Source organism: Ferrimonas pelagia (assembly GCF_039543565.1).
Classification (GTDB): Bacteria; Pseudomonadota; Gammaproteobacteria; order Enterobacterales; family Shewanellaceae; genus Ferrimonas; species Ferrimonas pelagia.
In genome coordinates this window covers 1-57,178 of the sequence record NZ_BAABJZ010000024.1, presented here as the reverse complement: position 1 = coordinate 57,178, position 57,178 = coordinate 1, and the positions used below count along the sequence as shown (strand labels likewise).

Genomic DNA, 57,178 nt, shown 5'->3' with positions numbered 1-57,178 from the left:
TCTTGATCGGCGGCACATTGCCGGCAAAGCCGACCCGATTCGCTTCCAGCCAGCGCAGGTTATCGCAGCTTTGCTGGCAGAAACGGCGCAAGGTCTCATCGCTGACCGCGTCGCCGGTCTCCTGTTTGAGGTAGGCAAACATGTTGTCTGCGCTGTCCTCAAAGCCCGCGTCCTGCTGGTATTGGGTGCCGCCACCGGCGTACACCACGCCGCCACTGGCCGCCGTTGCACCGCCGCCTTGGAAGCGATCCAGCGCCAGCACCGACGCCCCGGCGTCGACCGCCTCGATGGCGGCGCAGATCCCCGCGCCCCCATAGCCCACCACCACCACATCGTACTCCCCCTGCCAATCCACGGCCTCCGGCACAATTTGTTGTGGCGGCTGGGTGTCGGTCAACTCCAGTGGCTGCTCGTAACTCATCAGTGTCTTCCTTGCGAGGTTATTTGGGATTGGGGCATCGGTTTGGCGATCAGGCGGTCGCGGCTTCCGCCGAGGTGGTGTAGACACCGTCGACGTAGATCAATGGGCTGACCAACTCACTGTTTTGGATCGACTGGATCCGGCCGATATAGATGGTGTGGGTGCCGTACTCAAACTTGCCATCCTGCTGGCAGATCACCGCCGACTGCGCGTCCTCAAGATAAGGCAGGCCGCCTTCGCTGGTGGCCCAGTTGCCGGTTTCGAAACGGGCTTCGCCGCGGGCTTTGCCGCCACACATCACCGACACCTCCTGCTGCTCATGGCTGAGGATATTGATGCAAAAATCCGTGCCCTCTTCCAACAAGCCGTGCATGGCGGTGTTCTTATTGACGCACACCAGCAAGGAGGGCGGATCCATCGACAGGGAGGTGACCGAAGTGGCCGCCATGGCGTGGCGCTGTTCGCCATTACTGGCGGAAACAATGCTGACCGAGCTGGCCAGGCGGCGCATCGCCTGCAACATTGAGTCCTTCAACGGATGGGGCTGGGGGGCGGCCTGCTCGGCTGCGTTCGAGGCGTGTGACATGGTAGGGCTCCTAAACAGTCGACGTGAGCAGTGCCGGACCGGCATCACTCCTATGCTCTGCATTCTCGGATCCCCCCCTTAAACCGGCATCGTCTAAGGGGACTAACCCCGGCCGCAGCCGCGGCCCCCATTGCTCTCCTGACGGCGTTGTCTGCGCGACGGTTCGAGCCCGCAGCGGCGCGCTGCCGACCCCTCCACCCTATATGCCAGCGCCCCCCGGCGGAGTTGATCCACATCAATTTAGCCAAATTTAACCCCGAGCCGACGACAGAAAGGCGTGGCCCTAATCCATTTGCATGATGCTGCCAAGCGGGGGCACTGATTCAATCGTGGGCATGGTGCGGCAAGGCCGCCGAACCCGATGCACAACGCAGATCTCAGGAGAGCTACGCATGAACGCCACGATTGAAGACAAAGACGCCATCCGCCAACGCCTCAACCAGCGTGCGGCCGAATTGGTGCCAGTACTGCGGGCTCGTGCCGCTGAGACCGCGGAGATCGGTCGCCTTCCCGAAGCCACCATCGCCGACTTCCAGGAAGCGGGCTTCTTCCGCATTCTGCAGCCGGCCAAATGGGGCGGCTATGAGCTCAAACCACACGATTTTTTCGATATTCAGATCAAACTGGCCGAAGGCTGCATGTCTTCCGCCTGGGTGTTGGGCGTGGTGGCGATCCACAATTGGCAGTTGGGCCTATATGACGACCGCGCCGCACAGGATGTCTGGGGCGAAGACACCAGCGTGTTGATCTCCTCCTCCTATATGCCGGTGGGCAAAGTGGAGCGGGTTGAAGGCGGCCTCAAGCTGTCCGGTCGCTGGGGCTTCTCCTCCGGCTCCAAGCACTGCGATTGGGTCTTCCTCGGCGCCATGGTGCCGCCACTGGAAGCGGGCGGCCCACCGGACTACCGCACCTTCTTGGTGCCGCGCAGCGACTACGACATTGTCGACAATTGGGCGGTGACCGGCCTACAAGGCACCGGCTCGCACGACATCGTGGTCAAGGACGCCTTTGTGCCCGAATACCGCACCCACAAGTCCATCGACGGCTTTAATCAACAAAGCCCTGGCAATGAAGTGAATACCCATCCGGTGTTTAAACTGCCCTTTGGCCAGATCTTCGTTCGCGCCGTATCCAGCTCCGCCATCGGCGCACTGCAAGGCGCCATCAACGACTTTATCGAGCTGGCCGGCACCCGGGTCGGCGTCAACGACGGCCGTAAGTCGATTGAAGATCCCGGCACCCTCAAAACCCTGGCGGATGCCATCGCCACTGTCGACGAATGCAAGGCGGTGCTCTACAAAAACTTCGACATCATGTACGAGCGCGCCGTCGCCGGTGAGCCGCTGACCATCGAAGAGCGGGTTAAGTGGCGCTACGACTCCGCCCGTGTCGCCGGGCGCTGTAACGAAGCCGCCAACAAGATGTTCATGTACTGCGGCTCCCGTGCCATCTTCGCCAACTATCCGCTCAACCGAGTTCAGGCGGACATTCAGGCCGGGCTGACCCACGTCGCCAACGTGGCGGACAAGTACGCCTACAACCTGTCCGGCGTGCTGCTGGGCAAAGACAGCACGGACTTTTTCCTGTAACCAAACCCAGTCAAGAGCGCAGATCCCCCTCTGCGCTTTTTTTGCCCTTTTTATTGAACAGCAAATCAATATAAGCCTGCAGCGGCGTCAAACGGTGCCGGCTGTCGCAGGCCATCACAAGGAAGAGATGATGAACCCTATGCACCGACATGAATTTCGCCCCAGCCCGGTTTGGGCGGCGTTACTGCCCATTCTTTTCGCCCCCCAACTGCTGGCCCAAGAGGAGACGCAGGCGCCAGCAGCAACCGGTGGGATCGAAACCATCGAGGTCACGGCCCGGCGCAACGTCGAAAGCCTGCAGGCCACGCCGCTGTCCATCACCGCGCTGGACACCGCCGCCATCGAGCAAAAAGGCATACGCACCAGCGTCGATCTGACCGGCTTCGTGCCCACCCTGCAAATTCAGGCCAATGCCCAGGCCTCCAACGACATCACCTTGTCGATGCGCGGTTTGCGGGTGTCCGACTCGGTGGCCACCGCCGACTCGCCCATCGGCGTGTATCTCGATGGCGTGATCCAGCCGCGGATCTCCGGTGCCTTGATGGACATGCTGGAGCTGGAGCGGGTCGAAGTGCTGCGCGGCCCGCAAGGCTCGCTGTATGGCCGTAACAGCACCGGCGGTGCCATCAACTTCATCAGCAAGAAGCCCTACTACGACTTTGGCTTCACCCAGGACTTCACCGTCGGCTCGGATGCCCTCTTTACCACCCAAACCCGCATCGACTCAGGCGTGCTGGGCGAGACCGGGCTGTCGGCGGCCTTGACCTATCGCAACAGCTCACGGGATGGTGTGCTCGACAACGTCAATGCACCGGATCACCGCGACGGCGGCGCCTTTGACGATGAGGCCTACCGCATCGCCCTCAACTGGGAAGTCAGCGACACCCTGATCCTCGATTACAGCTTTAACCACGTCGAGTCCGAAGGCACCAAGACTCACTCACACACCGTGGCAGTCAGCCCCAGCTATCTGGCTGGCGAAGTCACCCAGATCGACGGCAGCCCCATCCTAGTGTCCGACGGCCGGGCCGACACCATCGCGCTCAACAACAACGGCTATGGCACCTCAGAGACGGATCTGCACACACTCAGTATCGAGTGGCAGTTCAGCGATCGCTTCAGCCTGCGCAGCATCACCGGCCTGCGCGATTGGAGCGGGCTGGAGATCGGCAACGATCTCGACGGCAACGACGCGCTGCAAGCGCTGACGCTGGACCCCATCACCGGCATCGTCGACGTGCGGCCCATCGCTGGCCTGTTCTACTCGCCGCTCAATGAGCGTGAGCAGGAGCACCTGTCACAGGAGCTGCAACTGCTGGGTCAGCTCAGCCAAAACGTCGATTTTGTCTTTGGCCTGTTCTACTTCGATGAAGAGTACAGCGAGTACAACCCCACCAGCTTCTACCTGTCGCAGGCGCTGATGGGCGCGCCCTTTGGCATGGAAGCGACCAATGTGCTGGATTACAACGGCACCTCCAAGTCCAAGGCGGCGTTTACCCAGTTCAACTGGCGCGCCAGCGACAAGCTGCGCCTGACCGCCGGCATTCGCTATACCGAGGATGAGAAATACTTGGAGCAGCGTGTGGCTAGCTTCTTGCCGCCGTTCCTGCCGCTGTCGGCCAACGACACCAAGCAATACGACAACATCAACTGGAACGTCAGCGCCGATTACAAGTTCAGCGACACCACGTTTGGCTACGCCCGCATCGCCACCGGCTACAAGGCCGGCGGCCTGACCGCGCGCAGCGCCAGTACCGACAATCCCTTCCTTGATGATTTCGATGAGGAGACCCTGATCGGCTACGAGCTGGGACTGAAGAACGATCTGTTTGATCGCCGCCTGCGCCTCAACACCAACCTGTTCTACACCCAGTACGATGACTTTCAGATCGACTCCTACCTCGCTGGCACGGGTGGCGCCACCTCGGTGATCGAAAACGCCGGTGAGGCGGATCAATGGGGGGTTGAGCTGGAGTATGTGATCGCCCCGACCGATCGGCTGCGGATCGACGGTAACGTCGCCTGGCTCGACATGGACTTCCAGAAATACGAGCTGCTCAACCGCGTCTCCGGTGAACTGGTGGATGTGGCGGATCAGGCCGAGTTTCCCTACGTCTCCGAGGTGACCGCCGCACTGGGCATTCAGTATGAGCTGGCCGAGCTGTGGGGCGGCCAACTCTCGCTGCGCGCCGATGTGCGCTACATCGGCGAGCGGGCCTTTACCCAGGTCAACGAGATCCCCGGGCCGACGCCGGAGCTGAACGATTACCACAGCCCGTTTAAGGAGGCGATCACCGCCGACGCCTACACCCTCACCGACGTTCGTGCCAGCCTGGATGGCGTGCAGACCGGGCTCGGTGAGCTAAGAGTCAGCGCCTGGCTACGCAACGCCTTCGACGAGGAGTACGTCACCCAAGGGATCGACTCCGGCGCCTTGGGCTTTGGCAGCGTGATCTACGGCGATCCCCGCACCTTTGGCCTGGATCTGCGGCTGCAGTTCTAATACCGCGCTCGAAAAACCACAAGGCGCCCGAGGGCGCCTTGTGGTCTTCAGCGGTAAATGCAGAGGCGGGGCTACAACGGCAGCTGCAGCAGCTCGATATCCTGGCCGAAGCGCTGCAATCCCCGCAGCAGGGTACTGTATTCATCCAGACCCACCACCAACACCACCCGTCGGCCCGGCGCTGACTTGATCAGCTGCAGGCTGTTCACCAGGATATGTCGATCCCTGCGGTGCTGGTGGGTGGCCAGATATTCGAAGCGGGAGTGGCGCCGTAGGCTGTCCAAGCGGAAACGCTCGGCCAACTGCAGGATCTGAAACTCCGCCCCCATCAGCACCTCCGGCGGCTGCGTTAAACGCATCTGCAATAACTCCTGCTGCAGCGCCATCAGCTCCGGCGAGTCGTACTCCTCCTCCATCAACAGCCAATACGCCTGCCGCCGCTCGTGGTAATCGTCCGGGATCAACACCCCTTCCAACACAGGATCAAGCCAATCCAACCCCACCGCTCGCGGGGCATATTGCAGCGCCAGCTTAACCATCGCCTCGGAGTAATGTTGCTGCAGATAGCTCAGCGGCTGACCCAAGTCTTCCGGCCGGATCCCAAGCCCGATCACGTCCGGTCGAAAGCTGGCGATCAGCTGAAACAGTTGATGATAGCGGTATTGTGGATTGAAGTTGTGCAGCTCCTCGATGGTGCCCAGCACCAGCACCTCCGTGGAGGGCTTAGGGACGCTGGCGTTCGCCTTAGCCCAACCGACACACAGTGCCGTGAGCAGACAAAGTGCCCCTAATATTCCGCGCCGTGCCGTCCTTAGCATGCCCCACCTCATTCAACTCTAACTGTGATCCCGATCCTCAGGCGCCTGCGCTCGCTGATCGATGCTGTAATCGCGACCGATCTCGCCGACGCGGATCCGATAATGGGAAAACAGCGACGCTCGGCCCCGCTGCTGCGCCTGTCGGTGCATCAGCTCATTGCGCCAGTTAGCCACGGCCGCCTCATCGCGCCAGAACGACAAACTCAACAGCTTGCCTTGCTCTGATAAGCTTTCGAACCGTTCGGCTGAGATCAAGCCATCGGCCTGCAGCAGCAGCGCGCGCAGCTCGGCAGCCACGGCGAGATAATCCGCTTTGCCATGTGCGTGGGGATAAACTTCAAAGATAACGACGATCATCATTTGCTCCACATTGTACTGTAATTACGTACAGTGTCGCATATAACGCAGCAAAAGCGAGGCGCCAGCCCCGACGTTGCCAAACCGATCCAGCCCAGCACACAAATGACAAAAAACTGACAGCGCCATAATGTTGGCATAAGCGTGATAAATCAAGAAGAAAGCAGACGCTCAGCCGTGTTCAATCCGCTGATAAAGGGCGACGCCATCGGCGCCAATGCGGCGCACCAGCTTGCCGCGATGACACAGGTAATTCAGATGGGCCAAGCACTCCCCCGCGGCCATCACCAACTCCGTGCCCTGCAAGGCGCGCTTAAACAGCACCGGCAGCAGTTGCACGGCGGTTTGCGCGCGGCCACAGGCCTGCAGTAGCAACTCCAGTTGCTGCCGATGATGCGCGATCACCTGATCACAGCGCGCCGGCAAACCGGTAAAGGGCAGTTCATGACTGGGCAACACCAAGGTCTGTTGCGGCAATGCCGCCAAACGCACCTGCGTCTCAAACCAATGGTTCAAGGGATCGCCCTGCGGCGTCAAACTGGACAGCGCCACATTGGGAGTAATGCCGGGCAGGGCCTGATCGCCGCCGAGCAACATCCCCAACTCATCGCAATGCAGGCAGGCATGCGCGACGCTGTGACCGGCGCCGATCATCACCCGCCACGAGCGGCCGCCGATCTCAATGTCGGCGCCGTCCTCCAGCACTCGATAGGAGAACGGCAGCGGCGTGATCATCCGGCCAAAACCGGCGGCACTCTCCTGCATCTGCACCAGCACCGCCTCACAAAAACCGGCTTGCTGATAGAAGTTCAGTACCGGCTCGGAGCGGGCCATATCCGCCACATGCTGATACAGGTGCGCCGACAGAAACTCCGCCTGGCTCATCCACAGCTCGGCCCCGGTCTGCTGGCACAACCAGCCCGCTAAACCGATATGATCTGGATGCAGATGGGTGACGATCAACGCCTTGAGCGGTGCTCCTTGCAGCTCCTCAGACAGCACACGCAGCCAGTGCTGGCGGGTACTCTTGGTTGCCAGGCCGGTGTCCACTGCGACAAAGCCATCGCCATGCCGCAACAGATACAGGTTGATGTGATCCAGCTTCATCGGCATCGGCATACGCAGCCAACGCACATCCGGGTGGATCGCCTTTAACTGTCCGCCCGCCGGGGCCTCGAAGGGAAAATGCAGATCAGCCACGGCCACTCCTTAACAACGCTTGCAACAAACAACAACGCCGCCATGATGGCGGCGTTGACATGGATTAGCCCGGTTTACGTGCTCAGATACTGCGCCCGCACCAAGTGCTTCTGGATCTTATGCACCGCGTTGCGAGGCAACGGCTGCTCGGCAAAGAACACCCGGGAGGGCACCTTGAAATGCGCCAAGTGGGCCGCGACGTGCGCCTGAATACTGCCTTGATCCGGCTGCGCCCCCGGTGCCAATTCGATCGCCACCGACAGCTCCTCACCGAGGCGATCATGCGGCAGACCAAACACCGCACAGTGTGCCACGGCGGGGTGATCCAGCACCACATTCTCCACCTCACCACAGTAGATGTTCTCGCCGCCACGGATCACCATGTCCTTCTTGCGATCGCTGATGTAGAGCAAGCCTTGTGCGTCGAAGTAACCCACATCGCCACTGTGGATCCAGCCGCCCTTCATCGCTTCGGCGGTGGCCTCCTCCCGGCCCCAATAGTGGCTGATCAAGGTGCTGCCGCGCATGTAGATCTCACCCACCTCGCCCTGTGGCATCTCATTGCCCTGCTCATCGCAGATCTTCACCTCCACCGCGGGCAACGGCAGGCCCACGCTGGTGAGGTGATCATGATAAGCCTCACCAGAGATCAGCGTGGCAAACGCGTTGGTCTCGGTCATGCCGTAGCCGGTGCCAAAGAAGTTACCGGGGAATCTGGCCTTGATGTCATCCACCAGCGCCGTGGGTTGCGCCGTGCCGGCACTGGCCAGGTTGATGATGCTGCTGGTATTAAACTCAGCAAACTGCGGGTGCTCGAGCAGATCCCAGATCTGCTTCGCCGCCGCGGTGATGGAGGCGACCTTCTCCTGATGGATGGTTTGCAGGGCCAGCAAGGGATCCCATTTATAGAGGATCACCACCTTAGTCCCGGTCAGGAAACTGGTCAGGATCCCCGCATGCAGCCCACTGACATGGAACAGCGGCAGGCACAACAGGGTCGCCGGTTGCAACCCTCGCTCGGCCGCCGCGGCCATGGTGTGTGGATGCATCGCCGCCATCAGGCCGCTGGCCGACAGGCCATTCATGATCCCCTGACAGATGGCGTCATGGGTCGAAGCGGCGCCCTTGGGCCGCCCGGTAGTGCCGGAGGTGTACATGATCATCGCCAGATCACTCGGGGCGATCTGCACCTGAGGCGGCGTATCGTCCCCCTCGCCGGCCAGGAAGCTGGTCCAACTCAAGCCCAGCTCGCCCCAGTCCCCGTCCTCTTCCACCACGATGGCACGGGCATTCAGGTAGGGCAGCTTGGGCGCGAGCAAACCGAAACGACGCGGATCGGCAAACACCAGATGGGCACCGGAATCTTTCACACCATACTCGAGCTCTTCGGCACTGCCCCAGCTGTTCAGTGGCACCGCGACGGCCCCCAACAAGGTGGTGGCCATAAACGCCAGCGCCCACTCCGGGCTGTTACGCATGGCAATGGCAACCCGATCGCCCTGCTCCACCCCAAGCTGTGAGTGCATCCGTGCCGCCAGCTTCGACGCCGTGGCCAGCGCCTCGACAAAGCTATAGCGGCCGCTATTCCCCACCAGGAAGGATGCATCGCCATGCTTCAAGCCGGCCTGATAGAGCAGTGGCAAGGTGGGAATGGCTTGTTTAAAGCGCGGCCCGGACTCGGTTTGTACGGTCTCAAACGGGGCGCCTGGCTGGGTAAGCTGTTGCAGCACGCCTTTCAGCTTGGTGACAGATCCTGACATGATGACTTCCTTGATATCGCTGGGGGGGGGCGAGTACCACGACTCAGTCGGAATGACGAGGTTCGCTGGCTCTCAACCGGACTCGGGGCCAGAAGTTGGCTTGTCGGCATAATGAGATCTACGCCGATCGCCGCCCAAGCGCCGCTAATACCCGTCCGGAGGAAGCGTATGAGCACATCGGGAACGGCGTTGCGGTAACTCGAACCAGGAGCCCAGCCCCATGGTTACCGAACCTTGCCTCCAATGCCCTCACAGGCTCTGAGTCCGTCATTCTCCCTGTGCCGTGGACTGTTGCCCATGGCCCTTCAAGAGCTGGGCGCTGCCCGACTGTGCTCTCCTGACAGTCACTCTCGAAGGTGAATTTACACTCAAGTGTCGAACAGCCCTCAGCTGGGTTCAATGGCAAAACTGGCCAGCCAGATGTAACACATTTTTAAGCAGAACGAGCTCGACTCGTGAAGTGTGTCACACAAAAGGGGCAAATATATAGCGACGAAAGTCGATCAAATAAAGGCGGCAATGACATTGAAATATAAGCAATCAAATGAAAGCAAACAGGCCTGCTACCACCACCCTAACGAACCTCGCTCGCCACTAGCGCTAACCACAAAGATAGGGAGAAATACCCTCGGAGGTGACTGGACCAACTGTGTGAAATTTTCGCTCGATCCGTAGCTCGGTTCAGAGCGCCTTAGCCACCGGCGATCCCGCAGCGCTCTGCACCAGGCGAACGGCCTCGCATTGGTTTCGCTTGCGCATTCATGTGTGGAAAAATAAACCGTTTTGCTGAAAAATGGCGAAACGTGTCGACGCACTTAACCAGAAGAAGGCAAGGATGACGGAGTATCTTGTCCCAGCCCGCTATGCGCGCTTATTACTCAAGGTAGCCATCGAGCAAGGCTACGATATCAATGAGCTGCTGGCATTGGCGGAGTTACCATTCAATCCGCTCGAGCTGGACGATGATGAGGAGTTGGAGATCAGTGCGCTGACCTTCAGCAAGCTGTACCGGCGGATCTCCATGATGCTGCAGGACGAAGCCTTTGGTCTGGGCACCCGCTACCGATTTCCCCCAGGCACCTTTCGGATGATGTGTTATTGCATTATCCATGCGCCCAATCTGCAGATCGCCCTCGAACGCACCACCGAGTTTTATGCCCTGTGCCATGAACTCAAAGGCAACCCACGAGAGTTAAGCAAGCCCTACCGGCTCAGCGGCGATGGCAAGGACGTGACCCTGTTCTACTCCTCATACGCTGCCGACAACGGCGCCAGTTGCCACCCCTCACGCCAGCTCACCCTGCTCAACAGCCTGTCGCTGTGGCATCGCTTCTGCAGTTGGCTGATCGGCACCAATATTGCCGTGCACCAGGTCGGCATTCCGGGCCCGCAAGTGCTCAGCCGCCCGGGCTACCGCTACTATTTCGACTGCCCCATCGAATTCACCCAGCCCCAGTCGACCATGATCTTCAGCGCCCATTATCTCAAAGCGCCGCTGGTGCATAACGAAGAATCCCTGGAGCAATTTCTCGAAACCGCACCGTTTCAGCTGTTCACCCTCAGCAGCGAAGCAGCCTCGGACAGCATCATCCCGCGGATCCGCGCCCTGATCGGCTACAACTTCACCAAGAAGATCCCCAGTTTTGATGAGATGGCCAGCCTGCTCAATACCTCCAGCCGCACCCTGAGGCGCCGGCTCGAATCGGAGGGCACCAGCTATCAGCAGATCAAGGACGATTGCCGCCGGGACGCCGCCATCGAATACCTGAGCCGCTCTGAGCTCTCCATCAATGCGGTGGCCGCGTTGATGGGATTCGACGAGCCCAGCGCGTTTCACCGCAGCTTCAAGAAATGGACCCACATCACCCCAGGGGAGTTTCGCCGCAGGGGGTTGCCCGAAAAGGACGGCAAGGACGCAGAGGCCGCCGTGACGCAATAGAGCGGCGTCTACGGCGCGACGCCGACTCACCCCAAGGGCTTGCAACAGCAAGCCTTACGCTGAGCCGACGCTTGCCTCTGCCAAGAGGCATTTCTTATCCGCGGACCACGTTCTACCATGTCGAACACAGCAAAAGTGCGCACAGGAGTGTCCCGTTTGTCTGCTCACCACCCGCTACAAACCGTCTATCAGGCGCAGCGTGAACATCAGGCGGGTCGTGTCGACGCCGCCCTCAGCCTGATCGGCACCTTGATCGCCGACAGTGACCAAGCGACGGCGCGCTGCCTACTGGATCGACACCACCCCTGGGGGGAAGCCGGGCTGCCCGAGCTGATGAGCCAGGCCATCTTTTGGCTGCGCTTGGCGGCCTGCTTTGATGATTGCTGGGCCCAATACCAGCTCAGCAGCGAAGTCGAGCCCATGCCGGGCCCGCAATCCAATCGTGCATACCTGCAATGGCGATCCGATCCCGTGGACTCCAGTCCGCTCGATTGGCAAGAAGCCGTCTATTGGCTGCGCCAAAGCGCACTGGCAGGCTACGATCAGGCCATCAATGACATGATCGCGCTCTTCGAGGAGGCCGAGCCCGATCCGTGGGGCGATCACAACGACAAGCCAACGCCGGTCGAGCTGGAGCCGCCGGCCTGCCCACAGCAAACACTGTACTGGCTTGAGCGGTATTCCTGGGGCTATGCTCCCGAGCCGCACAATGGGATCGGACGCCACCGGGCCCGCGCTTACCTGCAGGAGCCGCACGGGCAGGCGCAACAGCTGGGCCTCGCCTGGTATCAACAGGCGATCGCCGATCAAGATGGCCTGGCCTGTTTGGACATGGCGCTCTGGTGCCGTCACGGCTTATATGACGCCGATCGGTCCCCCCTGATCCCGCGCGATCCGGCCCGGGCGCAGGCTTTGTTAACCCTTGCGGCAGCGCAGGGGGTGTATCAAGCCCGCGCCATGGAGCAGACGGAGGCGGCGCAGGCAAAGGCGCTCAAACGGAAGTTTGGCGGCCCGGCCAAAGAAAAGCAGATCAGCTCACAGCGGATCTCACTGTGGCGCTAGGCTCGGCAGCCGCATTAAGGGAGCGGTAAAACCACACAGCGGGCCGCAGCCCGCTGCCATTGCGTTCATGCCGTTACGGCTTGATCGCCACGATCAAGTTACGGTTGATGGACTGATCGACCCGGTGCAGATAGCCGGTGTAGGGCGCCTCATCCAGCACCGTCAGGCCGTTGGCCTGCAGCACCTTGGCCACGTCACGCCACTTCATGGTGAACTCGTTAAAGGAGATCACCATGGCGCCTTTCGGCTTTAAGCCATGACGCCAGGCCGGTACCGCCTCTTCCAGCAGCGTCAGCGCGCTGCGATCCAGCTTCTCGTCCTTGGCGTTCTTGTTGCCATGCTGCACACCATAGGGCAGATCCGACACCAAAATGTCGCAGCTGTTTTTCTTCAGCAGCAGGTTGGCCTGACGCGTATCCCCAGGATACAGCTTGAAGTTTTGCAGCTTGCCGGCGGCGAAATCCGCCTTGTCCGCCGCCGTGTCGACCGAAAAGCAGTCCGCCACTTTTTTGCCATCCGGGCCGTTGCGCTTGGACTTGGTCACCTTATGCTTGTACTTGCCGGTCTTGAGGTACTTCACCATGTAGGCCTGGATCTCCTGAGTCCACTTAGTGTTGATCTCAATGCCTTCCACGTTGAAGCCGCGCACCATGCCTTCGTACAAGGTGGTGCCCTTGCCGCACATGGGATCCACCAGGCGGATCTGCTCGCTCTGGGTTTTGCAGGCACTGAGCGCCAGATTGATCATCAGCCGGGTAAACTGCTCATTGGTCTTGCCGACGTACTTGAGGATCTGACTCATGCCGTTGGGGAAGGTGTAGATCTGCGGTGCCTTGATCGGGCGCAGCAGGCCGTCTGCCTGCACCTCAAACAGGGCGTAATAGATGGAGGAGGCCACGATCGCCTTGAGTGCAGCGTCATCCATCGGCTGGGAGGTGGTGAAACTGACGCTGGCCGGCAGGCCCAGATCGTCCTCGCCAAACGCTTCGATGGTGATCCCCTGGGCCTGGGTGATCGCCTCCAACTCCAACCGGGCAATTTTCAGCGCGGTATCGAAGTAGATCCGGTTGTGGCCCGGGTTAGCAAGAATGGCGTACTGGTGCATGGCGGCGACCTTAAATCAGCGGGAAACAGGGTAAATTTGGCCGCAGAAACTAGCAGTTTCCAGCTTTTTTGGCAATTTCGGTGACACAGCGCCTCATACGATCACGCTGCCACCATCCACCCGGATCACCTGACCGGAGATCCAGCTTCCGTCTGCGCCCACCAAAGCGGCGATGGCATCCGCCACCTCCCCAGGCTGGCCACAGCGGCCCATCGCCGCCTGCTTGGCCCCCAATTGACGCAAGTAGTCGGCGTTGCCCTGCGCCAACAGCGGCGTATCCGTCATCCCCGGCGAGACGACATTGACCGCGATCTGCTGCGGCCCCAACTCCCTGGCCAACACTTTGCTAAAGCCCTCCAGTGCCGCCTTGCTGGCGACATACAGGCTCTGCCCGACGGCGTTAGAGGCGGTCGCGCCGGTGCTGATATTGATGATCCGCCCGCCTGGCTGCAGGCAGCGTGCCGCTGCCCGGCACATCATAAACGTGCCGCGGGTGTTGAGGGCAAAAAGACGATCGAAATCGGCCATCTCGATCTCTTTGAGCTTGCCGTAATGGCCAGCCCCGGCGCAATTCACCAGCACATCCAGCCGACCAAATGTCGTCAGCACCGCATCGAACAGCCGCGCGACGCTCTGCTCGCAGGTGACGTCCAGCGCGAAACACTTCGCATCGCCCCCCGCCGCGACGATGGCCGCCGTCGTCTGCGCCGCTTGCGCCGCCGAGCGACCGTACACCACGGCCAGCCGATAACCCTCCCGCCCCAAACGCAGGGCAGTGGCCTGACCAATGCCACTGCCCGCCCCCGTTACCAACGCCACTTTGGTTGTGGTAGCCATCGTCATTTCACCACTCCTTTTCCCCACCCCGCTGCGCTCGGCTAAAGCCGTTCGCCATCCTTGATCGCCACGATCCCGGCAAACACTCCGACATAGAGGGTGCCGTCCGGCCCGATCGTGATCGGCGCCCAACTGTTATCAAACCGCTCCCCCACCCCAGTGTGGATCTTAAATGCGGTCTCGCCGGTCTCGAAGTCCAGCGCCATTAGATACCAGGCATTCTCGCCATCGGCCTGGGTGTCGAAGGTGTAGAAATAGGCCAGGCCGCTGCCCAGGGAGAGCTTGGGCACCACCGAGGGGGCGCGCTCGGTGGAGTGCCAGATCCGATCACAGCCGCTGCCGTCCGGGCGCACATCGATCCGGCTGATCCCGCCCGTCACCGCCTGCTCCGTCGGCGGTGCCATGGCATACCGGTAGCCGTAGTTGTTCTCGATAATGATGCTGTTGCCGTAGCCGATCATCGAGTTGTCCGTCACCGAATGGCCGGACTCGAACAGGGGGATCCGGCAGATCTCACGCTCGCCCTGCCAATCGCTGGCGCGCTGGTACACCAACAGGTTGATGCGATCATCGGCGTTGTCGGTCACCGTGATGTAGTCCGTCCCGAGCAGGGTCGGGGTGGTGCCACTGCCTTGATTGATGGCGCCCACCTTGTGGCCGCTGCCGCGGTCATAGCGCTCGCGCCAGTCCACCTGTGGCGTGCCGTCCGCCGTTTTATCGAAGCGATACAGGGCGTGATCCGAGACAATGAACACGCCATCCTCGGCCACCGCAAAGCTGTTTTGGATCTCCTCGCCGGCCAGATGGATCACGCGGATCGCGCCGGTTTCAGGATCCAAGGTACCGATCCTACCGTACCGGGTGATCCACCAGATCACCCCGTCCATGTCTGGCAGCGCCGCAGTCACCGGATCGCACTGCTCGGGCGTAGGGTTCCAATTGCTCAGCGAAAAGCAGCGATTGGGCACCGCCGCGGACAGATCCCAGGCGCGCTCTTCCACGATCTGCCAGCCTTCCGCTCCCGGCACCGCCGCCAAACGGAGCAAGCGCTGCTGCGGATCCACCAACACCACCCGATCCTGATGATCCAGGTAGTAGTAGGCGCCGCCCGAGCTGTCCTGATAGATGATCCCCAGATCCCGATGGGCGATCGCCTGCCAGGTGCTGGGCCGCGAAGGCAGATCATGCCGCGCCAAGATGGTTAACGTCTCAGGATCCACCAACTGAAACTGGAAGCCTTGCATCGCCGAGCACAACATAAACGCTAAGCCATCCCGACGGAAGGTCAGCCCCACGCACATGCCTTTGTCGCCACCACGCCCCTGCCGAGTCTGCACCACGGGCGCATGCCCCAGTGGCCCCTGAGGTCGATGCACATCGGAGTTGTAGGGATCGGCGTGCATCGCATTGAAACCGGTTTGCGCCATAAACGGGTGCTGTGGCAACACCAGATCCGGCAAAGGCTTGGCCGCGACCGCAGCGCCGACCACCTTGCCTTGGCCCGGCTGAGTCGGCAAAGCCGGTAGATCCATCGGCTCAGACCGTAACAACAGCACCGCCAAAACCGCGACCGGCAACGCCAGCACCAACAACAAGCCCAATCCCAATTTCTTCCACATACGCGCTCTCCTGATGTGATCCGCTTTCTACTCACGTTGCGCGCTGCACCAGCGCTGCCTTGCAGCCCTATCAACGCAAAAAACGGGCGCCAAGCTGTCGCCCGGCACCCGCCTTTTGTTACTGCTCCCTAGCGCGAGGCACGCTGCATACGCAGGCCAAACATCGCCGTCAGCTCCCGCAAGATCTCATTGACGCCGCCGCCAAAGGTGTTGATCTGACACTTACGGTAGCCCTCTTCCAGCGCCCCTTTAAGCACATCGGCACTGCCTTTGGCCTTGACCAGACCGGCCGGGCCGATCACGTCCAGCATCAAGCGGTAGATCTCGATCACCGACTCGGTAGAGTGCACCTTAATGGCCGACGCAAACGCCGGATTCAGTTGGTTCTGCTCCAGCTCCCAGGCCATGCGGCCATTGAGCACCTGCAGCGCCTGAATGCGAGCGTAGGCCTCGGCCAAGGTGGTCTGCACCCAGCTTTCATCGATGGGGCGCAGACCCTGGGCATTCTCGCTGCGGGCCCACTCCATCAACTGCTGATAGTGACCGATGGCATTAATGCCCAGCGCTGCCAGACCGACCCGCTCGTGGTTGAGCTGAGAGGTGATCAGCTTCCAGCCGCCATTGAGCTCACCGACGATGCAGCTCGCTGGCACCCGGACGTTATCGTAATAGGTCATGTTGGTGCGCACATCGCCCACGGTGTAGATGGGCGCGACGGAGAAGCCGGCCAACTTGGTGTCGACGATAAAGATGGTGATCCCTTTGTGCTTAGGCGCCTCTTTGTCGGTCCGGGCCGCCAGCCAGATGTAGTCCGCGCCCTCGGCGCTGGAGGTAAACACCTTGGTGCCGTTGATGATGTAGTCGTCACCATCCTTTACCGCGCTGGTGGACAGCGACGCCAAGTCGGTGCCCGAGCCCGGCTCGGTATAGCCGATGGCAAAATGCACGTCGCCCTTGGCGATCCGGGGCAAAAACTCGGCTTTGTGTTCATCCGAACCGTTGGCCATCAAGGCCGGCCCCACGGTATTGAGGGTGACAAAGGGAATGGGCGCACCGGCCATCTGCGCTTCCTCAAAAAACGCCAACTGCTCCGCTTCGCTGCGGCCCTGGCCGCCGTACTCTTTGGGCCAACCAATGGCCAACCAGCCATCTTCCCCCATCTGGCGGATCACCCGGTTATACTCGCCGCCACTCTCGTTGCCATGGCACGCCTGACGCACCTCTGGGGTGATCAACTCGGCAAAATAGGCACGCAACTGCTGACGCAGCTCCTTCTGTTCCTGGGTGTTATCGATGTACATATCGCCTGTCCTTCATTCCGCTACTGCCATCCGGCGCGGTGGCGCCTCCTGACTGACCTTGCGCCAGTGAACGCGCCACGCCCACCCCCAAGGCAGTTTCTTCCATGTCCTCTAATTTGCCTCTGTCGGCTACGCCTCTCAATGGCGAAACCGGACAAGTTGCAGTAGCGAATGTGGCCGACGCCACGCTGGCTTTGGCTGAGCGAAAAGTTCCTCCGTCGGCTTTACTCCCGAGCAAAAAACGACGCCTTACTAGAGCGTTCGAGCCTATCCGCTTACCTCCCGCCGCCGACAAGGAGTCCGCCCGATGAGCCATAACCCCCTTACTGCCCCGATCCTGTGCATGCTGTTGCTGGTGATCAGCATCCCGACGGCGCGCCAGTTCCAACGCTGGCAAGTCCTCAGTCAGGCCCAGTTGGACAGCTTTTTTCCCATCGCCCTACTGGGGATCACCCTCTCAACGATCTGGGCAGCCTGCCTGCTGTATGAAGCCCTGCGTCCACCGCGCGAGCCGTGACAGCATCGGCACCAAACCCGTCAGGACCGCGTTACGACGACGGCGGCTGAGCCGCCATCGCAGCGCGCAGACAGGTGGGACACAGACACCCCGCCGGCAAGCTGGCGTTTTGCAGCGGCATCACCTGCGGCCATGTCATGCACCAACAGTGCTGATCGCCACGGCACTGCAGCGGCCCCCGACACTGGGCGCATCGTGTCGCCCGCGCCGTGCTGGCCTCGTCCTGCGAGGTCGGATCATATTGTTCAACCATTCTGTTCAACCATTCGGCTCTCTGCCCGTTGTGCTTCGATCTCTGTCACCCCAGTGTGGAGCGCGCCCCGGACACAGGCAACCGACCGCGCCACTCAAATGAAAACGGCCGGTTCGTCAGAGCCGGCCGTTTCCCGTCTTGAGGGTATGGCTTACATGTACATAAAGATCATGTCGTAGATCAGCGCCGGGCGCGCTTCACCGACCACATGCACATGCTGCTCCAGCGTCACCGCCGTGCCCTTCTTGGTCGCTTCCACCGCCTTCAGACGGGTGCGAGACTGCACCTGAGCGCCCACCGGCACCACGCCGGTAAAGCGCAGGCGATCCGAACCGACATTGAGCATGTTATTGAATCCCACCACCTCAAACGGCTGCTCGGCGCGCATCTTCGGCAGCAAGATAAGAGTGAGGAAACCGTGGGCGATGGTGCCCTTGAACGGGCTGTACTTGGCGCACTTCTCGACGTCTGTGTGCAGCCAGTAATCGTCCCCGGACAGCTCGGCGAAGCGGTTGATCAGCGCTTGATCTATGGTCACCGCATTGCTCCAAGGACCAAATTCCTCGCTCACCAACGCCTGCATACCGGCGACATCATCAAAATTAAACTGGGCCATTTCAGACTTCCTTTTTCTGCGTTTTCCTTGGGAGATGGCTCGCCCGACCGTCCGCGCTTATCGGCAATACAGGCAAGGTGCCCCCAGCGTGATCACAGCATACAAATCGTCCGCAGCACCAAACAATGACGTTTCAGTGCCAACTTTGCATGTGCATTAACGGTCAAGTCAGGCCCAAGCGCGCAGCCAATGCCGACGGCCGATCTGGGCAGACGAACGAGACAGCGGACACAGAGATCCATCGCAAGCAAAAATAGAGAAAGAGAAAGGGGGGGGAATGCGCCGTAATGAACCGATCGGTCCGATCCCAACATCACAGGGCCTCAACGGGGAGGCGCGCGTCGTGTCTTGGTCGACGCAGGGGATCAAACGGCGCCTTTGGAATTAAAGTACCAAATGGTTACTTAATTCCACCAGTTGCTCAGACGATCGGCGCCAGAGAAGCAACAATGCCAGCGCACATCAGGCTGCCTGCGATGGTGTAACACAGGCGGCAAGCGCCTTGTTCTGGGGTAAGCCACTTAGCGGAATTAAACATGTCGTGTCCTTTCTAGTAATGTCACCGATGAACGGATTATAGCAGCATTTTGTAATTTGAAAACCAAAATGTAGGAAACTTACAGAATTTACCGAACTGTGCGCTCTTCCCGTCACGAACGGCGGATCAGCGCCGGATCCGCCGATCAACCCGGATCATTTTGATCGGCCCAGCGGTGGCCACATCTGTTAATGGCGATGGCCCTGTTCCGCCATTTTTTCCGGTCGAGCGCGTCGATACATTGATACTCATCGACACTCTGTCCGCCGGTGCGCGCCGGCGACAGCGATCCAGCCTGCCTGGCACAACGCGTCGTAACGCACCGCCAGGCCATGGCTTTTCATGGAAGTTAAGGAGTAAACCCATGGCTGAAGCAGTCATCGTTGAAGCACTACGTACCCCCATTGCACGTGGAAAACCGATCGTGGGCGATCTGAATGGCTTCCACGCCACCGAGCTATTGGCCCTGTCCATGCGCGGCGTGCTGGAAAAAGCGGGACTGGAGCGCACCGACATCGATCAGCTGATCGGCGGCTGCGTCACCCAAGCCGGTGAGCAGGCCGGCAACCTCTGCCGCAACGCTTGGCTGTCGATGGGCGGCACCTACAACGGTGGCGCCACCACCATCGACGCCCAGTGCGGCTCCGCCCAACAGGCCAACCACCTGATCTCCGCGCTGATCAAAGCCGGATCCATCAACGCCGGGATCGCCTGTGGCGTCGAAGCCATGAGTCGGGTCGGCCTGGGCATGAATGTCTACAACGGCCCGGGCTTCTTCCTGCCCAAATCCTGGCCCTGGGACAGCACGCCGGATCAATTCGCCTCCGCCGAGCGCATCGCCAAAAACCGCGGATTGACCCGTCACGATGCCGATGCCTTTGCGGTGCGCTCACAGCAGCGGGCCCACGCCGCCTGGGAAGCCGGTCACTTCGAACGCGAGATCATCCCGGTCACCGCCCCGGTGCTGGGCGAAGATGGCAAGCCCACCGGCGAGACCAAGTTGGTCACTCGGGATCAAGGCCTGCGCCAAACCACCATGGAGTCACTGAGCCAATTGAAGACCGTGGCAGAAGGCGGGATCCACACCCCGGGTAACTCCTCGCAAATTTCCGATGGCTCCGCCGCCGTGCTGTGGATGAGCAAGGACGAAGCGATCGCCCGTGGCCTCAAGCCCCGCGCTCGCATTATCACCGACGTCGTGGTCGGCGCCGACCCTTACTACTTGCTGGACGGTCCGGTCAACGCCACCGAGCTGCTACTGAAAAAGAGCGGCATGAGCATCAATGACATCGATCTGTTTGAGGTCAATGAAGCCTTTGCCGCTGTGGTGCTGTCCTGGGCGCAGGTGTACCAGCCCGATATGGACAAGGTGAACGTCAACGGCGGCGCGATCGCGCTGGGCCACCCGGTCGGCTCGACCGGTGCTCGCCTGATCACCTCGGCCCTGCATGAGCTGGAGCGCACCGATAAGAACACCGCGCTGATCACCATGTGCTGCGGCGCCTCCGTCGGCACCGGCACCATTATCGAACGCCTGTAAGGCATCGACACTCAACGAGCAGATGCGCGGGGCGCACGGCAAAACCTGCCCCGCCAAGGAGAAACAGAATGACGCAATTAGATGGAAAAGTAGCGATCGTCACCGGTGCCGCCCGCGGCTTAGGCCGGGCCGAAGCGATTGAGCTGGCCAAGCAGGGCGCCCGTGTGGTGGTGAGCGACTTAGGCCACAACAGCGACGCGCAGGCCGTGGCCATGGGCGTGGTCGAGGAGATCAAAGGCTTCGGTGGCGAAGCCATTGCCCACTTTGGCGACTGCGCCAGCTGGGACGACTCCAAGGCGCTGTTTGGCAAGGCACTGGACACCTGGGGTGACGTCAATATCCTGGTCAATAACGCCGGCTTCTGCCGCGACCGTTTGATCTTCAACATGTCGGAAGAGGAGTTCGACTCTGTGGTCCGGGTTCACCTCAAGGGCCACTTCGTCAACATGCGCCACGCCACCGAGTACTGGCGCAACAAGTGCAAAGCCGACGGTAAGCCGGTATTTGGCCGCTTGATCAGCACCTCCTCCGAAGCCTTCCTGTACGGCTCAGCCGGGCAGCCCAACTACGCCGCGGCCAAGTCCGGCATTGTGGCCATGACCATGGGCGCCGCGCAGGTGATGCTCAACTACGGCGTCACCGCCAACGTGATCTGCCCCCGCGCCCGCACTCAAATGACCGATCAGGGCGTCACCGCCAAGATGTTCGCCAAGCCGGATGCCGGCTTTGACACCTTCGCCCCGGAAAACGTCAGCCCGCTGGTGGGCTATCTCTCCTCCGAGCAGGCCGGCAATATCTCCGGTCAGGTGTTTGTGGTGTGGGGTAAGAACGTCACCGTGGTCGACAAGCCGGTGATGGGAAAGAGCTTCGACTCCGGCGAGATCTGGACCCCGGACAGCCTGCATCAGGCGATGGGCGATCACTTCGCCGGCCAGGTGCCGGTGCGGGACGGTTTCGCCATCATGCCGCAGATGTAACATGACCGCATCCCGCCCTCGCGCGCGTCAGGCGCAACAGCAGAAGATCGGCGAGACGCTACGGCGGCTCAATGAACGTCTGGTGGCCGATCACGTCGATGACGACAGCCTGCAGCGCCTAGCGCTGCTGCTGGAGAAGGCCGAGCCCTTGGTGCTCGGCCATCCGCCTCGGCGGCGCGAGGTCCGCGCCGATCAGGACAGCGCCTACGATTACGGCAGCCAGCAAAACCTGTTTACCCCAGTCAGCGGCGCGCTCAACGCCGTGGCCCCGAAGGTGCGCTATTTCCGGGAGGGCGAAACCGCCGTCGCTGAGGTGTTCTACAGCGCCGCCTTCGAAGGCGGTCCCGGGCTGGTACACGGAGGCTTCACCGCCGCGCTGTTTGACGAGTTGTTTGGCATCGTCCAGGCACCGAAGAGCACCCCGAGCATGACCGGCAAATTGCAGGTGCAGTACCGCAAGCCGGTGCCCTTGAAACAGCCGTTGCGTTTTGAAGGCTGGTGCGAAAGCCACAAAGGGCGCAAAAGCGTGCTCAAAGGCCGCCTGATGCTGGCAGGGACCCAAGTGATCCTGGCCGAGGCCGAGGCACTGTTTATCGATGTGGATCATGCCCTGTATCAGGATTTTTCCCGCCAGCGCAATGCCCAACTGAACGCCGAGCTCAGCGCCGAACAGTGAGCACCGACAACCGAATCCATCGTCGAGTCGGTGTAACCCGGCCCGGCATTTGTGAAGGAGGACACGATGTCCGATCTGAACGCTTTCCGTCAGGAGATCCGCACCTGGCTGGAGCAGAACTGCCCCGAGTCCATGCGCACTCCGGCCACCCCTGAAGATCAGGTGTGGGGCGGGCGCAACATTCAATTCCCTTGTGAGGACGCCAAGCTCTGGTTTGATCGCTGCGTCGAAAAGGGCTACTGCGTCCCCGACTGGCCGCTTGAGTACGGCGGCGCCGGCTTTGATCGCAAACAGACCGCCATCTTCAAGAAAGAGATGGCGCGACTGGGCTGTCGCCCACCCCAGGTGAACCTGGGGATCTGGATGGCGGGCCCCGCCATCTTGGAATTTGGCACTGAGGAACAAAAGCGCGAGCACCTGCCTAAGATCGCCCGCGGCGAGATCCGTTGGTGTCAGGGCTATTCCGAGCCCGGCGCCGGCTCCGATCTGGCCAATGTCCAAACCAAAGCCGAAAGTGATGGGGACGACTACATCGTCAACGGCACCAAGATCTGGACCTCCTACGCCGATCATTCCGACTGGATCTACTGTCTGACCCGCACCGACAAGGACGCCAAGAAACAGGAGGGGATCAGCTTCCTGTTGTTCGATATGGCCTCCGCGGGCGTGGAAGCCAAGCCGATCGAATTGATCACCGGCGAGACCCACTTCTGCCAAACCTTCTTCGACAACGTGCGGGTGCCCAAGGCCAACCGTCTGGGCGAAGAGAACAAGGGCTGGACCGTGGCCAAGCGGGTGCTGGAGTTTGAGCGCAACATGATGGCGGATCTGGAAGCGACCATCGCCGCCGATCCGATCGTATTGTCGCAACTGGCCAAGCAACACCTAGGTGAGGATCCTCAGGGCCGGATCGCCGATCCGATCCTGCGCCAGGCGATCGCCCGCAATGAGATCAACAAGCGCGCGCTGGATCTGGCCATGCCGAGGATGGGCGCCGAATTCGCCGAAGGCGTGGGCGATCCCTCACTGGGGATGATCCTCAAATACGCCGGCACCGAAGAGGAAAAGCTCAAGTACGAACTGGCGCTGAAGATCACCGGGGCGCAGGGGCTGGGCTGGGCGGGCGAGGGGTTTTCCGAGGCCGACATCAAGCTGACCCGCGACTGGCTCGGGGTGAAAACCCACTCCATCGCCGGTGGCACCTCCGAGGTGCAACTCAACATCATCGCCAAGCGGGTGCTTGGCCTGCCAGATCAATAAGGAGCGCGTATGTCTTTAGCATTCAATGAGGAGCAACGGGCCCTCAAAGACACCGCCCGTGATTTTGCCCAGGCGCAAGCCCCGGTCGAGGCGCTGCGTGCCCTGCGCGACGCCGGCTCAGCAACCGCTTTCGATGACGCCACCTGGCAACAACTGCTGGAGCTGGGCTGGGGCGGCATGCTGCTGCCTGAAAGCTACGGCGGTTTCGATTTCGGTCTCAAAGGCCTGTGCGCCGGGATGGAAGAGTTTGGCCGCACCCTAGTGTGCTCGCCGCTGCTCAGCTCCGTCGTCTTGTCCGGCAGCGCCATTTTGGCCGCCGGCAATGAGCAACAGAAACTGCAGTGGCTGCCGCAGATCGCTGCCGGTGAGCTGCGCTTTGCGTTGGCGTTGGATGAGGGAGTGCACCATAACCCGGCCAACATTCAAACCAGCGCCATCCGCACTGCGGACGGTTTTGAACTGTCCGGATGCAAACAGATGGTGATCGACGGGATCGGCGCCGACAAGCTGCTGGTCGCGGCGCTCGAAGCGAGTGAACTGGGCTTGTACATTGTCGATCCCAGCGCCACCGGCGTCACCCTATCGCGCCGCCAACTGGCCGACAGCCGCAACTACGCTCAGATCACACTGGACAAGGTCGCGGTGGCCGAGCAGCACAAGCTCAGCGGCAGCGAGGATGTCGCTGCGGCATTAGAGTTAGCACTGGATAATGGCCGTCTGGCGCTGGCAGCGGAGCAGTTCGGCGGCATTCAGGCGATGTTTGAGCGCACCGTCGAATACCTCAAAGAGCGCAAGCAGTTTGGCGTGCACATCGGCTCGTTTCAGGCACTGCAGCATCGTGCCGCCAAGATGTACATTGAGATCCAGCAAAGCAAAACCGTGCTGATGGATGCGTTATCGGCAGTGGAAGCCGATCGGCCGGATCGCGCGGCGCGGATCAGCGCGGCCAAAGCCAAGATCGGCGAGATCGCAGAGCTGGTGACCAACGAGGCGACCCAGCTGCACGGCGGCATTGGCGTCACCGATGAGCTGGAGGTGGGCTTCTTCCTCAAGCGCGCCCGGGTGGCGCAGGTGCTGCTGGGCAACAGCCAATATCATTACGATCGCTTCGCCCGCCTCAGCGGCTACTGATCGATCGGTAGACACCCTCACTCAGCCCAACGCAAAAGACCGGCCTCGGCCGGTCTTGTTGATCGCGCGACGCCCGCTTTGCGATCCTTAAGATCAAAAAAACGCCCGTTGATGAGACGGACGTTTTTCTGTCGGTGGAAGCAAGGGGGATGAAGCCTTGCTCTGTAACACGGGGTTGCCCCCCTCAGCGACCAAAGCGGATGAAACCTTGGTCGACCACCGTCTTGCAGGGATGATGATTCAAGAGCATTGTGACACAGCCCTCACAGTTGTCACCCCCAGAAAGAAATTATCTATCAGCTTTTGCACTGTAACTTGATATAGATCACGTGCGCAGAGCCTGTACCAACATCCATCGAACCATCCATTAAAAATACAATTCAATCAATCAGATAAGTTAAGAATTAATCAGTGACGGCCGGCTATAACTGAAACCAAGTCACAAAAAAAGCCCACGGTGACTGCCGTAAGCCTTTCCTGTTGGTTTGCTTCATGGGCCATATGGCCGATGCGCGCCATTTGCAGGGAGGATGATGAGTCCGTAGTAATGGACGCCCAAGACCGGCATTAGTTCCGATCCCATCGCGCTAATTTGATCTTTTTTATCGAGCGAAGATCGGCGCGATCGCTCAACCGGGCGCTGGCGCACCACGCCGCCCTAGGTTAGCGTGATCCTGCAGACCCACAACGGAGGGAGCCCTTGATGATCTCGACACTGAAAAAGCTGCACTGGCTTGGCGTGCTTATGCTGCTGACCGGCATGGGCATGCTGTGGCTAACCCCCCTGAGCCAACAACTCGGCGCCATGGTGATGATCGCCTGTTTGATCGGGCTGGGTTTGGTATTGATGGCGCCCTACCCGGTCCTGCTGTTGATCGACTGGGCCCAGAAGCAGGATCCTGCGGCCAACGCGGGATCAGACAAAAACGATCGCCCATAAAAAAAGCCCGCAGTACAAGCTGCAGGCTTTTCTTAATTGTGGCATCAGTCGCGCAAGGCTACCAATGCCGCAATAAGCAGGGAGGATGATGAGTCCGTAAGAGTAGACGGCGACCGTCGCAAGAAGTTCACCGACAAGGAGAAAAAAATTAACGCCCGCTCTACAAAGTCCGCTCCCGCCCGGCCAGGGCCCCAAACAACGCCGTGCACAGCAGCAAGCCCCACCACAGCGGCAGCAGCGCATGCCAACTGCCAGACCAGGCAAACAAACCGCCAAACAGCACCGGACCCACCGCCGCCATCAAGTAACCACAACTTTGTACCATGGCCGACAGCGCCACCGCCTGCAGCGGCGAATTCGCGCGCAGAGCGATAAAGGAGAGCGCCAGCGTCAGGATCAACCCGGATCCCGCGCCAAACACGCCGATCCAGATCGGCGCCTGTGCCGGTGCTGCCCACAGACCCACATAGCCCAGCAGGGTGATCAAGCTGATCGCCGCCGCCAAGGTCGAAGCGCTCAAGCCAACGCGCATCAAGGGGACCAGCAACAGACCGGCGATCGCCCCACTCAGATGCAGCCCCCCGTGCAAACGTCCCGCTTGCGCCAATGAAAAACCCTGCTCGGTCAATAGCGCGGGCAGCCAGGTGTTGGTGGTGTGAAAGACCACCGAGTTAAACCCCATAAACAGCGCCACCTGCCAGGCCAACGGATGTCGCCACAGCGCGGGCACGGGTTGGCTCCTGCCCACCATGGCAGGACGGGAGATCGCGCTGTCATGACATTGCCCCCGCAGGCACAGCGCCCACACGATTACCGCCAGCACGGGCAACAAACCCAAGCTAAGCAGGGCACCACGCCAGCCCAAAGCCTGGTTGAGCGGCACGATAAACCAAGAGGCCAGCGTCGCACTGAGCCCCATAATCATGGCGTAGGCGCCGGTCAGCAGCGGGATCCGGTTCGGGTAGCGTAACTTCAGTAGGGCAGGCAGCAACACATTGCCCAAGGCGATGCCGCAGCCAAGCACCGCGGTGCCGACAAACAGACTCGGCACGTCGCCGACGGAGCGAAGGCCAATACCACCGACCAACAGAAGCAGGGCCAGCAGCAGGGCAGGCTCGATCCCCAGCCTGGCCGCCACCGGCGTGGACAAAGGCGAGAGAAAGGCGAAGGCCAGCAGCGGCAGAGTCGCCAACAGCCCGGCCGCCACCGGACTCAGGGCCAGCGCCTGGCTCATGGGTTCCAAGATAGGCCCCAACGCAGTGATCGGGGAGCGTAAGCTGGCGGCGATCAGCAGGATCCCAAACAGGATCCAAGCCGATCGATAACGAAAGAGGAGGGACATAACGCGCACTCAAACAGATCAACGAGGCGTTGGATCCTACCCCTTGCCGCCCCGGCTTAATTTAGCCAAAATGACAGCTTATTGCTCAATTCGGCCAATTTAGTGGATCACCGACATCAACCCGCTCGCTACGGCCGGATCGCCGTCGCCGCACTGCACCACAGCGACGCACAAAGCACCCCATCTCCCCGCCATCAACACGCCAGCGGCCAGTTGGTCGTGCCGCTGCACGGCAGCATGCGCTGCTACGTCGACGATGGGATCTGGATGGTGCCGAGCCAGTCGGCGATGTGGATCCCGCCAGATCTGCCCCACAGCAACCACGCCTCGCCCCACAGTCACTTTGCCTTCGTGTTTATCGATGCGACAGCGCTGGATCTGCCGGATCGTCCCTGCACCCTAGCGATCTCCCCCATGCTACGCGAGATGATCCTCCATCTAGCCCAGCAGCCGCAGACACAGGCCCCCGATCAGCACGACGCCGCCCTGATCCAGGTGCTGCTGCACCAACTCAGCCAACAGCCCCGTACCCCGCTGAATTTTGCCCTGCCCGCCGATCCCGCCCTGCATCGCGTCGCCGAGGCGTTGATCGCCGATCCCGCCGATCGTCGGACGCTGAGCCATTGGGCTCAAGCCTGCGCCATGAGTGAACGCACCTTTACCCGCCGCTTGCGCCAGCACACCGGGCTGAGCTTTGCGCGCTGGCGTGGTCAGTTGCATCTGATCCACGCCTTGGAGCGACTCGGCGACGGTGACAGCGTGCAATCCATCTCGGCCCAGCTGGGCTACGACTCGGTCAGTGCCTTCATCACCATGTTTAAAAAGGCGCTGGGTAAACCGCCCAATCAATACCGCAACAGCCGATCGCTGGAGTCGGGCTCAAACAAGCCCCCGCGTTGAAGGCAGGAGCTCTCGCACGCGCCAAAATACTCGCGCGGCGTTGACTTCCCCCCGCAGACTGAGCCTGAAGTCGGTGCCGGTGCAGAGCAGCACGTTTTCGACATTATCCATCGGGCTCACCGCCTCGGCGGCGTAAAAAAGCCCCAGCCAAACGGCTGGGGCTTTCGCACGTTTCAAAGCGATCGCACGGCGTTTACTTTACGCCGAGGATCAAGCCGGAGGTTGGCACGCCAGTGCCGGCAGACACCAGCACGTTCTCGACGTTATCTACCTGGTTCACCGCTTCGCCGCGGATCTGCCGCACCCCTTCGGCGATGCCATTCATGCCGTGAATGTAGGCTTCACCGAGTTGGCCGCCGTGGGTGTTGATCGGCAGGCGTCCGCCCATCTCGATCTCACCGGCGCGGACGAAGTCCTTGGCCTTGCCCTGATCACAGAAGCCAAACTCCTCCAACTGGGGCAGCACAAACGGGGTGAAGTGATCGTAAATAACCGCCGTCTGGATATCCTGCGGACCAATACCCGCCTGGCTGTAAAGCTGCTTGGCCACCAGACCGACTTCGGTCAGACGCGACATGTCTTTGCGGTAGAAGTGAGTCATCATCTGCGGATCGTCACAGGCCCCTTGCGCCGCCGCCTTGATGATGGCCGGCTTCTTGTTCAGCGTCTTGGCCCGCTCGGTGGAGGTGATCACCAGTGCCACCCCGCCGTCGCTCTCCTGACAGCAATCGAGTAGACGCAGCGGCTCGCAGATCCAGCGGGAGTTTTGATGATCCTCCAGCGTGATGGGCTGCTGATAGAACCAGGCGTTGGGGTTGTTCGCCGCCATTTTGCGGGCCGCCACCGCCACCCGGCCGAAATCTTCGGTGGTGGCGCCGGTTTCGTGCATATAACGCTGGGCCACCATCGCTACCCAGGACGCCGGCGTTACCAAGCCGTGGGGGATGTACCAGCCGTAGTGGGCGGTTTCAAACGTCGGATCCGCCGCCTGATCCTGCATCCCGGCACCGAAACGGTACTCGGAGCGTTCGTTCATCGCGCGGTACACCACCGCCACTTCACACACCCCGGTGGCCACGGCCATCGCCGCCTGCTGCACCGTGGCGCACGCGGCGCCGCCGCCATAGTGGATGCGGCTGAAGAACTTCAGCTCCTTGCCACCGATGTTACGGTGCACCTCAATTTCCGGGTTGTTGTCCAGGGTGAAGGTACACAGGCCATCCACCTCGGACGGATCGATCCCGGCGTCATCCAGTGCCTGGGTCACGCACTCCACCGCCAGCTGCATCTCACTGCGGCCGGACTTCTTGGAAAACTCGGTGGCGCCAATGCCGACAATGGCCGCCGCACCACTCAATCCATTTGTCTTACTGCTCATGCGTCTCCCTCCGGCAGGGTCACCAACACGGTGCCGTTGACGTGGTTGCCCATGCTGTTTTTGCCGACCACATCGATCTCGATCTGGTTATTGGCGTGCTTGGCGCTCACCTTACCCATCAGCTTCATTCGGTCACCGGCGTAGTTGGGCACCCCCAGCTTGATGTTGACGGTGTTGAGCAGACCGGTCGGGCCGGTCCAGTCGGTGACGAAACGCCCCACCAGGCCGTTGGTGGTGAGGATATTCATAAAGATGTCCTCACTGCCCAGCGACTGCGCCGCGTCGCGATCGTGGTGCACATTCTGATAGTCGCGTGAGGCCATGGCGGTGGCGACGATCAGCCGGGTGCTAACGTCGATCTCCAGCGGCGGCAGCTTGTCGCCGATCTGCACTTGGTTATACGTCAGGCTCATATCACCGCCTCCAGCTGCTCGGCATCCGCCAGTTGCGCGCCGATCTTGGCCAATTGTTGATTGCTGCCGCCCAGACTCAGAGTGTTCTGCTTGGTCCACAGGAAGAAGCGGTGCAGGGGATAGTCGATGTCCGAGCCGATCCCGCCGTGCAGGTGCTGCGCGGTATGCGCCACCCGATGGCCACCGGTGCTGGCCCACCATTTGGCGGCCCAGACATTGGCCAAGGCCTCTTGGCCTTCCGCCAACAGCCACAACGCCTTCCAATAGGCGGAGCGAGTCGCCTCGACGTCGATGTAGGCATCGGCGCAGCGAATGGTAGTGCTCTGGAACCCGGCAATGGCGGTGCCAAACTGTTTACGATCGGTGGTGTATTCGGCGGTGCGCTTGAGCGACTCCTCCATCACCCCGATCTGGATCGCCACCAGCGCCGTCTGAGCGTGCTGTTCGATCCAGTTGATCGCCGCGTCACTTCGCGCTTCGTCCACCAAAACCGCCGCCGCTTCGATCACCACCTCGTCCGCGTGCAGCGTGGCGCAGGGCTGGCCATTGGTCGACAAGGCTTCATCCAAACTGACGCCAGCTTGGTCCGGCTTCACCAGCAGCAACACGGTGCCGGTTTCTGTCTGCGCCGGCACCACGATGGCCGCCGACTGCGCCGCAAACGGCACCGCTTGGCGCACGCCAGTGAGTCGATAGCCGGCGCCATCCGCCGTCGCCGTCATGGGTACGATCCCCGCCGGGCTCATGCCCAGCTCGGCAAACGCGCCGGTCAGCAGGTGCTCGCCGGTAGCGAGGCCGGTCAGCAAGATGTCTTTTTGTTGATCCGAGCCAAATTGCGCCACGCTCAAACCACCCAGCACCAATGCGCTATACAGCGGCAACGGCGCGACAAAGCGGCCCTGCTCTTCCAAAATCAAACACAGTTCGGTAATGCCTAAGCCAATGCCGCCGTAGGCCTCTGGCAACGCCACCCCCAACAAGCCTGCTTCGGCAAACTGTTGCCACAGCTCGGTGTCGTACGCCGCACCGGTTTGGGCTTGGGCGTGTACCTGCTCGTCGGAGGCATGATCCCGCAGGATCTGACGGGCCAGATCGCGGATCGCCACCTGATCTTCCGTGAAATTAAAATCCATGAACTTCTCCTTCCTTTGCAGATCTAAGCCTGGGCAGGCTTAAACAGGGCCAGGCTCTGATCGCCGTCAAATTCGGTGATCTGCACTTCAACAGGCAGACCGATAGTCACATCCTGCGGCTCGATATCAATCAGTTGAGCCACCAGGCGAGTGCCCTCTTCCAGCTCAACCAAAGCGATGGGGTTGGGCTCATCAAACGCCGGCAGCGCCGGGTGGTGCAGATTGACAAAACTGTGCACCACGCCTTTGCCCGACGCCTCGATGGCGTCGTGTTGCAAGGAGCGGCAGCTCGGGCACATGGGGGCCGGTGGATGGCGCAGGGTGTCGCAACTGGTGCAGCGCTGAATGAGCAACTTGCCCTGGCTCAGGCCTTGCCAGAAGAAACGGTTATCACGATTGATCCCCGGCTGGGGCCGCTGCACCTTGCGGCTGCTGCCCGAGGCCGGCTTGTCTGCGTTGGTCGCTTGGCGCTGGGGCGCCTTGAACTTGAGCAAGCGAAAACGCATCTCGCCCACCGGCGCGTCGTGTTGATCGGTAAAGTGCCACAGCTCGGTGACGAAGTAGCCCTCGCCCAGCGCGGTGTGTTTCAGCTCGGACACCGACTCGATGGTGTTAGTGTGCTTAATGTCGTCGCCCGGATGCAGGTGACGGAAGTAGTTTTGATCGCAGTTGACCGCCACCACGGAGACGTAACCGTACTCGTCGAGGATATCCAGCACATAGGGCTGATCACTGGTGCGCAACACGCTGCCCAGCGCCTGCTGATCGGTGTAGCCCTTCATGGTCCAGGCCTGCAGCATGGTGGGCGGTGCCACGATGTCGGCAAAGCCTTGGCTGCGGGCGTATGCCGCGTCGTTGTAGAGCGGATTATCGTCGCCCATGGCCTGACACCATTGACGGATCATCGGCACATTGATGGGATCCCAGCTGCGCTGTGGCCCGACAGTGACGCCCACCGTCGCCGCCATGCGCGCTTCCAGCTCCTGCTGTTGCTCTTGCTGCTCTTGCAGATCTTGCGTAGAGACGTCGCTCATTCGGTTACTCTCCCTGATCCCCGATCAGCGCGATCGGGCACTCCTTGATAGCAACCATTCTACGAGGCTAAGGCACGCGCTCAATGGCGAAACCGGCCAATGGCGAGTGACAAAAACGTCCGATATAAACCCGCCTCCCCATCGCTGAGGAGGCGGGTTCGGATCTGCTCTGGCCGGCGCGCAGGCACATCAAACCGAGCCTGTCATCGACTCGGTTTGTTCGCTGCCAGCACGGAATGCCCGCAGGCGGATTCACTCCGATAAGCGTGCAGCCATCGAGCCCGGCCGGTCTTGCGCATAGTGCGCATAGTGCGCGGCGATGGCGCGGAACATCGCCGTGCTGTCCAGCAGCGACTGACGACCGGGATCGTAATACCCTGTGTCGGCCCGGGTGGTGACGATGACCGTCTCGGTCGCGGGATCGACATAGATAAACTGGCCGTAAATGCCCTGGGCCTGGAAGTCGCCCTGTGAGCCGAGCGGGATCCACCACTGATAGCCGTAGCCGGAAAACGAGCTGGAGCCGGGGTTGTCATAGCCCGGAGCCAGATGCGGCCCCTGCACCGTGGTGGACTCCGCCACATAATGCGCCGGAATGATCTGCTCGCCATTCCAGTTGCCGCCGTGCAGATAGAGTCGACCGAAGCGGGCGTAGTCGCGCAGATGGACGCTTAAACCGCCCATCGCCAGCTCACGGTGACCGCTGGCCTCGCTGGCTTCCACTAACCAATGTGCCTCACGCTCCGCGCCGATGGGGCCCCACAGCTTTTCCGCCATGTAGCCGGACAACTGCCCGCCGATGGCCCGCTCCACCACCAGCCCCAGCACTTCTGAGTTCACGCTCTTATAGTCGTTGTACTCCCCGGCCGGGCGCTCGCGTACCAGACTGGGCAGGTATTCGATCAACGGCGTACCGAAGGCCATCTTGAGTGACATCTTGGCTACGTCCGAGGCGGGATCGGCGTAGTTCTCGTTGAACTTCATGCCACTGGACATGGTGGCCACCTGACGGATGGTGACGCCATCCCACTCGCTGCCTTTAAGCTCCGCCACATAATCCGCCACATTGTCATCAAAGCTTCGGATCTTGCCTTCACTCAAGGCAATGCCCGCCAGCGCCGAGACAAAGGATTTGCCCATGGAGTTGGAGGCAAACAGGCTCTGATCGCTGCTGCCACGCTGGTAGCTCTCATGCAGGATCACGTCGTTTTGGATCACCAACAGCCCCATGGTGGCGCGTTCATCGAGAAACTGCGCCAGATCCAGCTCCCGCTCACCACTGACAAACGCCGCCGGCAGCGGCGCCTCAGCGCGGTCAAACTCAAACACGCTTCCCGTCGCCGGGATCGCGCGAGCCGGCTGGATCCGATAGGTATTCTGGAAAGTGTGCGTCAGATTCTCCGGCTTAAACATCTGCACCATGGCGTGCAGGTTGGTCAACTCCTGACGATAGACCAACGCCGCACTCACCAGCACCAACACCACGACGGCCAGCACCGTCCCTACCCCGGTTGCGATCTTCTTCCACATACTTGTGCCCCCTCAAAACAACAAAGCCCCGCACAGCGGGGCTCACAGGCCATGGCGATCCGGTTAGATCAGCCCCTGCTCTTTGGCCATGGTCAGCGCCAGATCTTCGATCATATCTTCCTGACCACCGACGGTGCGACGACGGCCCAGCTCGATCAACAAGTCCCGTGCCGATACGCCGTACTTGGCCTCGGCGCGCTTGGCAAACAGCAGGAAGGAGGAGTAAACCCCGGCGTAGCCCAAGGTCAGCGATTCGCGATCCACCCGGATCGGTTGATCCATGATCGGCACCACCCGATCCTCCGCCACATCCATCAGTTGATACAGATCCACCCCGGTCTCCACGCCCATGCGATGCAGTACCGCGGTGAACACCTCCAACGGCGTGTTACCGGCACCGGCGCCCAGCCCCGCAGCCGAGCCATCGATGCGGCTGGCGCCGGCCTCAATGGCGGCAATCGAGTTGGCGATCGCCATGCCCAAGTTGTGGTGGCCGTGGAAACCTATTTCGGTTTCCGGCTTAAGCTCGCTGCGCAGCAAGCCAATGCGCGCCTGCACGTCCGCCGGCAGCATAAAGCCCGCCGAATCCGTGGCGTAGATGCAGTTGGCGCCGTAGCTTTCCATCAGCTTGGCCTGCTCAAGAATTTTTTCTGGCTCGACCATGTGCGCCATCATCAGGAAGCCAACGGTATCCATGCCCATCTTGGCGGCCATGCCGATGTGTTGCTCGGACACATCGGCCTCGGTGCAGTGGGTCGCCACACGAATGGTGCTGACCCCCAGATCGTGCGCCATCTTCAGATGGTCCACCGTACCGATCCCCGGCAGCAACAGGGCCGAGATCTTGGCGTTTTTCATCTTCGGCACCACCGCCTTGAGGTATGCCTCATCGGAGGCAGCGGGGAAGCCATAGTTGAGCGAGCGGCCACCCAAGCCATCGCCATGGGTCACCTCGATCAGCGGTACCCCGGCTTCGTCCAACCCGGTGGCGATATTCACCATCTGCTCGGTGGTGATCTGATGTGCTTTGGCGTGCATGCCGTCCCGCAGACACATGTCGTGTAGGGTGACTTTCTTACCGGTTAGATCCATCTCGAATTCTCCTCTGCTCGACGCGTTAGCGCGCAGGCAACGTCAGCTCGCCACTGGCGGCGTGCTCGGCAAACATCTCCGCGGTGCGCAGGCCCGCAGCGGTCATAATATCCAGGTTCCCGGCGTACTTGGGCAGGAAATCCCCCAGCCCTTCAACCTCCATAAACACCGACACCTTGTTGCCGTCGAAGATGGGGCCATTGACCAGGCGGTAGCCCGGCACGTACTTCTGCACCTCTTCCACCATGTCCAAAATGGAGCGGGTGATGGCGTCTTTATCCGGCTCCGACTCGGTCAGGCAGTGCACGGTATCGCGCATCATCAACGGCGGCTCCGCCGGATTGATGATGATGATCGCCTTACCGATCTTAGCCCCGCCGACCAGCTCCACCCCTTTGGAAGTGGTGCGGGTAAACTCATCGATGTTCTGGCGGGTGCCCGGGCCCACCGAGCGGGACGACACGGTCGCGACGATCTCGCCGTATTCAACCGCTTGCACCCGCGAGACCGCCGCCACCATCGGAATGGTGGCCTGGCCGCCACAAGTGACCATGTTGACGTTCATGTTGAGATCTTTTGCCAATCCCGCCAGATTCACCGGCGGCACGCAGAAGGGGCCGATGGCCGCCGGGGTCAGATCGATCATCACCACCCCCAGCTCGTTGAGCTTGCGGCTGTTTTCCGCATGGACGTAGGCCGAGGTGGCATCGAACGCCACCCGGATATCGTCCTCAATGATGTGCGGCAAAATGCCGTCGACGCCGCTGGCGCAGGTTTTAATGCCCATCTCGGCGGCCCGCTTGAGCCCCTCGGACTCGGGATCGATCCCCACCATCCACACAGGTTCAATCCAGTCGCTGCGCTGCATTTTCATCAGCAGATCGGTGCCGATATTACCGGGTCCGATGATCACCGCTTTCAATTTTTGACTCATGCTGCCTTCCTTGCCTGTTCGTTCTGCACCGCCCGCGGCTTATTCGCTAAAGCGCACGCTGCAACTGCCTAAACCTTCAATGGTTAAACTCATCTCATCACCCGCTACCACCGGCTCAAGCGGCACTAACGAACCGGACAGGATTATCTCGCCCGCCTTAAACGGAATGCCAAACACCCCCAGGGTGTTGGCCAGCCAGGCCACCGCCGTCAGCGGATCGCCCTGCACCGCCGAGCCAAACCCTTCACTTAAGGGCTGGCCGTTCTTGCTGACCTTCATCAGCAGATTGGGCAGATCCAACTGGCGCGGATCCACCGCGTTATCGCCGAGCACAAACACCCCGCAGGAGGCATTATCAGAAACCGTATCTTCGATCTTGATGCGCCAGTTATCGATGCGGGAATCGACGATCTCGAAACAGGGGATCACGCACTCGGTGGCCGCCAGCACATCCACCTCGGTCACGCCCGGCCCCTGCAGATCCGCCTTGAGCTTAAAGGCGATCTCCCCCTCGGCCCGCGGCTGGATCAGCCGGTTGGCGCTTAGCGAGATCTCGGCCTGATCAGCAAACTGCATGCTCGCGGTGATAAAGCCAAAGTCCGGCTGATGCACCCCCAACATCTGCTGTACCGGTCTGGAGGTCACTCCGATCTTCTTGCCGACGATGGTGTCACCGTCCTCGACCCGACGGGCAATAAAGCGCTGCGAGATGTGGTAGGCATCCTCGATGGTGATCGGCAACGCCCGCTCACTAAAGGGCTGCAGGGTCTTGCCCTGCTTCAGTGCGTGATACAGCTCATCGCCGTATTGATCCCGTTGTTGCTTGTCCATAATGCTTCCTTCAGATCCTTTGCGACCGCTCTCGAGTCAGTCGTGAGCAATGAAATCGAGACACTGTCGATTAAACAGATCCTGATACTCTACCATCACCCAGTGGCCGCATTCGCTCAGCAGCTGCACCCGGATATTGCGGCAATGGTTCATCAAGGTTTCCACCCCATCCACCGGGCAGAACTTGTCGTTCATACCCCACATCACGAAGATGGGGCAGGACAACTCGCCCAGGCGCTGCGCCATGTTCGGCACGTCCATGGTCGACAGCACACAGGCGGGCTGCTCCAGCACCACATTGACCCGCTCTGCCACGGTTTCATCGGTCACCTGTGAGGCATCAAACAGCTGCAGACAGAGTAGGCGTTTCATGCCGACAGCATCGCGCAGCTCGCCGGCGGCAAACGCCGCCGCCATGGTCTGAATGCCCTCCATCCGCTGGTAATATTCGGCTTTATCCATTAGCCCGCCGGGCGCCATCAACAGCAACTTCTTCACCCGCGCCGGATTATCCAGCGCCATCTTCAGCGCAATGGCGCCACCGAGTGAGTTGCCCACCAGCGTCACCTGACCAATATCGAGCCTATCCAGCAGCCCCGTCATGGCGTCAACAAACAGATCCAGATGATATTGGGTATCCGGCTTGTCACTTAAGCCATAGCCGGGCAGATCCGGCACGATGGCGCGGTAACCCGCCTCGCCAAACACCCGAAAGTTGCCTTTGAAGTTGCTGTAACCGCTGGCTCCAGGCCCGCTGCCGTGAATAAACAGCACGGGCTCGCCACTGCCCGCCTCGTGATAGTGCAGCTGCAATGGCTGCGCCAGTTGGGGCAGATCGAGCGAGATGATCTGATCCTGAGGGATCGCACGCATAAGGGGGCTCCTTGATGGATCACAGATCCGGAATGAGTCGGGCCGATCTTCATGCAGGCATTGTTCCAATGGCCCGCCCAAGCCTCATCGTCCCAAAGGACTAAGCCAGCCCAGGCCGCAGCAGATAGGATGACTCCATCGAAGAAATGACGCGCGTCATGGCGATTATGGCAACTTGGCAGTAAGGAGACAGCATGCAAAACCCGGTGGATTTCAGCGGCAAAGTGGTACTGGTAACCGGCGGGGGCAAAGGTGCCGGCAAGGGGATCAGCGAACGCTTCCTGGCTCAGGGCGCGGATGTGGTGATCTGCGGCCGCAGCGAGCCGGAGGCACTGCCACAAGGCGGGGGCAAAACCGCGCTGTTTCTGCCCTGCGACGTCAAAGACGTGACCCAAACCCAAGGGCTGATCGACGCCATCGTCGAGCGCTTCGGTCGTTTGGATGTGCTGGTGAATAACGCCGGCGGCGCGCCGCACGCCGAGGCCGCCACAGTGTCGCCGCGCTTCTCCGAGTCCATCATCCGCCTCAATCTGCTGGCGCCACTGAACCTGTGCCAGCAGGCCAATGCGGTGATGCAGCAACAAGCGGGTGGCGGCAACATCATCAATATCTGCAGCGTCAGCGCCAAGCGCCCCTCGCCGGGCACCGCCGCTTATGGCGCCGCCAAGGCGGGGCTGATGAACCTGACCGGCTCACTCGCGGTGGAGTGGGCGCCGAAGGTGCGGGTCAATGCCCTGATCGCGGGGTTGATCCTGACCGAGCAGGCCCACCTCCACTATGGCGACGAGGCGGGCATTGCCGCCGTCAGCGCGACCGTACCGCTGGGCCGCATGGCCAACCCCAGCGACATCGGCGACACCTGTTTGTACCTAGCATCCGACTTGGCCAGCTATGTCAGCGGTGCCGAGCTGACCGTCCATGGCGGCGGCGAGAAACCGGCCTTCTTAAACGCCGGCAACGCGGGCCATTAAGCCGGTGAAAGCCGACACAAAGGGGAATACCATGAGCTCACACGCCAGTTTCACCACCTCATTGGATCTGTCTGTAGCGCAAGCCTGGGCCCGATTGCAGGATCTGACCGCCGCCGCGCATTATGTCCCGGACGTGGTTCAATGCGAACTGCATCCGGGTCCAGATCAAGGCATTGGCGCCAGCCGTCGGGTGACAATGGTGAAGCAGCGCTGGCTGGATGAAACCGTCACCGCCTGGCAGGAGGGGGAAGGCTTTGTCATTCGCCTCCATCGGGGCGAGCGCGGCGCCCCGCCGCCGTTTGCCAACGCCGAGTTTCACTACCGGCTCAGTGCCAGCGATGAGGGAAAGGCCCAGATCACCACGGCCATGCACTACACCCTGCGCGGCGGCGTACTGGGCAAACTGCTGGATCGCTGGCTGCTGCGCAAAGCGATGAGCAAGGCGGTGTATAAGATCGGCCGCAACCTAAAACGCTATTACGAAACCGGACAGCCCAGCAACCGGCCCCAAAGCACCAACGCCGAGGCACGCTGAGCCGACATAACAGTGGGCAAGCCAAGCATGGCAGCGCCTGTTGAGCAGACAAGGAAGAGACCATGGCAATCTACGCAATGACAGGAGGCGCCACCGGCATTGGCGCCGCGATCAAACAACAGCTCCGCGACGCCGGCCACGAATTGATCGTCGTGGACATCAAAGACGCCGATATCCTCGCCGATCTGAGCACCACCGAGGGGCGAGATAGCGCCGTCGCGGGGATCATCGAGCGCAGCCCGCACGGCCTGGACGGCTTCGTCGCCTGCGCCGGCTTGGGGCCCGCCGCGCCCGCGCCCTTGCTGCTTCAGGTCAACTATTTCGGTGCCAAAGCCACGCTGGAAGGGCTACGCGAGCACCTGGCGAAAAAGCAGGGCTCGGCGGTGTTGATCGGCTCCAACTCCGGCGCCATGCCACACTTTGATCAAGCCAAGATCGACGCCATGCTGGCCGACGACGAAGCGCACGCCTGCGCTCTGGCAGAAAAAAGCAATCACGGCCAACTGGCCTACCTCAGCTCCAAGCGCGCCATCACCCAGTGGATGCGTCGCAATGCCACGGCGTTTGCCCGTGCCGGTGTTCGTCTCAACGCCGTCGCGCCGGGCTTTACCCAAACCCCGCTGACCGACGCGGCCAAGGCCGATCCCGAGCTGGCCCAATCGATGGCCCAATTTGAAAGGAGCATCCCGCTGGGCCGCGCCGGTCAGCCAGAAGACATCGCCAACGCCGTCGGCTTCCTGCTCAGCGAGCAATCGGCGTTCGTCCAAGGCAGCGTACTGTTCGTCGATGGCGGCTCCGATGCGATGATCCGGCCGGATCAATTTTAACCGCAAGCGATCCGGTCGAGCCGAGCCCCGGCAAACCAACAAGGCACTCGGTGCAGCTCATCTGGCACCGAGTCCCCCTCGCATCACCTCAAAAAGGGATTCACCATGTTAGATCTCGAAGCCATTGAACTGATCAAACAGCTCAAGAGTCGCTATTTCCGCGCCCTGGATACCGCCGACCTAACCACCATGGAAACCGTGTTTACCAGCGATGGGCTGATCCACTATCAGGGCCCGAGCTACAACATCGAGCACCAGGGCTGGGATGCGTTGGCCACCTTCTTTACCACCACCTTCACCGAGCGCCAGTTTGGTGTACATATCGGGGTCAATCCGGAGATCAGTGTCGATGGCGACAGCGCCACCGGGATCTGGTATCTGCGCGACACCTTCGTCAATCTGGAGCACCAGGTGCAGTTTGAAGGCAGCGCCATCTACCGCGATGAGTACGTCAAAGTGGACGGCCAGTGGCGGATCAGCGCGTCGCGCTATCAGCGCCTGTTCGAACAGATCAGCCCCATTCCCAAGGGCGTGCACCACACCGGCGTGCCAACCAAGCTTAAGAGTGCTCTGGGCACAAGCTGCTAAGACACACCATCACAAGCACTTAGCACAGTGGTATCCAACCAAAGTGGGCAGGCCATCCTCCATTCGGACGATGGCCGTACCATCCGCTTGCCGCACTCTAAGCAACACATAACAAAAAAGGGCTCTGACGTGTTAAAAACTCGCTTAACCTTTCTCGCTGGTGCCTTAGCACTTGGCCCCGCGGTGACCATGGCCCAAACAACGCCTCCTAATGTGGTGATCATCGTCGCCGATGACTTGGGCTTTGCCGATGTCGGCTACAAAGGCTCACCCATCGAGACCCCGGCACTGGATTCGCTTGCCGCAGAAGGGATCGAGCTGTCTAAATTCTACTCCACCCCTATCTGCTCGCCCACGCGGGCCGCGCTGATGACTGGTCGTGATCCCATGCGGCTGGGCGTAGCGTATGGGGTGATCCTGCCTTGGGACAGCGGTGGCGTACACACCGACGAGCACTTTATGCCGCAAAGCTTCCAGGCCGCCGGCTACCAGACTGCGATGATGGGCAAGTGGCACCTGGGTCATTCTCAACAGGCAATGCACCCCAACAGCCGCGGCTTCGACGAGTTCTATGGCCACCTGCACACCGAAGTCGGGTTCTATCCGCCGTTCTCCAACCTCGGCGGTAAAGATTTCCAGCGCAACGGCGTCTCCATCAACGACGAGGGCTACGCCACCTACCTGGCCGCCGACGCCGCCAGCCAATGGATAGAAGACCGCGACAAGGACAAGCCTTTCTTCCTCTACATGCCGTTTCTGGCGCCGCACACGCCATTGGTACCACCGGTGGAGATCGCCGACAAGTACGCCCATCTGACCGATGACCGCCCGCTGGCGCGCAGTCCGTCCGATAAGATGCGGCGCAAGGGCAACAACAGCAATGAGCTGCCCAAGTACGCCGCCGTGGTGGACGCCATGGATCAGGCCATCGGCCGGATCCTGACGACGCTGGAGCAACAGGCCGTGGACGACAACACCATCGTGCTGTTCTTCTCCGATAACGGCGCCAGCCGGGTGCAGGGGCAAGGCGGCGGCGATAACAGTCCGCTGCGCGGGGGCAAGGCCGAGGTGTATGAAGGCGGCATTCGCGTGGTCTCCTTGATGCGCTGGCCAGAAAAGATCCAAGCTGGCAGTCAACTGCCTCAAGCCATGTCGGTGATGGATGTATTCCCTACCCTGCTGAGCGCCACCGGCGTGACCTATCAGGGGGAAAAGGTGATGGATGGTCTGGATCTGTGGCCCGCCATCAGCCAAGGCAACGCTGTCGAGCGCGAGGAGTATCTGAAGTTCGGATCGGAGATCCCCATTAAAGGCTCCTACAGCTTTACCGCCTTTGATGATCAGTGGAAGCTGGTGCAGTGGGTTGAGCAGGATCTGTATGAGATCACCGTGGTCAACGAGTTGTTTAAGATCGATGAGGATCCCAACGAGTATCAGGATCTCGCCGCCGAGCACCCAGAGCGGGTGGCCGAGATGGCCGCCGCCATCAAAGATTGGCGCACCCTGCATCCGGCCAATGGCATTCGCGGCAACGTGGTAGCCCCACCGGGCTGGCACGCACCGAAAGATTGGGCCGATTTCCCCCGGCCAACCGACACACTCCAGGCACAGCCCGCACACTCCATGGCCCCTAGCCTGCCGTCCCAGTACTTCTTAGACATGCGCTACGGCGAACGCGGTCGCCTCTTGTATGACTGCGGCAAGGCGAGCTGGCAGGACGGCAACTGCGGCCAACAAAGGCTGCAGCTGCTACTCCAACGGCGTCAGGCACAGCAGTCCGCCGCAGGCGCCAAGGGCGAATAACAAAAGCAAACGCCCCATCTGCGTCGCGATGCAGATGGGGCGTTTTTGTCCTCTGGGCTCAGCTTAACTGCGCCAACACATGCTGGACCGTCTCTGAGGTATACCCGTTCACCTTCCAATGGCCCGGCGCCCAGCCATTGAGGAAGCGCTCGAAGTCCGCGACTGCATAAGGGTAAAGCCCACGCCACTCCCGCTCCAGCGCGTCCAGCTCACTCTCAACCCGCCCCTTCAGCGCCTGGCGCAGACAACTCATGTAACAATCGAGCCAATGCTCGGTGCGCGCCGCCAGCGCCTCGCCGTGATAGGCACTGCCCAGCAGGTAGGCCAGATCCTTCACCCCGACGCCGCCACCAATATACTGAAAGTCCACCGCCGCCACGCCGTCCGGCCCGTGCGCACTGTTTGCTCGGAAACAGAAATTGGCCAGTTTGGCATCGCCATGCACCAGAGTTTGAAACTGCGCCCCATTGAGTCTGGCGTCAATGGCAGCGGCGGCGGCTTGCAACCGATTGTCGGTCATCTGGGCCCACTCCTCGGGCCGGGTGTCCAGGTGCCAGTAGGTGCCGATGGGCCAAAGCCCATCCGAAGAGCCGCCCAAAAAGCGGGCATGGAACCGGGCCAGCCACTCGACACACTGCCCCAGCTCGGCCTCACTGGGATCGGCCTCATCCACCAGCCGTCGGCCGCTGAAACCCGCCGCATCCAGATCCTCCAGCAGCAAACGTGTCTCGCCCACTTGCTCATCCAGCCCCAAACAATGTGGCACACGGCACGTGTCTTCACAGCGTAAGGCATATCGCCGATAGAACTCACTTTCCACCTGATAGCTGAGCAGTTTACGGCGATGCGACAGATCGCTGTGCCAGCCCCTCGGGTGAGCCGCTGCCGTGGGCGGCGCGATCCGTTTTAGGATCACGCTTTGTCCCGCCCTTGCGCCACCTTCGAGTCGCCAGCGTTCAATGGCGCCGTAGCCGCTCCACAGTGACTGCACCCGGCGCTGAAAATGGGCCTGCTGAGCACCGCATTGCGCCAGCAGTGGCAGAGGAAAGGGGACGAACAGGTGTGGGGACATAGCGAGATCTCAACAAGCGATAGGAGGCGGTGCCTGCCTAGTATCCCACCCTCGCCCGGGCAAGCCCAGTGCCTCGAACACCCGACCCAATAGACTCCATTGCAGGATCTGACAATTGCCAGGGTATGGCCACTGACCTAGCTTTTGAATTCAACTCACCACACACCACGCTTCCCCACCCAGTAAGGACGCTGAATTATGCGGAACATTCGATACCCATCGGTTTGGTTGCTGTGCGGCGCAAGCCTGCTCGCGCCAGCCTACGCTGCCTATGACAACCTGCCCGAGAGCGACTGCAGCCTGACCCAGGAGATGCTCCAACTGGCGACCGATCCCAGCGCCGATCTCGCCAAGGAGTACGCCAACTTCCCGGCCGATCCAGACAACTGCATGTTCCACCAGATCTCCTGGCAAACCTTCCTCTGGCTAACCACTGAGATCACCAACGCCCAGGGCAAAAAAGTGCCCCGTTTTCTCACCTTCGACCGCCCGGAGAGCCTTTGGAGCGGCGCCCCTTACGGCCGCAACGGCGAGTTTTACGAGTTCGTTCAAGCGGGCAGTGATGGCGTGTTGGTGGATCAGCAGGGCCAACCGGTCTACTACTCCCAGTACATCAACGACACCTTTGTCGATTTTGTCAGTGGCAACGATCTGAGCCAGCCCGGCGCGCTGTCGGCATTCAATGCCAACACGCCTTTCCCAATAGGAAGCATGGAGCTAAAATCCTCCTGGAAAGTGGTGCATGACGGCATGGATACGTCCGGGTTCTACACCATGAAGGCCGATCTGATGCAGCTGAAAAATGGCTTCGCGGGCAACGGCACCAGCCTGGTGGTGGATACCAGCAAGAAGCCCGTAACCAAAGAGGTGGCCTTGGTGGGCCTGCACATTGGCCTGGTGGTCGCCAATCACCCGGAGATGATCTGGGCCAGCTTCGAGCAGGATCAAAACGCCCCTGTGGTGGACTGGCCGGAGCAAGGCTCTGACGATTCCCCCAAACTGGACAGCGACGGACAAAAAGCCACCGGCGCTTTGATGGTCATCAATCAAGACACGGTGATCTCCGACCAAGACTGGACCTTCTATCAGAAGGGCACCCCCTTTGAGGAGTGCAACGCCAACCAGCCCATCTCCTCGGTACGCATCGATGAGGCGACGCAGACGTTCGCACAGCGCACCCAGGTCTGTCGCTTGTACGCCACTGGCAACTACCCCTATCCGGTCGCGGGCCCCAATCAGCAAGCCATCCAAACCAATGACGCCAACGTCATGCATCTCAACGACACCACGCTTGCGCAGATCAAAGGATCGCTGTGGGCCAACTACTTCGAAGTGGGCGCCATCTGGTTCGGCCAAAATGACGCGCTCAACCCTAACGAGAAGTACGCGCAGGACGACTTTACCTACCGGGATCCGGCCGGGCTCCCCCTCAACGGCAACCTGACCGGCTCCCGAATGCTGTCCAACGCCACCATTGAAACCTATACCCAACTGGCCACCGCCGAAAACAACTGCTTCCGCTGCCACAACACCGAGCAGAACTTTTACCCGCCCCATGAAATGGCCAGCAGCGGCGAGACGGAGTCTCTGGAGACCCTACCGGGCAAAAACGTCAACATCAGCTTCATTCTGCGAAATGGCTTTGAGTGGCAGCAAGTCGCCGAGCTCGAAACCAACCCCAAACTTTGATTGGTCCCCAAGGAAGGAAAACGACAATGACGGACATCATTCGTATTCACCCCGCTATTAACTTCGCTCGGGTCGGCAACAGCGACGAGTACCTCGTGAGCCCGGAGACTGCCGCGGGCGATCTGCAAGATCCCAACACAGGATTAATGGGCGGCCTGCCCACCCGACCAAACGACGGCAGCGGCCCAGACCAGCTGATCCAAAGCACGGATCTGCGCGACAGTCAGGGCAGACTGAAACGCCAAGCCGCGCGCTTTCGTCTGTATCACTATGATCAGGCACAAAACACCTACCCCGCAGGCGGTGGCACCGAGCTCACCCTAGGCGCCCAACTGCCCGACGGCCGTACCGTCACCGACATCCTGTGGACCGTGCATCTGGCCAATAAAAAGGCCAATAACTTCGAAATTGAAAACGATCAGGGCGAAGAATCCGGGATCGAAGCCTATCAGGATCCCAGCACTCTGGTGCTGCGCAATGCCGTTCCACCCCCACCTAAGCCCGGTGAGAAACCGCCGGTAAATCCGGGCCGATTCGTCAATGACATCAACGACACAACCCGGCTGACGGCGTTGGTGATCGATCCCGGCCCCCGCGCCATCAAAGCCAGCAGCAAAGGCGCAGCGCCGCAAGAGTTCAATCAGGCCACGCCCGCCAGCTTCAGCAAAGACGGTCAGATCCGATCCTGCAACTACCCGCAAACCTTCCCCAGCCAAAACCTGGACACCCTGCCGACGGTCGGCAATGCCCTGATCTCGACACTGGGGGGGATCAACACCGAAGCCCAGAGCGGTCGCTTACTGGTGCTGCCGGGGTTTGGCCTCACCAATGGCATCGCCACCCCACAGCAAAACGGCCCGGAGGCTCTGCCACCACTGGAGGGGGCCATCGATAACAACAACTGGTTTGATGATGTTGGTGACGGCCCGGTCAACGCCACCGTGCTGTTCGACGACGGATCGCGCATCGAAGCGGTGGCCGGATGGGTGGTCACCACCGATCCCTCCTATGCACCGCAAACCCGCAATGTGGTCTCCACCTGGGACGACGTGTATGACACCTGGGTGCAGCAATTGGCGCTGCAGCCGGAGCTGTTCCGTGCTGGGCAATTTCAGTCAAGCTACCAACCCCGCTTCGACAGCACGGTTTTGCCGGTCTTTCATGCCGCCATGCTGCAGCAATGGAACACCAACCTCAACAGCACCGCCATCAACGGCCATCTCTCCGTGGGCGCCATCAAAGCCTGTGACGATCCCACCCAAAAGATCCCGAATCTGAAAAGCCTGATCCGCGATCCCAGCTCCGAAGCCGAAAACAGCGAAGGCAGCATGATGCCCCTCTCTCTTGGCGACTCGGGCAAGAGCTTCCTCAGCGTGTCACCAACTCAGTACTTTTTGCTGAACCAATGGTACGGCAATCGGTTTCAGCCCGGCGCCGATCCGCTCGGCCCAGGCGAGAAGATGGACCGGGCCGTACTGGAAAATGGCTTGGGCGGCCGCTACTCACCGGGCATTGAACTGACCTTCATCGTCCGTGATGTCAACCTCTATCAGCAAAATTGGCAGGGCGACAGCGGGCCGTTTCGGATCAAAGCCCAGCCCATGGATTACAGCAATCTGCCCAGTAAGGCGCCGGTGCTGAGTGCAGGCTACATTCCGCTGGGCAGCGCTCAGGTTCAGCCTGGTGATCTGTCCAAATTCATGGCCCTGCCCTGGCATTGCGACTACAACAGTTGCGGCACCCACCTGCCGGATCCCAATCCAGAGAAAGCGGGAGTCACCAACAACACCCTATATTGGTCCTGGCCGGGCCAACGGCCTTTCGCGGTCTACCCACAAGCCCATTGTCAGTACAACCCGGAGAATGAGCGCTGGTACTACGGCGATCAGATGTTCAGTATCCGAGGCAATCAGGGTCAGGGCACGAAAACCCCGTTGCCGCAACAACAGGGGCGTTTCCAGCAATACATCGACTTTGTCCACAGTTGGCAGGACGTCGGCTTTATTATTCAAGGCACCCAAGTGCCCGTCTCCCACGATACCCTGACGCCGGATCCCAATATCCCCTGCGCTCCCTACCCCGAGGGACGGGGGCCAGACAACTATGGCGCCGGGATCTTCATTGAAGTGGCCAGTCACTTCTCCGCCAAACTGGACGACAGCGATAAGGTCGTGCCCTGGAGCGAAGCCAGCAGCATGACCAAGCCCGCCACCACCACTGCGTCCTGATGACGGACGCCTACCCCCACCGGGCCGTCGCCATCATTGGCGGCGGCCCGGCCGGATTGATGCTCGCCCTATCCCTACAGCAACGAGGCTGTCGCGATCTGGCGATCATCGAGCCCGGGCTCAGTAAAGCGCAGCGTCTGGCCGAGTCCATTCCCCCGCCAACCGCGCAAACCTTAGGGGAATGGGGGGTGGATCTTAGCCAAGGAGGCCACCTTCCCTGTTACGGCACCGTCTCCGAATGGGGCAGCCCCATTCAGGGCTATAACGATTACTTGGCGCAACCCGGCGGCTTAGGTTATTGGGTCGATCGTACCGACCTCGAAACCCAGCTCAAACAGCGCTATCTGGAGCAGGGCGGCAACTGGCTCGATGCCAGTGTGGAAAGCGGTCAGCACCACGATCGGACGGTCAATGCCTTGCAGATCCGCTCAGCTCATGGGCTCTCCAACCTAACCGCCGATCTCGTGGTCGACGCCAGTGGCAGCGGCGTGTTACTCAACCAACTGGGTGTGGCTCAAAATCGCATTGATGGCCTGATCTACCACTACCAGCTCTACCACCGACCGGACGATCTGCCGCAGATGGGCCATATCCAGGCCTGTGACCGAGGTTGGTGGTATTGTGCCCCCGTATCGGAACAACAGATACTGGTCGCCTTCGTCACCGACAAACAGCACCGGCTCAAGCCCACCGCGACACTGCCGCCCATGCCGCTACTCAAGCGCACACTGCAGCCCTGTACTGAGCTGCGCAGCCGCCAGGCCGATCTGGCCATCCGCTCGGCCGTCGTCGGCCCCAATTGGTTGGCCGTCGGCGACGCAGCCTGCCGATTCGATCCCATCAATGCCGCCGGGATCAGCAAGGCGATCGCCACGGGACACGCTGGCGCCGAGGCGATCATGGCGTGGCGGGCCCGACCTCGAGCCAACGCACTGCGCGCTTACCAGCAGGCGATCTTTGCCGACTTTACCCATCACGTTAACCTGAGGCAGCAGCTCTACCATCAGATCGCTCGGATCCATCCGACCCCGTTCTGGCAGCGACGCTGTCAGCCAGAATGAGGCTGACTCGCTCGCCATCCGCTCCAATCAAGCTAAAAAGCGGCCTGAGTAGCTGGCGAATTCTTGCCGGATCTCGGCCAGCGTCAGTCCCAACTCAGGCAGCGCAGCGCGATCCGGCAGCGGAGCTACGCCTCCCTCGTGCGCCAAGGTCGCCAAGATCAGATCCCACGCCTCACTGGTCATGGGCATGCCGACCGATGCATAGATCTCAATGATCACCTGGAGGGGATCCTGCTCTATCTGCTCATGGCGAACATCATGAAACTGCGTCTCAGCCCCGCATTTGCGCAATTGGATACAATCCGTCAACGCCGCCGCCATCTTCAGTGACCAATGCCGGGCCAGCACCCGAGGCTGGACCCGATCGCTGTTCATCTGCCAGAGGTTTTTGATCAAATGGATCAGCGCCGGGAGGGATTCCTCGGGATCACGGTGGGTTTGAACGATCTTGGCACCGGGAAACACCTTCAGCAGGACCGCAAGGTTATGCAGGTGGCAGGGCGATTTGAGCACCCAGCGCTCGGCACTCTCGCCCCGCTGTCGCTTCTGCCACTGCAGAAACTGCAGCAAGGCACGCAGATAGCGGTAACCTTCGGTGGGATCCTGCCCCGCCAGCCAGCGGCTATAGTTCGGCAGGTGCGCCGCAGCTTCCGGGTTGGTACTGAAAAAGGCCTGCTCCAACAAACAGCTATCCTCATCGGCGGCGCGGGCATCGAACGGATGACTGTGGCGCAGCATGGGCTCCGCTTCCAGCATAGTGGCGATCTCATGCCTGGCCGCCTCAATGCGCGGATCATCCCGCTTACCCACGTCCCCTGCCGCAAAGGGCACAGGGAAGCGGGTCTCCCACCAAGCAGCCGAATAGAAGCGCGGATCGGAGGCGATCAAACGCTGTAACAGGGTGCTGCCGGTCCCGGGCAGACCGACGATCACCACAGGGGCCGCCAGCGGCTCCTGCAGGATCTCCGGGTAACGCTGACAATACGCCTCAAAGCGCAAGCGCGTACAGAGGATCTCCAGCAAGCGCTCGTGATGGCGCCGCCGCCCCGCAGCATTGAGCTCGGCCTCTTCATTCAATCCCCGCACCAAGCGACGAAACGAAGGCAGAAAGCGCCAGGCGCCAAGCTCGGTGAGGCCGGTTTTCTGCCGCGCCAGTTGCAACAGCTCCTCGGCATCCAGCAGCTCGGTGCGCCGGAGCCGGAGGCGCGGACGACTGGAGGCTGGCAGGCTTTTGGGTTGCCAATGCAGCCAGCCCTGAGGGGCCAGCTCCTCTGCCAGCAACGCCCCCGTCTTCACCTTAAACAGCGCCGACGCTTGTCTAAGGCTCCCCTTGGCACCATCGGATTTCACCGGCTCCATTGCGCTTCCCTTTCCTTTATTGAACGACCAACCAATATAATCAGGGTTTTATCGTCTGGAAACGTCGTCCAAATGGACGGAATGGGGCCGCTACAGCGACAATCTTGCGCAAATATCGATTAAAAAAAAGGGCCATTAGGCCCTGTTAAATCGTGAGCCTAACTCATGGCTCGGGATGAGTTTCCACCATGGAGTGGGGTACAAAGCGGGTGGCGCTGATCAACCAGCGGCCATTGATGCAGCGATACTCATCGTCGTAAAAGCCGCCCAATTGGCGGGTAGCGCCGCTGCGGCTGTCGATATTGAAGTAATACAGGGCCCAGCGGCCTTTCGCTTCGGTCGCGCTGAGTAATTCGATCTCCGGATTGGCGCCGTGGTGCAGATCGATCACATGCTCATGGCAGGCGGCGGTCTGATACAGATCGACAAACGCCTCCCGCGTCTCAAACACGCCGACCGGGCCGTAATCAATGCTCACCGGCCCCTCGGCGAAACAGCGACGAATATCCTCAACGTTTTTCTCGTCACAAGCATTGAGATAACGGTGTTTGAGGGTGCGGATCGCCTCCATAGCCTCCAGTCGTGCCAAACGTTGCTCGATGCTCAAATGGCTTGTACAACTCATTCCACCTCCCCCCGCTGCCGTTTGATGTCGTGCATAAAGCGAAAGTTATCCTCGCTCCAGTATGCCTTCATTGCCAGGATCTTGCCCTCGTCCGAGAACTTCATCCAATCGATGGTTTCGATCACCATAGGCCCCTCTTCGCCATTGAGCATGACTTCAAACGCCACCAGCCCTTCGCCGATCTCGGTGCTGCGCACCGGCCCCTCCTGCTTGGCACTGGCTTCGATCCTACCCAGGCCATTGCGATAGAAGGCGTCGATCGCGTCGATCCCCTCGATCTTCATCTTGCCGACCGGATCCTCCACCACGGCGTCCACCGCATACATGGCGACGATCCCGTCGATATCCTGTTGATCCACCAATCGAATGTACTGCTCCATCAATCGGGCGATCTCTTGGGTTGCTAATGCCATCGTGCCTCCTTGCTGCTCACTGAAAGATGGAATGGCGTCAAGCCACTTCGAATAGCGCAGCGGCGCCCTGACCGCCGCCAATGCACATGCTCACCACCACGTACTTCACCCCACGGCGTTTACCTTCGATCAAGGCGTGACCCACCATGCGGGCACCGGACATGCCAAACGGGTGACCAATCGAGATAGCCCCGCCGTTGACGTTGAGCCGATCGTTCGGAATGCCGAGCTGATCGCGGCAGTAGATCACCTGACAGGCAAACGCTTCGTTGATCTCCCACAGGCCGATATCCTCGGTCTTAAGGTTATGGCGCTGCAGCAGTTTCGGAATGGCAAACACCGGACCAATGCCCATCTCATCGGACTCACAGCCGGCCACCGCCACGCCACGGTAAATGCCCAGCGGCGCAATGCCTTTGGCTTCGGCGGCGTCACGGCTCATCAGCACACAGGCGGACGCGCCATCGGACAGCTGTGAAGCGTTACCGGCGCTGATGTGCTGACCTTGCTTCACCCAATGACCGTCTTTCCACACCGGCGCCAAACCGGCCAGACTCTCCGCCGTGGTGGAGGCGCGATTGCACTCATCCTTTTCCAGCAGCACGTCCTCATAGGTCACCTCTTTGGTTTCCCGGTTGAACACCGACTTGGTGCTGGCCATGGGGACGATCTCATCGTTAAACAGACCATCACGCTGGGCCACGGCGGTGCGCAGCTGGCTCTGCAGCGCGTAGGCGTCCTGCGCTTCACGGGATATACCGTAACGCTCGGCCACCACTTCGGCAGTCTCGATCATTGGCATATAGGCCTTGGGATCTTGCGCCATCACCGCCTTGGACACGTTGCGATGGGTGTTCTTGTGCTTGTTCTGCACCAAAGAGATGGACTCCAGACCACCGGCCACCGCCACGTCGTACTCGTCACACATGATGCTTTTAGCGGCGGTGGCAATGGTCATCAGGCCGGAGGCGCACTGACGCTCCATCGCCATGCCCGCCACGCTGGTGGGCAGACCGGCGGCCATGGCGCACAGCCGGCCTAGGTTGTAGGCCTGAGTGCCCTGCTGCGCGGCGGCGCCGATCAACACATCGTCCACCTCGCTGGGATCGATCCCGGCGCGGCGCACGGCTTCAGCCACCACATGGCCCCCCATGGCCGGGGCTTCGGTGTCATTAAAGGCACCGCGGAACGCTTTGCCGATCGGGGTGCGGGCGGTGGATACGATCACTGCTTCTTTCATGTTTTGCTCCTTGCCGATCCGGATCCGCCGGATCGTCCTTAACGAGGCGGGATCGTTCGTTCGATCCCGCGGTTGGCCTTGCTCAGGCCGACGCTTCGAGGCTACTGCTCGGGAAAATAACGGGAGATGGTGTCGACCACGCAGGCGGGACGATCCTCGCCTTCGATCTCCACCGTGACGCGCACGATCGATTGGATCGCGCCTTTGATCTCTTCCACCGCAACCAGCTCGCCGACGCCACGCACCCGGCTGCCCACCTTGACCACATTAGGGAAGCGGATCTTGCCGCAGCCGACATTGACCCCCATGCTGATCCCCTGCACATCGATGATCTGCGGCAGGAACAGGTTCACCAGCGACAGCGTCAAATAGCCATGGGCGATGCAGGCACCGAACGGGCCCTCGGCGGCTTTGATCGGATCGACGTGGATCCACTGATGATCACCGGTGGCTTCGGCAAACAGATCGATGCGGCTTTGCTCGATCGCCAGCCAATCGCTGTGGCCCAGAACGTCACCCACCCGCGCCTTGAGATCGTGCGGCGTTTGAAAGATCTGCGTCATGGTTATGCCCTCTGGCTGGAGGCGGAGATCACTTCACCGGCCATGTAGCTGGAGTAATCCGAGGCCAGGAACATCATGATATTGGCGATCTCCCACACCTCGGCGGCGCGGCCAAAGGCTTCGCGGGAGGCCAGATCTTTGAGCAGCGCCTCCGGCGCTGACTTGCGCAGGAAGTCGTGCAGGGCAATGGAGGGGCTGACCGCGTTGATACGAATGCCATCTTCCGCCGCTTCCAATGCGCTGCAGCGGGTAAAGGCCATCACCCCGGCTTTAGCGGCCGCATAGTGAGCCTGCTCTTTCTGCGCACGCCAGCCCAGCACCGAGGCATTGTTGACGATGGCGCCGGCCTTGCGCGCCGCCATCTTCGGCAGCATGGCACGGGTCATCCGCATGGTGCCGGTCAGAGTCACGTCCAGCACCAGCTGCCACTCTTTGTCGGTCATCTCAACCACCCGCTTGGAGCCGCCCAGGCCGGCGTTGTTGATCAACACATCGACGCCGCCCAGCTTGGCTTCGGCGGTATCGACTAAGTCCTGCACCTGCGCCTCATCGGTGACGTTGCAGACCTTAAAGTGGATCTCCTTGATGCCGGTCGCAGTCTGGATCTTATCCACCGCCTCGGCCAGCCGGCCCTCGTGAATGTCGCTGATCATCAGCGCCCGGCAGCCCTCTTCCGCTGCGCGCAGGGCGGCGGAGAAGCCGATCCCCGCACCGGCGGCGGCGGTGATCAACACGGATTTGCCTTCCAGCAGGTTGTGGCCTGCGACGTATTTTGGATCCAACATAAAACGCTCCTTGTAGGGGGCGGCAACAAGCGGTAAATGCGCTGCGCGTAAACGGGTGCGCAACGCGCCTTGTCCCTTCCCTTAATTTGGTAACCCTTCGGGCTCTCGGCACGAGGCCCGCAGTGTGTAACTCGCAACGCGCCTCTATCGGCCTTTCGGCTCCTTGGGCATGCCCAGCGCCCGTTCGGCGATGATGTTGCGCTGAATTTCGTTGGTGCCACCGTAGATGGTGTCCGAGCGGGTAAACAGGTACATGGACTGCAAGCGGGTCAGGTTGTAGGGCCCGCTCTCGACCAGCTCACTGTCCGGGCCAAGCACGTCCATGGCCAGCTTGCCGAGGTTGGCGTGCCAGGTCGCCCAGTACAGCTTGTAGATCATCGCTTCACGTTGCAGGCTACCGTCCTGGCCGCCGGACAACATGCGCAGACTGTTGTAGCGCATGATCCGCAGGCCCATCCAGGCGTCGGCGATGCGCTGACGCAGGCTCGGATCTTGCGTCGCGCCGTTCTCCTTGGCGATCTTAATGATCTGATCCAGCTCATTCTGGAACTGCATCTGCTGACCCAGAGTCGAGACGCCGCGCTCAAAGCCCAGCAGCGCCATGGCGATCTTCCAGCCTTCACCGGGCTGGCCGACGATGTTGGCGGCATCGGTGACGGCGTCATCGAAGAACACTTCGTTAAACTCCGAAGTGCCGGTGAGCTGCTCAATGGGGCGAATGGTGACGCCGGTTTGATCCATCGGCACCAGCAAAAACGACAGGCCTTTATGGCCGACACTGCCGGGCTCGGTGCGGGCGATGACGAAACACCACTCGGACTCATGGGCCAGAGAGGTCCACACCTTTTGGCCGTTGATCAGCCATTGGTCCTCTTTCAGCTCCGCCTTGGTTTTCACCGCGGCCAAGTCCGAGCCTGCGCCGGGCTCGGAATAGCCCTGACACCAATACTCGGTGCCATTGGCGATCCCCGGCAGGAAACGCTGCTTCTGCTCCTCGCTACCAAAAGCGATGATGGTGGGACCCGCCAGGCCTTCACCGATGTGACCGGCATGACCCGGGCCCCCGGCGCGGGCGTACTCCTCATGGAAGATCACCTGCTCATTGATGGACAGGCCACGGCCGCCATACTCCTTGGGCCAGCCGACGCAAAGCCAACCGGCTTTGGCCATGTGCTGCTCCCACACCTTGCGCTCTTCCGGGAAGCTATGCTCGTCCCCGGGGCCCCCACGAAAGCGCAGCTGCTCAAACTCACCGCACAAGTTGCCCTTGAGCCAGCGCGCGATCTCCGCGCGAAACTGCTCTTCCTGCTGACTAAAACGTAACTGCATCTGCTATTCCCCCAGCAAGTGGGTGGCGATGGCTTCGCGGTGCATGGCCGCGCTGCCGAGGAAGGTCTCACTCGATTTGGCCCGCTTGAAGTAGAGGTGAGGATCGTACTCCCAGGTAAAGCCGACACCGCCGTGCAGCTGGATAGACTCCGCCGCGCAGTCAAAGAACGCATCGGAGCAGTAACCTTTGGCCAGCGCCGCGGCTTGCGGCAACTCAGCCCCCAGCCCTTCGCTATCCCCACTCTCTTCCAAGAATTCCTGCGCCACACACGCGGCGTAATACACGGCGCTGCGGGCGCACTCCACCTGCACCATCATGTCGGCGCAGCGGTGTTTGATGGCCTGAAAGCTGGCGATGACCCGACCAAACTGCTGACGCTCCTGCAGGTAATCTACCGTGATGTCCAGACACTGCTGCGCCCCGCCAGTCTGCTCGGCGGCTTGCGCGATCGCCGCCAATTGCAACACCGACTCAAGCACAGGCCAAGCTTCACCGGCCTTGCCCAACAATGCCTCCGAACCGACATAGCATTGGCTAAGCTGCACGGTGCCCTGAGGCCGGGTTTGATCCATGGTGGGTGTCCAGCGGCGTTCCACGCCGGCACTGTCCGCCGGCACGGCAAACAGACTGACGCCCTGCTCGCCGCTGCTGCCTTCGAGCCGGGCTGCGACGATCAGCAGATCGGCGCTGTGGCCGTTAGGCACGTACTTGAGTTCGCCTTCCAAGACGAAGCCATCGCCTTCGGGCCGCGCAATCGCCGTCACTGCACTGGCATCCCATCGATTACTCCCGGTATAGGCCAGCGTCGCGGTCAGGCTGCCCTCAGCGATCTGAGGTAACCAAAAGGCTTTTTGCTCGTCAGAGCCAGACAACAGCAAGGCTGGCGTGGCCAGACAGACGGTGGCATAGAAGGGCGAGCACAGCAGGCGCCGACCCATCTGCTCCAACACCACGGCCAATTCCACATAACCCAGGCCCAAGCCACCGAACTCTTCCGGGATGGTGAGGGCCTGCCAATACATCTCTTCGCACAGGCGTTGCCAGGTATCGGGCAGGTAACCCTGTTCGGTGGCCATGGCACTGCGCACCGCCTCCGAACTCGACAGTTCAGCCAAATACCCTTCGGCTGTGTCGCGGATCATCACCTGCTCCTCGGTGAAAGCGAACTCCATGTTTGCGCTCCTCGAGTGGGGGGTAGAGGGATCAGCGGATCCCAGCTTTGATGACCCCCATCATGGCCGGATATGGCCAGCGCGTGATCGGCCGAATGGACGATGTTGCACCGCTGTCATCGCGGTGAGAGAAATAACAAAGGGCGCCCTCAGGCGCCCTTCATGCAAGCTAGCGGCTTCCCGCTTTACTGTCTAAAGATAGGTATCTAGGAAGGTCAGTAAAACCGCATCCGTTTTGGCCTTGGTCTCATCATCCTGACCGATGATATAGCCGTAATGCACACACGGGTTCATCACTGAACCACTCTGCATCCGGGCCGCGATCCGCTCTATGCGCGGGGTTTCCAGTGGGAAATCGACAATCGGTGTACCACCCATGCTGGAGTGGCCGATGTCGTCATACTGCACTTCACAACCGGCGACGTAGGGCGACTTCGGTGACAACTGACGTGGTACCTGCACTTCCCAGGCATGGCCTGCCCCTTCATAAACATGGGCTTCCACTACATTACCTACTGCCTCAATCTCCTGCTCTCGCTCCACGCAAGCCGCCAGATCGTTGGACGCATCTTCAGTGCCCCGCAGTGTCAGCAGGGGTCCGCCGGTGATCTTGTCACTCTTCAAATTCTGAAAACAGGGACCGTAGTAATCGACGTGGGCCGCAAAGCCCGGCGCATCGCCGATCAACGCCTGGCGAATACGATCGTCCATACCCAAGCGTGCCGCCATACCGCCATAGGAGTATCCGCCTACACCGATCTTGCTGGCATCGATCTCCGGGTGGGTTCGCAACAGCTTAAGCGCACCATAGGAATCGGCAATCGCATCGAACTCGGTCACCGACAACACACGGCGCATGTAGTTGATCTCCGTGCTGGCACCCCGTGGTGCATAGTAATCTACGACAAAGGCTGCATAGCCGTTGTCGGCCAACATCTGACCATATTCCATCTCTCGACCCGGTGAGATCCCACCGCTGCCATGCAGCAATATCATCGCAGGCACCGGGGCATCCTCACTCGCCCCTTCTGGCATAAACAAAGTACCGACTCCGGTCGTCGGTTCAGCCCGATCCCCTTTTGCTAATAAAACATCCAGATCAAACGGCGTTTGGGTCGGGTAGTAGAGCTTCCCCTGCTGCCCGGCAACCAGCTGCGTTTGCGCTTGCGGAAAATCCGGAAAGCTTGGGGCGATGATCCGAGCCACCAAAGTCATCCCACCGCCTAAATAAAATCCCCCTACCAGCACCACAGCAAGCAACGCTATCGAACCCAGGATCCGCATAAACCACTTTTTCATCATTCCCTCTCAAGTTGCAATATTCGCCCTAGGCCAATGTCATACCAGTGTGGCGCGAACCGCACCTCACCAGATCACGCAAACGGACTAGACAAGCCAACCACCTAACGGGCTTAAACCCTCCTTGCCATCGTTTGTTGGCCACAGAAGAGCCCACATCTGAAGATAAGGCCTGCTCGAAACAAAGAGTCGAAATAGATGGCTCTGCTACCGGCTAGCTCAACTGCCGGAACCCGCGCGCCCGGCGTGACAGGCCGCTGCTCTAATAGAGAGCTAATCAACTGAGCTGCCACTCCGCTGCCTTGCGCAGCTTAAGCACATACGAAAAAAACCAGCCGCTAGACTGAGTTTTTCGCGACAAGATGTCGAAATAGATGGCTTCGCTACCGGCTATCTCAAGCGCCAGAACCCGCGCCCCCGGCGTGACAGGCCGCGGCTCTGATAAAGAGATAACCAACTGAGCTGCCACTCCGTAGCCCTTTGGTCTAATACCAATTCCATTATCTATTTGGTCAGTCTGGCCCATTCCCTGCTGCACAGATGCCGCACTTGTTCTGCATCTTTTCGAAAGCTGTTCCAAGCATCTGCAACCTGGTCGACAATGTGGTCATAG

General features: G+C 60.7%; 52 protein-coding genes (1 of these 52 cut by a window edge). 20 read left to right on the top strand and 32 right to left on the bottom strand.

The features are described from left to right. On the bottom strand, positions 1–421 hold the start of the coding sequence (locus ABEA08_RS09000; protein WP_345334970.1) for an FAD-binding protein. It extends 1,271 nt beyond the left edge of the window; the window shows 421 of its 1,692 coding nt (coding positions 1–421); the start codon lies at positions 419–421; the stop codon falls past the left edge of the window. A gap of 49 nt (positions 422–470) precedes the next feature. Next, positions 471–1,007 carry a flavin reductase family protein gene (locus tag ABEA08_RS08995; protein ID WP_345334969.1) on the bottom strand — a complete coding sequence of 179 codons (537 nt, stop codon included), beginning with the start codon at positions 1,005–1,007 and terminating at the stop codon, positions 471–473. A gap of 392 nt (positions 1,008–1,399) precedes the next feature. Between ABEA08_RS08995 and ABEA08_RS08990 the strand changes: the two genes are divergently transcribed. Further along, on the top strand, positions 1,400–2,596 hold the full coding sequence (locus ABEA08_RS08990; RefSeq protein ID WP_345334968.1) for an acyl-CoA dehydrogenase family protein: 1,197 nt from the start codon (positions 1,400–1,402) through the stop codon (positions 2,594–2,596). Between the two features lie 130 nt (positions 2,597–2,726). Continuing rightward, the gene (locus ABEA08_RS08985; protein ID WP_345334967.1) at positions 2,727–5,099 is read left to right on the top strand and encodes a TonB-dependent receptor; all 2,373 of its coding nucleotides are present in this window, start codon (positions 2,727–2,729) and stop codon (positions 5,097–5,099) included. 71 nt (positions 5,100–5,170) lie between these two features. Here the strand turns inward: ABEA08_RS08985 and ABEA08_RS08980 are convergent, their stop codons facing one another. From ABEA08_RS08980 to ABEA08_RS08965, 4 genes are all read right to left on the bottom strand, one after another. Then, positions 5,171–5,917, bottom strand: coding sequence for a hypothetical protein (locus ABEA08_RS08980; RefSeq protein WP_345334966.1), 747 nt, complete (start codon positions 5,915–5,917; stop codon positions 5,171–5,173). Between the two features lie 18 nt (positions 5,918–5,935). Beyond that, positions 5,936–6,274 (bottom strand): antibiotic biosynthesis monooxygenase family protein, encoded by a 339-nt coding sequence (locus tag ABEA08_RS08975; protein ID WP_345334965.1) that lies wholly within the window; start codon positions 6,272–6,274, stop codon positions 5,936–5,938. 171 nt (positions 6,275–6,445) lie between these two features. Further along, positions 6,446–7,474 (bottom strand): MBL fold metallo-hydrolase, encoded by a 1,029-nt coding sequence (locus ABEA08_RS08970; protein ID WP_345334964.1) that lies wholly within the window; start codon positions 7,472–7,474, stop codon positions 6,446–6,448. A 74-nt stretch (positions 7,475–7,548) separates the two neighbouring features. Beyond that, positions 7,549–9,234, bottom strand: coding sequence for a class I adenylate-forming enzyme family protein (locus ABEA08_RS08965; protein WP_345334963.1), 1,686 nt, complete (start codon positions 9,232–9,234; stop codon positions 7,549–7,551). An 835-nt stretch (positions 9,235–10,069) separates the two neighbouring features. On the opposite strand from ABEA08_RS08965, the gene ABEA08_RS08960 reads away from it, so the two are divergent. Both ABEA08_RS08960 and ABEA08_RS08955 read left to right on the top strand, forming a co-directional pair. Continuing rightward, positions 10,070–11,173 carry an AraC family transcriptional regulator gene (locus ABEA08_RS08960; protein ID WP_345334962.1) on the top strand — a complete coding sequence of 368 codons (1,104 nt, stop codon included), beginning with the start codon at positions 10,070–10,072 and terminating at the stop codon, positions 11,171–11,173. A 156-nt stretch (positions 11,174–11,329) separates the two neighbouring features. Next, positions 11,330–12,235, top strand: coding sequence for a hypothetical protein (locus tag ABEA08_RS08955; RefSeq protein ID WP_345334961.1), 906 nt, complete (start codon positions 11,330–11,332; stop codon positions 12,233–12,235). A 73-nt stretch (positions 12,236–12,308) separates the two neighbouring features. Here ABEA08_RS08955 and ABEA08_RS08950 read toward each other — a convergent pair whose 3' ends face one another. From ABEA08_RS08950 to ABEA08_RS08935, 4 genes are all read right to left on the bottom strand, one after another. Further along, on the bottom strand, positions 12,309–13,340 hold the full coding sequence (locus tag ABEA08_RS08950) for a TRM11 family SAM-dependent methyltransferase (protein ID WP_345334959.1): 1,032 nt from the start codon (positions 13,338–13,340) through the stop codon (positions 12,309–12,311). Between the two features lie 93 nt (positions 13,341–13,433). Then, the gene (locus ABEA08_RS08945) at positions 13,434–14,177 is read right to left on the bottom strand and encodes an SDR family NAD(P)-dependent oxidoreductase (RefSeq protein WP_345334958.1); all 744 of its coding nucleotides are present in this window, start codon (positions 14,175–14,177) and stop codon (positions 13,434–13,436) included. Between the two features lie 41 nt (positions 14,178–14,218). After that, positions 14,219–15,796: an SMP-30/gluconolactonase/LRE family protein gene (locus tag ABEA08_RS08940; protein WP_345334957.1), complete on the bottom strand. Its 1,578-nt coding sequence runs from the start codon at positions 15,794–15,796 to the stop codon at positions 14,219–14,221. 128 nt (positions 15,797–15,924) lie between these two features. Next, entirely contained in the window at positions 15,925–17,097 is a 1,173-nt protein-coding gene (locus ABEA08_RS08935; RefSeq protein ID WP_345334956.1) for an acyl-CoA dehydrogenase family protein, read from the bottom strand. 307 nt (positions 17,098–17,404) lie between these two features. Between ABEA08_RS08935 and ABEA08_RS08930 the strand changes: the two genes are divergently transcribed. Continuing rightward, positions 17,405–17,614: a hypothetical protein gene (locus tag ABEA08_RS08930; RefSeq protein ID WP_345334955.1), complete on the top strand. Its 210-nt coding sequence runs from the start codon at positions 17,405–17,407 to the stop codon at positions 17,612–17,614. A 31-nt stretch (positions 17,615–17,645) separates the two neighbouring features. Here the strand turns inward: ABEA08_RS08930 and ABEA08_RS08925 are convergent, their stop codons facing one another. Both ABEA08_RS08925 and ABEA08_RS08920 read right to left on the bottom strand, forming a co-directional pair. After that, positions 17,646–17,867, bottom strand: a complete 222-nt coding sequence (locus ABEA08_RS08925) for a hypothetical protein (protein WP_345334954.1) — start codon at positions 17,865–17,867, stop codon at positions 17,646–17,648. Between the two features lie 151 nt (positions 17,868–18,018). Beyond that, positions 18,019–18,483, bottom strand: a complete 465-nt coding sequence (locus tag ABEA08_RS08920; protein ID WP_345334953.1) for a MaoC family dehydratase — start codon at positions 18,481–18,483, stop codon at positions 18,019–18,021. Positions 18,484–19,385: 902 nt separating this feature from the next. On the opposite strand from ABEA08_RS08920, the gene ABEA08_RS08915 reads away from it, so the two are divergent. From ABEA08_RS08915 to ABEA08_RS08890, 6 genes are all read left to right on the top strand, one after another. Then, complete coding sequence (locus tag ABEA08_RS08915) at positions 19,386–20,561, top strand: steroid 3-ketoacyl-CoA thiolase (protein WP_345334952.1); 1,176 nt, start codon at positions 19,386–19,388, stop codon at positions 20,559–20,561. A 68-nt stretch (positions 20,562–20,629) separates the two neighbouring features. Further along, the gene (locus ABEA08_RS08910; protein WP_345334951.1) at positions 20,630–21,538 is read left to right on the top strand and encodes an SDR family NAD(P)-dependent oxidoreductase; all 909 of its coding nucleotides are present in this window, start codon (positions 20,630–20,632) and stop codon (positions 21,536–21,538) included. A 1-nt stretch (position 21,539) separates the two neighbouring features. Beyond that, positions 21,540–22,214 carry a PaaI family thioesterase gene (locus ABEA08_RS08905; RefSeq protein WP_345334950.1) on the top strand — a complete coding sequence of 225 codons (675 nt, stop codon included), beginning with the start codon at positions 21,540–21,542 and terminating at the stop codon, positions 22,212–22,214. Positions 22,215–22,280: 66 nt separating this feature from the next. After that, a complete protein-coding gene (locus ABEA08_RS08900) occupies positions 22,281–23,474 on the top strand; it encodes an acyl-CoA dehydrogenase family protein (RefSeq protein ID WP_345334949.1) in 1,194 nt (397 codons plus the stop codon). A gap of 9 nt (positions 23,475–23,483) precedes the next feature. Further along, positions 23,484–24,605, top strand: a complete 1,122-nt coding sequence (locus ABEA08_RS08895; protein WP_345334948.1) for an acyl-CoA dehydrogenase family protein — start codon at positions 23,484–23,486, stop codon at positions 24,603–24,605. 703 nt (positions 24,606–25,308) lie between these two features. Continuing rightward, positions 25,309–25,545 (top strand): hypothetical protein, encoded by a 237-nt coding sequence (locus ABEA08_RS08890; protein ID WP_345334947.1) that lies wholly within the window; start codon positions 25,309–25,311, stop codon positions 25,543–25,545. Between the two features lie 160 nt (positions 25,546–25,705). On the opposite strand, the gene ABEA08_RS08885 is transcribed toward ABEA08_RS08890, so the two are convergent. Next, positions 25,706–26,887: an MFS transporter gene (locus ABEA08_RS08885; RefSeq protein WP_345334946.1), complete on the bottom strand. Its 1,182-nt coding sequence runs from the start codon at positions 26,885–26,887 to the stop codon at positions 25,706–25,708. Between the two features lie 81 nt (positions 26,888–26,968). Here ABEA08_RS08885 and ABEA08_RS08880 point away from each other — a divergent pair, with 81 nt between their 5' ends. Further along, a complete protein-coding gene (locus ABEA08_RS08880; protein ID WP_345334945.1) occupies positions 26,969–27,787 on the top strand; it encodes an AraC family transcriptional regulator in 819 nt (272 codons plus the stop codon). A gap of 193 nt (positions 27,788–27,980) precedes the next feature. Here the strand turns inward: ABEA08_RS08880 and ABEA08_RS08875 are convergent, their stop codons facing one another. The 9 genes from ABEA08_RS08875 to ABEA08_RS08835 all read right to left on the bottom strand — a co-directional run bounded on the left by ABEA08_RS08875 (position 27,981) and on the right by ABEA08_RS08835 (position 37,005). Further along, on the bottom strand, positions 27,981–29,165 hold the full coding sequence (locus ABEA08_RS08875) for a lipid-transfer protein (RefSeq protein ID WP_345334944.1): 1,185 nt from the start codon (positions 29,163–29,165) through the stop codon (positions 27,981–27,983). After that, on the bottom strand, positions 29,162–29,578 hold the full coding sequence (locus tag ABEA08_RS08870) for a MaoC family dehydratase (protein WP_345334943.1): 417 nt from the start codon (positions 29,576–29,578) through the stop codon (positions 29,162–29,164). The genes ABEA08_RS08875 and ABEA08_RS08870 overlap by 4 nt, the downstream gene beginning before the upstream one ends. Continuing rightward, positions 29,575–30,711: an acyl-CoA dehydrogenase family protein gene (locus ABEA08_RS08865; protein ID WP_345334942.1), complete on the bottom strand. Its 1,137-nt coding sequence runs from the start codon at positions 30,709–30,711 to the stop codon at positions 29,575–29,577. Before ABEA08_RS08865 ends, ABEA08_RS08870 begins: the two co-directional genes overlap by 4 nt. Before the next feature lie 23 nt (positions 30,712–30,734). Next, positions 30,735–31,745: a bifunctional MaoC family dehydratase N-terminal/OB-fold nucleic acid binding domain-containing protein gene (locus ABEA08_RS08860; RefSeq protein WP_345334941.1), complete on the bottom strand. Its 1,011-nt coding sequence runs from the start codon at positions 31,743–31,745 to the stop codon at positions 30,735–30,737. 252 nt (positions 31,746–31,997) lie between these two features. Further along, the gene (locus ABEA08_RS08855) at positions 31,998–33,275 is read right to left on the bottom strand and encodes a serine hydrolase domain-containing protein (protein WP_345334940.1); all 1,278 of its coding nucleotides are present in this window, start codon (positions 33,273–33,275) and stop codon (positions 31,998–32,000) included. A 63-nt stretch (positions 33,276–33,338) separates the two neighbouring features. After that, a complete protein-coding gene (gene dmpG, locus ABEA08_RS08850; protein WP_345334939.1) occupies positions 33,339–34,367 on the bottom strand; it encodes a 4-hydroxy-2-oxovalerate aldolase in 1,029 nt (342 codons plus the stop codon). 25 nt (positions 34,368–34,392) lie between these two features. Further along, positions 34,393–35,301 (bottom strand): acetaldehyde dehydrogenase (acetylating), encoded by a 909-nt coding sequence (locus ABEA08_RS08845; protein WP_345334938.1) that lies wholly within the window; start codon positions 35,299–35,301, stop codon positions 34,393–34,395. A 39-nt stretch (positions 35,302–35,340) separates the two neighbouring features. Beyond that, positions 35,341–36,132: a fumarylacetoacetate hydrolase family protein gene (locus ABEA08_RS08840; protein WP_345334937.1), complete on the bottom strand. Its 792-nt coding sequence runs from the start codon at positions 36,130–36,132 to the stop codon at positions 35,341–35,343. A gap of 36 nt (positions 36,133–36,168) precedes the next feature. Then, positions 36,169–37,005, bottom strand: coding sequence for an alpha/beta fold hydrolase (locus ABEA08_RS08835; protein ID WP_345334936.1), 837 nt, complete (start codon positions 37,003–37,005; stop codon positions 36,169–36,171). 194 nt (positions 37,006–37,199) lie between these two features. Here ABEA08_RS08835 and ABEA08_RS08830 point away from each other — a divergent pair, with 194 nt between their 5' ends. The 5 genes from ABEA08_RS08830 (at position 37,200) to ABEA08_RS08810 (ending at position 41,729) form a co-directional block, all read left to right on the top strand. Further along, the gene (locus ABEA08_RS08830) at positions 37,200–37,976 is read left to right on the top strand and encodes an SDR family oxidoreductase (protein WP_345334935.1); all 777 of its coding nucleotides are present in this window, start codon (positions 37,200–37,202) and stop codon (positions 37,974–37,976) included. 31 nt (positions 37,977–38,007) lie between these two features. After that, a complete protein-coding gene (locus ABEA08_RS08825; RefSeq protein WP_345334934.1) occupies positions 38,008–38,511 on the top strand; it encodes an SRPBCC family protein in 504 nt (167 codons plus the stop codon). A 62-nt stretch (positions 38,512–38,573) separates the two neighbouring features. Then, entirely contained in the window at positions 38,574–39,338 is a 765-nt protein-coding gene (locus tag ABEA08_RS08820) for an SDR family oxidoreductase (RefSeq protein ID WP_345334933.1), read from the top strand. 105 nt (positions 39,339–39,443) lie between these two features. Continuing rightward, positions 39,444–39,926 carry a nuclear transport factor 2 family protein gene (locus ABEA08_RS08815; RefSeq protein ID WP_345334932.1) on the top strand — a complete coding sequence of 161 codons (483 nt, stop codon included), beginning with the start codon at positions 39,444–39,446 and terminating at the stop codon, positions 39,924–39,926. 129 nt (positions 39,927–40,055) lie between these two features. After that, a complete protein-coding gene (locus ABEA08_RS08810; RefSeq protein ID WP_345334931.1) occupies positions 40,056–41,729 on the top strand; it encodes a sulfatase-like hydrolase/transferase in 1,674 nt (557 codons plus the stop codon). A gap of 58 nt (positions 41,730–41,787) precedes the next feature. On the opposite strand, the gene ABEA08_RS08805 is transcribed toward ABEA08_RS08810, so the two are convergent. Further along, entirely contained in the window at positions 41,788–42,801 is a 1,014-nt protein-coding gene (locus tag ABEA08_RS08805; RefSeq protein ID WP_345334930.1) for a phosphotransferase, read from the bottom strand. A 198-nt stretch (positions 42,802–42,999) separates the two neighbouring features. Here ABEA08_RS08805 and ABEA08_RS08800 point away from each other — a divergent pair, with 198 nt between their 5' ends. Genes ABEA08_RS08800 through ABEA08_RS08790 form a run of 3 tightly spaced genes read left to right on the top strand, consistent with a single transcriptional unit; the run spans position 43,000 to position 47,779 of the window. Then, positions 43,000–44,490 carry a hypothetical protein gene (locus tag ABEA08_RS08800; protein ID WP_345334929.1) on the top strand — a complete coding sequence of 497 codons (1,491 nt, stop codon included), beginning with the start codon at positions 43,000–43,002 and terminating at the stop codon, positions 44,488–44,490. A gap of 26 nt (positions 44,491–44,516) precedes the next feature. Then, on the top strand, positions 44,517–46,718 hold the full coding sequence (locus ABEA08_RS08795) for a LodA/GoxA family CTQ-dependent oxidase (RefSeq protein ID WP_345334928.1): 2,202 nt from the start codon (positions 44,517–44,519) through the stop codon (positions 46,716–46,718). Beyond that, positions 46,718–47,779, top strand: a complete 1,062-nt coding sequence (locus ABEA08_RS08790) for an NAD(P)/FAD-dependent oxidoreductase (RefSeq protein WP_345334927.1) — start codon at positions 46,718–46,720, stop codon at positions 47,777–47,779. The genes ABEA08_RS08795 and ABEA08_RS08790 overlap by 1 nt, the downstream gene beginning before the upstream one ends. 27 nt (positions 47,780–47,806) lie before the next feature. Here ABEA08_RS08790 and ABEA08_RS08785 read toward each other — a convergent pair whose 3' ends face one another. From ABEA08_RS08785 to ABEA08_RS08745, 9 genes are all read right to left on the bottom strand, one after another. Beyond that, positions 47,807–49,138: a sulfotransferase family protein gene (locus ABEA08_RS08785; protein WP_345334926.1), complete on the bottom strand. Its 1,332-nt coding sequence runs from the start codon at positions 49,136–49,138 to the stop codon at positions 47,807–47,809. Positions 49,139–49,301: 163 nt separating this feature from the next. Next, complete coding sequence (locus tag ABEA08_RS08780) at positions 49,302–49,763, bottom strand: nuclear transport factor 2 family protein (protein ID WP_345334925.1); 462 nt, start codon at positions 49,761–49,763, stop codon at positions 49,302–49,304. Then, positions 49,760–50,176 carry a nuclear transport factor 2 family protein gene (locus ABEA08_RS08775; RefSeq protein WP_345334924.1) on the bottom strand — a complete coding sequence of 139 codons (417 nt, stop codon included), beginning with the start codon at positions 50,174–50,176 and terminating at the stop codon, positions 49,760–49,762. Before ABEA08_RS08775 ends, ABEA08_RS08780 begins: the two co-directional genes overlap by 4 nt. A 37-nt stretch (positions 50,177–50,213) precedes the next feature. Beyond that, a complete protein-coding gene (locus tag ABEA08_RS08770; RefSeq protein WP_345334923.1) occupies positions 50,214–51,416 on the bottom strand; it encodes an acetyl-CoA C-acyltransferase in 1,203 nt (400 codons plus the stop codon). Between the two features lie 101 nt (positions 51,417–51,517). Next, complete coding sequence (locus ABEA08_RS08765) at positions 51,518–51,979, bottom strand: MaoC family dehydratase (RefSeq protein WP_345334922.1); 462 nt, start codon at positions 51,977–51,979, stop codon at positions 51,518–51,520. 2 nt (positions 51,980–51,981) lie between these two features. Beyond that, positions 51,982–52,764 carry an SDR family oxidoreductase gene (locus ABEA08_RS08760; protein WP_345334921.1) on the bottom strand — a complete coding sequence of 261 codons (783 nt, stop codon included), beginning with the start codon at positions 52,762–52,764 and terminating at the stop codon, positions 51,982–51,984. A 144-nt stretch (positions 52,765–52,908) separates the two neighbouring features. Continuing rightward, positions 52,909–54,093 carry an acyl-CoA dehydrogenase family protein gene (locus ABEA08_RS08755; protein WP_345334920.1) on the bottom strand — a complete coding sequence of 395 codons (1,185 nt, stop codon included), beginning with the start codon at positions 54,091–54,093 and terminating at the stop codon, positions 52,909–52,911. A 3-nt stretch (positions 54,094–54,096) separates the two neighbouring features. Then, positions 54,097–55,266, bottom strand: coding sequence for an acyl-CoA dehydrogenase family protein (locus ABEA08_RS08750; RefSeq protein WP_345334919.1), 1,170 nt, complete (start codon positions 55,264–55,266; stop codon positions 54,097–54,099). Between the two features lie 192 nt (positions 55,267–55,458). Further along, positions 55,459–56,565: a dienelactone hydrolase family protein gene (locus tag ABEA08_RS08745; RefSeq protein ID WP_345334918.1), complete on the bottom strand. Its 1,107-nt coding sequence runs from the start codon at positions 56,563–56,565 to the stop codon at positions 55,459–55,461. Positions 56,566–57,178 lie beyond the last annotated feature (613 nt).

What these genes read in the sequence shown, in the direction of transcription:
- ABEA08_RS08770 (WP_345334923.1), bottom strand. Translation starts at nt 51,416, where the DNA reads ATGAAAGAAGCAGTGATCGTATCCACCGCCCGCACCCCGATCGGCAAA.
- ABEA08_RS08835 (WP_345334936.1), bottom strand. Translation starts at nt 37,005, where the DNA reads ATGCGTGCGATCCCTCAGGATCAGATCATCTCGCTCGATCTGCCCCAA.
- ABEA08_RS08820 (WP_345334933.1), top strand. Translation starts at nt 38,574, where the DNA reads ATGGCAATCTACGCAATGACAGGAGGCGCCACCGGCATTGGCGCCGCG.
- ABEA08_RS08945 (WP_345334958.1), bottom strand. Translation starts at nt 14,177, where the DNA reads ATGGCTACCACAACCAAAGTGGCGTTGGTAACGGGGGCGGGCAGTGGC.
- ABEA08_RS08830 (WP_345334935.1), top strand. Translation starts at nt 37,200, where the DNA reads ATGCAAAACCCGGTGGATTTCAGCGGCAAAGTGGTACTGGTAACCGGC.
- ABEA08_RS08975 (WP_345334965.1), bottom strand. Translation starts at nt 6,274, where the DNA reads ATGATCGTCGTTATCTTTGAAGTTTATCCCCACGCACATGGCAAAGCG.
- ABEA08_RS08745 (WP_345334918.1), bottom strand. Translation starts at nt 56,565, where the DNA reads ATGAAAAAGTGGTTTATGCGGATCCTGGGTTCGATAGCGTTGCTTGCT.
- ABEA08_RS08825 (WP_345334934.1), top strand. Translation starts at nt 38,008, where the DNA reads ATGAGCTCACACGCCAGTTTCACCACCTCATTGGATCTGTCTGTAGCG.
- ABEA08_RS08985 (WP_345334967.1), top strand. Translation starts at nt 2,727, where the DNA reads ATGAACCCTATGCACCGACATGAATTTCGCCCCAGCCCGGTTTGGGCG.
- ABEA08_RS08865 (WP_345334942.1), bottom strand. Translation starts at nt 30,711, where the DNA reads ATGGATTTTAATTTCACGGAAGATCAGGTGGCGATCCGCGATCTGGCC.
- ABEA08_RS08875 (WP_345334944.1), bottom strand. Translation starts at nt 29,165, where the DNA reads ATGAGCAGTAAGACAAATGGATTGAGTGGTGCGGCGGCCATTGTCGGC.
- ABEA08_RS08750 (WP_345334919.1), bottom strand. Translation starts at nt 55,266, where the DNA reads ATGGAGTTCGCTTTCACCGAGGAGCAGGTGATGATCCGCGACACAGCC.
- ABEA08_RS08765 (WP_345334922.1), bottom strand. Translation starts at nt 51,979, where the DNA reads ATGACGCAGATCTTTCAAACGCCGCACGATCTCAAGGCGCGGGTGGGT.
- ABEA08_RS08915 (WP_345334952.1), top strand. Translation starts at nt 19,386, where the DNA reads ATGGCTGAAGCAGTCATCGTTGAAGCACTACGTACCCCCATTGCACGT.
- ABEA08_RS08935 (WP_345334956.1), bottom strand. Translation starts at nt 17,097, where the DNA reads ATGTACATCGATAACACCCAGGAACAGAAGGAGCTGCGTCAGCAGTTG.
- ABEA08_RS08890 (WP_345334947.1), top strand. Translation starts at nt 25,309, where the DNA reads ATGATCTCGACACTGAAAAAGCTGCACTGGCTTGGCGTGCTTATGCTG.
- ABEA08_RS08815 (WP_345334932.1), top strand. Translation starts at nt 39,444, where the DNA reads ATGTTAGATCTCGAAGCCATTGAACTGATCAAACAGCTCAAGAGTCGC.
- ABEA08_RS08790 (WP_345334927.1), top strand. Translation starts at nt 46,718, where the DNA reads ATGACGGACGCCTACCCCCACCGGGCCGTCGCCATCATTGGCGGCGGC.
- ABEA08_RS08870 (WP_345334943.1), bottom strand. Translation starts at nt 29,578, where the DNA reads ATGAGCCTGACGTATAACCAAGTGCAGATCGGCGACAAGCTGCCGCCG.
- ABEA08_RS08980 (WP_345334966.1), bottom strand. Translation starts at nt 5,917, where the DNA reads ATGCTAAGGACGGCACGGCGCGGAATATTAGGGGCACTTTGTCTGCTC.
- ABEA08_RS08910 (WP_345334951.1), top strand. Translation starts at nt 20,630, where the DNA reads ATGACGCAATTAGATGGAAAAGTAGCGATCGTCACCGGTGCCGCCCGC.
- ABEA08_RS08885 (WP_345334946.1), bottom strand. Translation starts at nt 26,887, where the DNA reads ATGTCCCTCCTCTTTCGTTATCGATCGGCTTGGATCCTGTTTGGGATC.
- ABEA08_RS08860 (WP_345334941.1), bottom strand. Translation starts at nt 31,745, where the DNA reads ATGAGCGACGTCTCTACGCAAGATCTGCAAGAGCAGCAAGAGCAACAG.
- ABEA08_RS08855 (WP_345334940.1), bottom strand. Translation starts at nt 33,275, where the DNA reads ATGTGGAAGAAGATCGCAACCGGGGTAGGGACGGTGCTGGCCGTCGTG.
- ABEA08_RS08990 (WP_345334968.1), top strand. Translation starts at nt 1,400, where the DNA reads ATGAACGCCACGATTGAAGACAAAGACGCCATCCGCCAACGCCTCAAC.
- ABEA08_RS08845 (WP_345334938.1), bottom strand. Translation starts at nt 35,301, where the DNA reads ATGAGTCAAAAATTGAAAGCGGTGATCATCGGACCCGGTAATATCGGC.
- ABEA08_RS08795 (WP_345334928.1), top strand. Translation starts at nt 44,517, where the DNA reads ATGACGGACATCATTCGTATTCACCCCGCTATTAACTTCGCTCGGGTC.
- ABEA08_RS08895 (WP_345334948.1), top strand. Translation starts at nt 23,484, where the DNA reads ATGTCTTTAGCATTCAATGAGGAGCAACGGGCCCTCAAAGACACCGCC.
- ABEA08_RS08950 (WP_345334959.1), bottom strand. Translation starts at nt 13,340, where the DNA reads ATGCACCAGTACGCCATTCTTGCTAACCCGGGCCACAACCGGATCTAC.
- ABEA08_RS08840 (WP_345334937.1), bottom strand. Translation starts at nt 36,132, where the DNA reads ATGGACAAGCAACAACGGGATCAATACGGCGATGAGCTGTATCACGCA.
- ABEA08_RS08780 (WP_345334925.1), bottom strand. Translation starts at nt 49,763, where the DNA reads ATGAGTTGTACAAGCCATTTGAGCATCGAGCAACGTTTGGCACGACTG.
- ABEA08_RS08995 (WP_345334969.1), bottom strand. Translation starts at nt 1,007, where the DNA reads ATGTCACACGCCTCGAACGCAGCCGAGCAGGCCGCCCCCCAGCCCCAT.
- ABEA08_RS08940 (WP_345334957.1), bottom strand. Translation starts at nt 15,796, where the DNA reads ATGTGGAAGAAATTGGGATTGGGCTTGTTGTTGGTGCTGGCGTTGCCG.
- ABEA08_RS08930 (WP_345334955.1), top strand. Translation starts at nt 17,405, where the DNA reads ATGAGCCATAACCCCCTTACTGCCCCGATCCTGTGCATGCTGTTGCTG.
- ABEA08_RS08905 (WP_345334950.1), top strand. Translation starts at nt 21,540, where the DNA reads ATGACCGCATCCCGCCCTCGCGCGCGTCAGGCGCAACAGCAGAAGATC.
- ABEA08_RS08785 (WP_345334926.1), bottom strand. Translation starts at nt 49,138, where the DNA reads ATGGAGCCGGTGAAATCCGATGGTGCCAAGGGGAGCCTTAGACAAGCG.
- ABEA08_RS08920 (WP_345334953.1), bottom strand. Translation starts at nt 18,483, where the DNA reads ATGGCCCAGTTTAATTTTGATGATGTCGCCGGTATGCAGGCGTTGGTG.
- ABEA08_RS08925 (WP_345334954.1), bottom strand. Translation starts at nt 17,867, where the DNA reads ATGGTTGAACAATATGATCCGACCTCGCAGGACGAGGCCAGCACGGCG.
- ABEA08_RS08965 (WP_345334963.1), bottom strand. Translation starts at nt 9,234, where the DNA reads ATGTCAGGATCTGTCACCAAGCTGAAAGGCGTGCTGCAACAGCTTACC.
- ABEA08_RS08960 (WP_345334962.1), top strand. Translation starts at nt 10,070, where the DNA reads ATGACGGAGTATCTTGTCCCAGCCCGCTATGCGCGCTTATTACTCAAG.
- ABEA08_RS08755 (WP_345334920.1), bottom strand. Translation starts at nt 54,093, where the DNA reads ATGCAGTTACGTTTTAGTCAGCAGGAAGAGCAGTTTCGCGCGGAGATC.
- ABEA08_RS08900 (WP_345334949.1), top strand. Translation starts at nt 22,281, where the DNA reads ATGTCCGATCTGAACGCTTTCCGTCAGGAGATCCGCACCTGGCTGGAG.
- ABEA08_RS08775 (WP_345334924.1), bottom strand. Translation starts at nt 50,176, where the DNA reads ATGGCATTAGCAACCCAAGAGATCGCCCGATTGATGGAGCAGTACATT.
- dmpG (WP_345334939.1), bottom strand. Translation starts at nt 34,367, where the DNA reads ATGGATCTAACCGGTAAGAAAGTCACCCTACACGACATGTGTCTGCGG.
- ABEA08_RS08800 (WP_345334929.1), top strand. Translation starts at nt 43,000, where the DNA reads ATGCGGAACATTCGATACCCATCGGTTTGGTTGCTGTGCGGCGCAAGC.
- ABEA08_RS08760 (WP_345334921.1), bottom strand. Translation starts at nt 52,764, where the DNA reads ATGTTGGATCCAAAATACGTCGCAGGCCACAACCTGCTGGAAGGCAAA.
- ABEA08_RS08805 (WP_345334930.1), bottom strand. Translation starts at nt 42,801, where the DNA reads ATGTCCCCACACCTGTTCGTCCCCTTTCCTCTGCCACTGCTGGCGCAA.